Source organism: Stenotrophomonas sp. STEN063 (assembly GCF_056854515.1).
Genome location: NZ_JBXFWF010000010.1, coordinates 1 through 56,079 on the forward strand (window position 1 = coordinate 1; position 56,079 = coordinate 56,079).

Below are 56,079 nucleotides of genomic sequence, written 5' to 3' on the forward strand. Positions count from 1 at the left end.
GTGGCCCTCGCTCTTGGCCGGGCCTGGGGGGCTGGGGGGGCGTCCCCCCCCCCCCCCGCCCCGCGCCGCCGCCCCCACTACAGGTAACGCCACAGCCGAGCATGGCTCGGCTCTACCGCTTCTGCTCCCTCCCTTTCGCATAGCGAAGGGGAGGGTTGGGGAGGGGTGCTTCTCGCCCTGGCTGGTAGCGTCCCAGCCGAGCATGGCTCGGCTCTACAGCAGGGTTGCTGCTGCCAGCCCCACGACCGGCAACGCCCACGCCAACGGCGCAATCCAGCGCGGCCGGTAAGGGTACAGCCCGAACGCCAGCAGCAAGCCGGCGAGTGTCATCGCCCCCAGCCACCACACCGGCCCCAGCGCCCAGCCACCGCGCCACACACACAGCGCGAACGCAGCTGTCAGCAGACTCCAGCCCAACCAGCGCCATAGCCGCATACGCGAAACGCTGGCGCCATTTTTGCCGTGCAGCTCCAGCTGATGCTTCTCCATCGCCAACGACAAGGCGGCGAACGCAGCAAACGACAAACCCAGGGCAAGCAGCATCATGCGCTTGCCTCCGCCGCGACTGCGGCCTGTTGCCGGCGCTTCTTCTCGGCAGCGCTCAACGGTGGTTGCCAGTGCTGCATGCGCCAGCCGCAGTAGGCCAGCATCGCGCCGAAGGCGATCATGCACAGGTCGAAGCTGGCCAATACCCAGTCACTGGCGGCAATGCTCGCGCCAAGATGCGCATTCGTGGTCAAGGCGTTGAGCAGGGGGATCAGCGCGAACAAGGCTGCGCCGACATACAGCTGCCAGGCCCACATCATCCGCTTGGGCCAGATGAAAGCCGCCAGCAGGGCAGCGCCCCAGGCCCAGAAGAACACATTGGCCTCTGCCGCCGAACGCTCGGCCAGTTGTACAGGCAGCAGGCGGTTGCCCCAGAAGTAAGCGGCGAAGGCGATCGGCAGACCGGCGACGGCACCAATGTTCAAGGCATCGACCAGGCGCAGGCCGAAACCGGTCTTGCCGGACTTGGCATGCTTGGGCCGCTCCTTCACTGCCCACAGCACCACGCCGCTGGCTACCATCAGGCAGCCGATCAAGCCGGACAGGAAGAACAGCGCACGCAGTCCCCAGTCCGCGAAGCGTGCCAGGTGCAGGCCGTACATCACGCCACGTGTCTGCGTTGCACCACCGGCGCCGGGGCTGGCTTCCAGCAACTGGCCGCTGACTGCGTCATAGCGCAGCGCCGGCGTGTCTATGGACAGGCGTTTGCCATCGCGCTGCTGGATGTCGACAACGGCATTGGCAGCGCCGGGGCGGTACACGGTGAAGCCGGCGATATCTGCGCCGTTCCACTGTTTGCGTGCGCTGTCCATCAATTGCTGGATCGGCACGGGCACCGCCGTGCCTTGCGCCGGTGATTCGACTTCGGCCATGCGCGCGAAGGCTTCACTGAAGAACGCGTCCTCGTCGTTCGGATAGGCCGATTTCACCCCCCACGGCAGGTACAGGAACATCAAGGTGACGATGCCGGTGTAGGTGATCATCGCGTGATACGGCAGCGCCATCACCGCGCTGACGTTGTGGAAATCCAACCACGAACGCAGGCCTTTCTGCGGGCGGAAGGTGAAGAAGTCCTTGAAGATCTTCTTGTGGGTGATGACGCCGGTGATGATCGCCACCAGCATGAACATCGCGCAGAAGCCAACGATATAGCGGGCCCAGATCACCGGGATGTAGTGCAGGTCGAAATGCAGGCGGTAGAAGAAATCACCACCGCGGGTTTCGCGTGCAGTGACTTCGTTGCCGGTATTGGGATCGACGGTGGCGTCACCAAAGCGGCCACCGCCACGACGGCGACGCTTCTCGCCCTCGACTGGCGGTTTGACCATCGATTCCGGGTTGCGCCAGAACATGCGCATCGCCGGGTTGCGGGCATCGGGAAGGGTGACACTCCAGCTCTCGGCCTGCGGTGCCTTGTGCTGCAGGAAGCTGAGCGCGCGGCCAGCGGCATCGTCGGCACTGACCGTGCTGCGCGGCAGCTCGGGCCGCATCCAACGGCTGATCTCCTCGCGGTAATAGCTGGCGGTGCCAGCCATGAAGATCAGCAACAGCAACCAACCGACCAGCAAGCCGGTCCATGTATGCAGCCACGCCATCGATTGGCGGAATCCGTTCTTCATGCGGCAGCTCCCAACCACTGGGTACCCAGCCACAACAGCGCGGTCGGGACCAGGATGCCGACCCAGGCACGCAGCGCGCTACGGGTAGCGAATGCCCACAATGCGGCGCACGCACACAGCACGATGGCGACCAGCATGCCGGTCAGCACGGCCTGGCTGCGGGCGATGGGCAAGGCCACGGCGAAGAACATCGAGCAAGTGGCGGCCAGCGCGTAGCCGCCGACGATGGCGGCAAGCGAGCGCGACAACACGCCCAGCCAGGGGCGTGCGAGGAAACTGCCAAAACGGGTGTACCAGGGGCTGGCGAGAGGCGTGCTGTCCACGGGAACCTGCATAGTCGGATCAATACGGACGCCACCGGCAAAGCCGGTGGCGAGGGATAAGTCGGCCGTCCCTGGCCGCCACTGCGACGCAGTGGTTTCCCTGGAGAAATCAGAGCTTCCAGCGCAGGGTCAGCAGCACATTGCGCGGCTCACCCCAGTACACGCCGTTGTAGAAGCCCACGTTGCTGAAGTACTCCTTGTCCAGCAGGTTGTTGACGTTGAGCTGGGCGCTGAAGTTCTCGTTGAAGCGGTAGCCCGCAGACAGGTTCAGCAGGTAGAACGACTCCTGGGTGATGCGCGCGCTTACGGTTGCGCCACTGGTCAGGTAGTCGGCCGCAGGCTTGCTGCTGTTGCGCCAGATCTCGCTCTGCCAGGTGGCACCGCCGCCAAGCCAGAAGCGGCCTTCGGCACCGCCCGGGCGCCAGCTGGTGTTGAGGCGGAAGGTGTCCACCGGAGTGGTGGTGTTCTGGCGTACGCCTTCCTGGCTGTAGCTGGTGGTATGGGCGAAACCGGCCGACAGGTTCCAGTGCTCGCCCAGGCTGCCCTGTGCTTCCACTTCCCAACCCTTGACCTTGTTGCCCTTGCCGGTGGAGCGGTAAGCGGTGGCGCCACCCGGCAGCGAATTCGGCGGGACGCTGTCGTCTTCCTCGGCGACGTTGTCCTTGACGCCCTTGAACACGGCAGCCGAGGTGTTGAGCAGGCCGTCGAAGAACTCCGCCTTGACGCCGGCTTCCCACATGTCGCCGACGACAGGCTCCAGGTAGTTGTTGTTCTTGTCGCGGTATTCCTGTGGCTGGAATATGTCGGTATAGCTGGCGTAGGCGCTGAAGTACCTGTTGATGTCGTAGATCAGGCCGAAGTACGGGGTAAACGTGTTCTCCGGCTTGTAGCCGCCGCGAGCGGTGCCAGTGCGGTTGCCGGCGGTGTCGTAGGTGTAGCGCCAGCTCTTGGTTTCCCAGGTGCTGTAACGGGCACCGGCGACGGCCAGCAGCGGATCGGCCAGCTGCAGGCGGGCGGCGACATAGGCGGCACGCTGCTTCAATTCGCTTTCCGAACCCAGGTAGCCGTTGCGCACGATCGGCAGTTCGGGAATGTTCCCGGTCCAGTTACGCCAGTCCGGCACCTGCGCGTAGTCACTGGAATAGGCGGGGATGGTGATGGATGGGTTCTCGCCCTTGCGCAGGGACTCGCCCAGACCGAACACCAGTTCGTGCTCGCGGCCGAACAGTTTGAAGTTGCCGCCGACGTTCACGTCGAACACATCCATCGTGCTCTGTTCGGCGAAGTGCGACAGGTAGGCGGTGACGCCGGTGCCATCCGGTCGTGGGAAACCATTGGCGCCGTACCAGACGCTGCCATCGGTCTCACGATCGGCGTGGGTGAAGCTGCCCTTCAATGCCCAGCCGGCGCCGAGCTGCTGCTCGATGCGGGCAAAGCTGGTCTTCTCGACGATGGGCCACTGGCTCCACGAGGCTGACATGTTGGTCGAGCGCGGCAGGTTGGCTGGCTTGCCATCCACACCCCAGTAAGGCACCACGCCCCAGGTCACGCCGGAGGTCTCTGGCGACTGGTACTCGTAGCCCAGCTCAAGCAGGGTGCTGTCGGTGACGTCCGCCTGGATGATGCCGTAGAAGACGTTCTTGTCGAGCTTGTAGACATCGCGGAACGAATCGCTCTGCTGTTTGGCGGCGACCGCGCGGGCGCGGATGCGGCCGTCCCAGGCCACCGGGCCGCCGATGTCGAACTCCATACGCTGGTTGCCCCAGCGACCGAGCGTGAGGTTGGCGCCCATCTGCACGGTGTCGGTGGGGCGCTTGCGCACGAAGCTGATGGTGCCGGACGGATCGCCTGCGCCGGTGGTCAGGCCGGTGGCACCACGGACCACTTCGATGCGCTCATAGATTACGTTGTCGGTATTGGTCTTGATCGACCCACCAAACGTGTTGAGCATGCCATCGACCTGGAAATTGGTGATGTTGTAGCCGCGCGAGACATAGTTGATGCGCTCGCTGTCGGTGACCGAGACATGCACGCCAGTAACCTGGCCCATCACATCGGACAGCGAGAACAGGCCCATGTCGTCCAGGCGCTGGCGGGTGATGACGGTGACCGATTGAGGGGTCTGGCGCAGCGACAGGTCCAGCTTGGTCGCGGTCTTTGCGTGCTTGACGGTATAGGAGTTGGATAGCTCGCCTTCGGCGACAACCTTCACTGCATCCAGTGTAGTTGCACTGTCGGCCGGCGCTTCTGCACGCGCAGAAGCGGGATTGCCAGCGAGAGCCACGGCCAGGGCGGTCGATAGCAGTGAAAGCGAAAGCGGAGTGGTTGCACGGGGGCGATGCATCGGCGTTTCCTGAGTGGCGAAAGTGGTGCGGCCAACAGGGGAATGCCCACGGCTGCGCCACACGACTGGCGTGTGAGGTGCCGGAAAAGGTTTCCCGCGTGCTGCCCGCATGTGCTGCGCGTCGGCCCATTGGCGTCGCGCGGCTTGGTATCTATCGGGGGTACACGGGGCTTGGCGGTGGATGCGGTGCATCGCTGCCGCGAGGGGCTGGGCGTACGGCCTAGTTCGTAACGATAACCATTCTTATTTATGAGGGCAAGCTAAATTGTCTTTTGAAACTGTTGAACTTTCAGGAACGCGATCCTTTTGTTGCTGCGTTGTTCCGCAAAGCGTCAATGAATGGAAGAGGGCGCAGCGAAGAAAATAGCCGCAGTCTCTTGTGGGAGCGGCGTAAGCCGCGAAGCTGACGAAATGGCAAGTTGCTTGTTTGATTGCAATCTGGAAATGCTGGTGCATATGGATCGCGGGAAATACCTCGAGCCGATGGAATGCCAGCTTCGCGGCTTACGCCGCTCCCACAAGAATTACCTGTCCTGCAGCCGTTCTGTCAGAATTTCAGCCAGCCGGTCAGTGCATGCAGCAACAGGCCGATCAAGCCGCCAACGAGGGTGCCGTTGTAGCGGATGTACTGCAGGTCGCGACCGACACTGAGCTCCAACTGCTCCACCAGTTTCTTTTCATCCCATGCCTTCACGGTCTGGGCGATATGGCTGGTGACGCCGCTGCGCAGGCGATTGGTCAGCTTCTCCGCGCCCGCCAGCATGTGCTGGTTCAGCGCGTCGCGCAGGGCCGGATCGTTGCCGATGCTGCTGCCCAGTTTGCCAAGGCTGCGTTCAAGGTGGCCGGCCAGCACCGAATCTTCGCGTGACAGATCGGTGCGCAGATAGTCGTGCACGCGCTGCCACAAACCCTGCACATATTCCTGCACCGCGGGGTGGTCGATCACCTGTTGCTTCAGTGCGTCCACTTTCGCAGCCAAGGCCGGATCGTCGCGCAGGCGGCGGATGTAATCGGCGATCCATGCAGCGTAGTCCTGCCGCAGTGGATGCTCCGGTTGCGACAGGATCGCCTGCAGCTCTTCCAGACCGGCGCGCGCCAGTCTGTCGGCCAGTGAATCGCCAATCTCGTCGATGGGTTTGACCCAGTCCACGGTGCTGGCCAGTTTTGGCCATTCCTTGCGGATGTAGCGCACGATCAAGGCCGAGGCTTGCTGCCGCACCTTGTCGTTGTCCAGCCAATGGGCGATGCGGGTCAGTCCTTCATCGAGCACGCGCTGGTGGCGGTTGTCGGCAGTCAGCAGGCCAAGCAGCTCGCCGGCGGTTCCCGCAGCGTTCCATTGCCGCAGCTGTGCCACCACGAAGCCCTGGATGGAGCGGCGCACGGCAGCTTCATCGAGCAGGTCCAATGCCTGCACCGCCCAGCCGCGTGCCATGCCAGCCAGCATCCTGGCCTGCGCCGGTTGTGCCAGCCATTCGCCCAGGCGGGTGGCCGGGTCGAATACCTTCAGCTTGGCCAGCAGCGCTTCCGGCTCCAGGAAGTGATCGCGGACGAAGACCGCCAGGCTGTCGGCGATGCGTTCCTTGTTGCGCGGAATGATGGCCGTATGCGGGATCGGCAGGTTCAACGGCCGCCGGAACAAGGCCACCACCGCAAACCAGTCCGCCAGAGCGCCCACCGTGGCCGCCTCACAGAACGCGCCAACCCAGGCCCAGATGCCGCGCTCGCCGTTGATGTGGCTGACGATGAAACCGGCCAGCATCGCCAGCAGCATCGCCACGGCGTACAGCTTCAGTCGTCGCAGTTGCGCACGGCGCGGATCGTCCTGGGGGCTCACGGCTTACTCGCTGTCCCTGGCGCTTACCGCCCGGCGGAAGCAGTGGTTGCCGGCAGGGTGTGCCCATTCGCTGGCACGTTGGGGGCCGTCCGCGGTGCTGCTGTCGAACTGCGCGCACAGCTCGTAATGGGTGGCGTCCAAGGTGCGGTAACGGTAGTCGGGCCCACCGGCAGGATCCTTGTAGGTCAGGATCATGCCGGGCTGCGCGACCAGGGCGAGGATGTTGGGCGGCAGTGCATCGTTCTCGCGCCAGTAATTGGTTGCTGCGATTTCCAGCGTGCGCAGATGCGATATGCGTGCATCGTCCAGGCGTTTGAGCCGCTGCTGCGACGGCGAATCGATGACCCAGACACCGGCTGCAATTGCGGCTGCAGTGACGATGCCGGTCGCCCAGAGTACGCGGGTGCCCCAAGCCGTGCGGCTCATGCCTCGACCTCCTCTTGGCGCAGGTCCCACAGGTAATAACCGAACACGGTGCCAGCGATGACGCCGACCACCAGCACCTTGAGCACGAAGCGCAGGCTCAGGTCACCGCTGAGCAGGTTGTATACCAGTGCGGTGAGGTCGCCAATCAACACGGTGGCGGCGACGAACAGGGTCAGATAGGTCAACCAGCGGCGTACCGGCGACAGCCGTTTGATTGGATGCCTGTCCACATCGCGGCTGACGCGGTGGGCAGCGAACACGAATACCGGGAAGGCGATCACCAGCGCCGAGATCGCCCAGCGGATGCCACCACTCAGCCGCACCAGTTGCCAATCGGGATCGGCCGGGTCGGGCAGGGCGTACTGGATCAGCTGGAACAGCAGGCTGCCCAGGTTCCAGGCAAAGAAGTACAAGGTGCTGAACAGCACCAGATAGGCGAAGGCTTCGCGTGCCGACAGCGAGGCGCGTGGGCGCGGCACCGGCAGCGGGAAATCCACATCGGCCCAGCCGTCGAGTACGCCGCTGATCTGCTGTTCGTTCCAGCCGGCGGCCAGCAATGCGCTGCTGACCTGCTGGCGGCTATGCCCGCGCATCAAGGCGTCGCGGACAAAAACTTCAAGTTCGGGGGAGGCCGAGGCCATCACATGCTCCTTGCAGGGATGACCGCAGCCTAGGCGGCCGGCTCAGTGCAATCAAGCGTCGATGGGCTCTTCTGCCTGGGCGGCCAGCATGCGTGCGCGCAGGGCGTCCAGCTCCATGCGCAGGGCCTGGTTCTCGGCGGTGAGCGAAGCCACGCGCTGGCGCAGGGCCTGCACTTCGGCGCTGTCGACGTTACCGTCCAGGCCATCGGCTTCGGCCATGCTCAGCGGCTGTGCGTCGTCATCGGCATCCTCGCGTGCAGCCTTGGGCTTGCGCTTGGCATCGCGCACGCGCTTGGCGGCCTGCTTCAGTTCGTCCTTGCCGCCACGCGCCGCTGCGCGCTGCTCGTCCTCGGGTAGGCTGGCCACGGTCGCCGCGGCGCTGAGTGAGATCGCGCCCACGCGCATCGCCTCGATCACCTCGGCGGTGGCGTGGTCGTGGATCTTCTCGATCATCGTCACCTGGCTGGGGCTCAGCTTGGCTTCGCGGGCCAGGTCGGCCTTGGACAGCTTGGGTGCCGGGTCCCACGGCGGGCTGTCGTTGTCGGTGGTGCTGGGCGCAGCCTCACCTTCGCTCTCGCGGCGCAGCTGTTCCTGCTCGCTGCGGCGGCGGGCTTCCAGGATGTCGCGCTTGCGCAGGGCGAGCACGCCGCGTTGGTAGTCGGAGACGCTGCGACGGCCGAGGTGCTGCTCGATCATCCACAGATGAACGTCGTCCATCGACTTGAAGCGGGTGTTCTGCACGGTGTTGAACGGAATGCCGTGCCTGGAACAGATGCCATAGCGGTTGTGGCCGTCGATCAGCACGTCGCCCCACAGCACCAGTGCGTCGCGGCAACCCTCGGCCAGCAGACTGCGCTCCAGCGCGTCGTGCTCGTCCTGCGTGAGCGGATCGATATAGGCCTTGAGTTCTTCGTTGACGATGATGTCCATGAGCGGTGCCAGAAACGTGGAGCGGCATTGTGAAGCCAGCACGGGCCTGGGCCAACCCTTGTAATTGCGGAAAATAACAGGTCCGTGTCGGCGCCCTACGGTGGCCGGCGTACCATGGCGCCCGGTAGCAACGCCTTCGTCACCGGGAAGAACCACATGAACAGTCCCCAGATCCGTGAGCAGTGGCAGACGCTCGCCGACAGTCTGTCACTGCGCACCCGCGCGTTCATAAATGGCCAGTACGTGGATGCCGCTTCAGGGGCCACGTTTGACTGCGTCAGCCCCATCGACGGGCGCGTGCTGGGGCAGATTGCTGATGGCGGCCAGGTCGACATCGATCATGCCGTGGCGGCGGCACGACGCAGTTTCACTGCAGGTCATTGGGCCGGGTTGAAGCCGGCCAAGCGCAAGCAGGTGCTGCTCAAGCTGGCAGCCTTGGTGGAGGCGCACGCCGATGAGCTCGCCTTGCTGGAAACCCTGGATATGGGTAAACCGGTGGCGCAGGCGCGGCGGGTCGATATGGGGGGTGTGGTCCGCTGCATCCAGTGGACCGCAGAGGCGGTGGACAAGCTCTACGGCGAAGTCGCACCGACCGGTGCCAACGAGCTGGGCTTGATCACCCGCGAGCCACTGGGCATTGTCGGTGCGATCGTGCCGTGGAATTTCCCGCTGCTTATGGCGGCGTGGAAAGTCGCGCCGGCATTGGCGGCGGGCAACTCGGTAGTGCTGAAGCCGTCCGAGAAATCGCCGTTGAGCGCTTTGCGTTTTGCCGAGCTGGTCAGCGAGGCCGGTGTTCCGGATGGTGTGTTCAACGTGGTGCCTGGCAGCGGCAAGGGTGCGGGCGAGCCCTTGGCGCTGCACATGGATGTGGACGGTTTGGTGTTCACCGGCTCCACCGCGGTCGGCAAGCGCTTGCTGCAATGTGCGGGCCTGTCGAACATGAAACGCGCTTACATGGAGTGCGGCGGCAAGAGCCCAAACATCGTGTTTGCCGATGCGCACGATCTGGACAAGGCGGCCGAAGCGACGGCGAGCGCGATCTTCTACAACCAGGGCGAGGTATGCACGGCAGGATCGCGTCTGCTGGTGGAGCGTTCGATAAAGGACGCGTTTGTCGCCAAGGTGATCGAGCATGGCCGGCATATGCAGCCCGCGCATCCGTTCGAGCCGAAGGCGGCAATGGGAGCGATGGTGGACGAAACGCAGACCCAGCGCGTGCTTGGCTACGTGGAGAAAGGCAGCGCGGAAGGCGCGCGGCTACTGCTGGGTGGCAGGCGTGCGGATGTCGTTGCCGGCGGGTGTTACATCGAACCGACGGTGTTTGATGAAGTCAGTCCGCAACAAAGCATCGCCCGCGAGGAGATATTCGGCCCGGTGCTGTCGGTGATCGCATTCGATGGCGAGCAACACGCCTTGCAGTTGGCCAATGACACCGAGTACGGCCTGGCCGCCGGTGTGTGGACGCGCGACATTTCGCGAGCGCATCGTGTTGCACGTGGCCTGCGAGCGGGCAGCGTATGGGTGAACTATTGGGATGGCGGCGACATGACCGCGCCGTTTGGTGGGTACAAGCAATCGGGCAATGGCCGCGACAAGTCCTTGCACGCCTTCGACAAGTACACCGAGATGAAGGCGACCTGGATCAATCTGGAAGGCTGACGCTGCCTCCCCTTGGCTGCGCCAAAGGGGAGGGGCAGTGCACGCAGCCTTGCTCCCTCCCTTTGGCATAAGCCAAGGGGAGGGCTGGAGAGGGGTTGGCTGTTGAGCTTCGGTTGTTGCGTTTGAAGCCTTGCAAGCAACAGCAGAGCTACCCCCTCCCAACCTCCCCCTTGGCTGCGCCAAAGGGGAGGGGCGGTGCATGCAGCCTTGCTCCCTCCCTTTGGCGTACGCCAAGGGGAGGGCTGGGGAGGGGTTGGCTGTTGAGCTTCGGTTGTTGCGTTTGAAGTCTTGCAAGCAACAGCAAAGCTACCCCCTCCCAACCTCCGCCTTGGCTACGCCAAAGGGGGAGGGGCGGTGCATGCAGCTCTGCGCGCTCCCGCTGGCGCAGCCAGGGGGAGGGCGTTTGTTACTCCTTCTCCTGTGCGACCACTGCGCCAGTTGCCGGATCCAGACGCACCTCGACTTTCTCGCCGCTGGCGGTCCTGCCCTTGGCCTTCCACATGCCGTCATCCAGCTTCACATCGCTGACGCCGGTGTAACCCGCACTGGAAAGCTGCGCGCGGATATCCGCCTCGCCCAACTGCGACACGGCCTTGTCCGGGTAAACAGTACCGTTGCGTGGATCAAGCTTCACGTCGACCTTCTTGCCATCGGCACTGGTCGCGTCCGCTTCCCACATACCGTCCTCGAACTTGACGTCCTTGATGTCGGTATAGCCCTGCGACTCCAGGTGCGCGCGCACCTGTGGCGCAGTCAATGCGTCCTGGGCCTGAGCGATGCCACTGCCGGCCAATGTCAGTGCGGCTGCAATCAAAGCGGTACGTAGCGGTCGATTGTTCATTGGTCTGCTCCTTCGGGGTTCATCGCGCTTCTGGCGCGGTATCAACCCTAACCTCGCCAACCTGTATCAATCCGTGAATCGTCGCGGATTCAACGTACGGCAATCGGATGCGGTTAATCGATGTGCACGGGAACGCAAGAAAGTGTTTTCAGAACGTTCATTCCCTTGGCAGAGGATGCCTGGGTCAGTGCGCAACAACAGGCAGCGGTAGTGCCGAGCCATGCTCGGCAAGGGGCCTCGCCCAAGGACTGGCCGCGTGCAGGTTTGTGGGAGCGACGTCAGTCGCGAAGCCGATGCAGCATCTGATCGCAGAGGTGCCTGTCTCTGATGTGATGCATGCTTCGCGGCTTGCGCCGCTCCCACAAGGACTCACCCTGGTTTGTAGTCAGGCGTGTTGAGACGCTCCATCAGGCCTCAGTCATCGCCGCGTTTGCGCAGTTGGCCCGCAAAACGATCCAGCCACTGCGCGAAGCCCTGCAGTACCGCGCCGCCCTTGTCCTTGAGTCCGGCCAGCTCGGCTTCCAGGCGTTCGCGGCGGGTGGATTCGCCCTCGTTGCTGGGCAGCGGTGGCAGGATGTGGGCGAAGTAGGTGTCGCCAAGGAATTTGTGCAGCAAGCGTTCGCCGATGAAGGGTTCGCCGTTGTTCAATGCGCGTGCGCCCTTGAGCAGGTTGCGGATGTCGTACTGCGTGGGGCTGAGGTCGGGTACCTGCTTGGGCAGGTCGAGCAGGCTGTAGACCGCGATGCGCGCGGTGCGTACCGAGCTTTCCATGGTGAACACCACGTCGTTTGCGGTCTCCACGAACTGGCCAACCAGCGCCAGGTTGGTGTTGCCGGCCGGGACCACGTGCGGGCGATCACCCGCCGCGCGCGGCATGAACTGGGCGGTGATGTACGGCATCAGCGCCAGTCGTACCTTGGTGTGCGGGATGATGGCGTCGAGCTGATCGGCAATGCCCAGGTGGTGGCATAGCTCGGCCACGATCTCGCGCCCATTGCACTCGGGCATGGTTTTCTTGACGAAGTTGCCGGGCTGGTCCATCAGCAGCGCGTACACCCACATCACCACCGTGTCCTTGGGTTGGCCGGGGAAATGCGGTTGACGGTTGATGGTGACGCTCAATACCCAGTTCGAATCGGTGAAGGTAATGATGCCGCCGGTGGCGGTGCGGCCTGATGTCGGGTCGTTGACCGAGAGCTCGCGCAGCTTGTCGACCAGCGGCGATGGCTTGCAGGTGAGGGTGGCCGACTCCCACATGGAGCGGTCGATGTCACCACAGAATTTGTCGGGCTTGCCGAATACTGACGAGTGTTTGGCAAGGTTTCGCCACAGGCCCCAGCTGCTGCCTTCGGCCGGGCCGCCGTGGCGCTTCTTCAGTACCGGCACGGTGTCCAGATCGCCGTAAGCGGTGTCCTCGGTCATCGAGCCGGTCAGCGCGATCACCAGGTCACGCGGAGCGACGGTGAGGCGGCCATCGCCGGCGTTGCTGCGTGTACGCAGGGCAGTGACGGTGCGCTGCTCGCCCTGCACATCGAAGTCCATGTCCAGCACCTGGGTGCCGAGCTTCACCTGCACGCCCTTCTCGCGCAGCAGCTTGATCAGCGGGGTGACGAAGGTGTCGTACTGGTTGAACTTGGGAAACACCAGCGTGGACATGTCGCCAAAGCCGTCGATGGCATCAAGGAAACGATGCATGTAGAGCTTCATTTCCAGCAGGCTGTGCCAGTTCTCGAAAGCAAACATCGAGCGGAACAGGAACCAGAAATTGCTGGCAAGGAAGCCTTCGCTGAAATGATCTTCGATGGTCAGGTCATCGAGCTGGTCCTTGCGCTTGAGCAGCAGGCTGACCACTTCCCATTGCTGCTTGCGGTTCAGTCCGAAGCGCGTGAAGTCGGGCAGCACCTGTCCCTGCTTGTGCATCAATCTTGACTTGGACCAGTTCGGGTCGGCGTCGTTGGCCAGCCGGTATTCGTCGAGCACGCTGAAGCCTTCCGGCAGCTCCAGTGCCGGTACGTCCTGGAACATGTCCCAGAGATTGTCGTAGTTCCAGTTCATCTCGCGGCCGCCGCGCACGATGTAGCCGTCCTCGGGGTTGCCGGCGCCATCCAGTGAGCCGCCCTCGATGCCGGCGCCTTCGATGATGGTGATGTTCTCGCCCGGCATATGGCCGTCGCGGATCAGGTAGAAGGCCGCCGCCATGCCGGCGATTCCGCCGCCGACGATCCAGGCTTTGCGCGTCTGGATGCCCTCGGTGGGCAATGGTTTGAAGCGCTGGTAGTTGCCGACCATGTCCGGCGGCGGCAACGTGTTGAGCGGCGTGTTGTGCCAGTAGCGGGCGGTGGCGTCGGCTTCGTGCTCGAAGCGTGGGCTGGATTCAGTCATGAGGTTCTCCGGTCGTGGGGGGAGGTGCACAACGAACCCTCCCAGCCTAATCAGCGTTCGGGCTGGACGGGTTACATATCCGTGAATCGCGGCGCTGCAGGCTGTGATCGTGCGTGAGGCACGGTTGTGGGCTCAGCGGCGGCAACGCGCGCTTTCCTGCAGCAGTGCCGTGCGCAATGCGTCGCGGTCGCGCGCGCTCACTGCGTTCTGGAAATAGCTGACGTCGCGCCGGCTCAGCGTGCAGGGATCGACCTCGTAGCCCGGTGGCCAGAACCCAAGGTAGCTGGCCACACCCTGGATCATCTGTTTCGGGCTCATCTGCGGCTTCAGCCGGAAGTAGCGAGGAACGTGCTGGAAGGCAGGGTCTTGGTTGAGGCGTCGAAATGGTTGCTGGGCGAAGCTGTCGGCGGTCAGTGGGTTGCCGCCGGCGGCGCTTTCGGCAAGGCTCAGATTCAAGGGTGCAGGCGTTGGGGCCGGTGTTTGCGATGAGGCCAGGGGCGGTTGCCGGGTGGGCGAGCGCCGGGAGCGGATACTTGCAGACATTCCACTGCTGGCCGCCAGCGGGGACTTGTGTCCGGCCTGCATGGCCGGTGATGTGGCTGGAGGGGGCGGCAACCAGCGCAGGTTGATGCGCGGTCCGCTGTCGGGCGAGCTCGGCTGACGCGCTTGCAACAGCCATAGCGCAAGGGCTGCATGGACGGCGACGACGGTAATGGCAGCGCTCAGGTGGGCGAGCGGGTGTCGGAAACGTCCGGAAGTGGTCGCCATCGGCAAAGCATCCATGCGGGGGCCGATGCTGTGACCGCCATCTGTGCCAATAGTTTCCCGCTCCCAGGGAAATGACGGCAGCATCGTCAAGCAACGGTGTCGGCTGCAACCAAATGACGGCCGCTGCGGTGCTGCATGGCAGACTGCGGCCATTATTTCCTCTGTTGCGACCATGTCGACCGCCGCCAGCTCCGTTCCCCTGAACTCCCCGCGCCGCGTACTGGCGGCCAGCCTGATCGGCACCACCATCGAGTTCTTTGATTTCTACATCTACGCCACCGCAGCGGTGCTGGTGTTTCCCAAGCTGTTCTTCCCCGACAGCAGCAATGAGGCCGCGCTGCTGCAGTCGTTGGCGACCTTTGCGGTGGCCTTCATCGCGCGGCCGGTGGGTTCGGCGGTGTTCGGGCACTACGGCGACCGGATAGGGCGCAAGGCCACGCTGGTCGCGGCACTGCTGACGATGGGCTTGTCGACGGTGGCGATCGGCCTGCTGCCGACGTACCACGACATCGGTGTGATCGCGCCGTTGCTGCTGGCCTTGTGCCGTTTCGGGCAGGGCCTCGGGCTGGGCGGTGAGTGGGGCGGGGCGGTGTTGCTGGCGACCGAGAACGCGCCGCCGGGCAAGCGCGCCTGGTACGGCATGTTCCCGCAGCTGGGGGCGCCGCTGGGCTTCCTGCTGTCGGCCGGCACCTTCCTGCTGCTGGGGCGGATTCTGGATGATGCCAGTTTCCTGTCCTGGGGCTGGCGCGTGCCGTTTGTCGCCAGTGCGCTGCTGGTGATCGTCGGGCTGTGGGTGCGTTTGAATATCCGCGAGACGCCGGATTTCCAGAAGGCGCTGGACCAGGGCCAGCGCGTGCGCCTGCCAATGCGTGAGGTGCTGGTCAGCCATGGTTTTGCGGTGGTCGTCGGCACCTTGGCGGCGTTCGCCACCTTCGTGCTGTTCTACCTGATGACGGTGTTCACGCTGGGCCATGGTACGTCGGTACTGCGCTATGCGCGCGAGGACTTCCTGATGCTGCAGATGGTCGGCATCCTGTTCTTCGCTGCCGGCATTCCGGTGGCGGCGCTTTACGGCGATCGTCATGGCACGGTCAAGGCGATGTTGTGGGCGACCCTGGGCATCTTCGTGTTCGGCCTGCTGTTCCAGCCCTTGTTCCAGGCCGGGCATCCGTTGCAGGTGTTGCTGTTCCTGTCGCTGGGCCTGTTCCTGATGGGCCTGACCTACGGGCCCTGCGGCACCATGCTGGCCAGCCTGTATCCGGTGCAGGTGCGCTATACCGGGGCATCGCTGTCGTTCAATCTGGCCGGCATCCTTGGCGCAGCACCCGCGCCGTATGCAGCAACCTGGCTGGCGGGGAAATTCGGCATCGCCGCGGTTGGCGGCTACCTGTGCATCACGGCCTTGGCAACGGCATTGGCTTTGCTGGCGATCAGCCGTAGGCAGCGCAAGGGTGCCGCAGGGACGCCGTAAGTCGCGACTACTGCCGGTCCCACACAAGACCGGTGATGTGTGCGCCTTGCGGCGTACCTGCAGCGGTAAAAACGCAGGAACGGCGGGGAGGGGATATCTGGGGGGATGTCTGCAGCCTCGCCGTTCCTGCAAAGCGGTTCAGCGGAACAGGCGCTTCAGCGTGCGTCCCAGCCAGCTGCCTTCCTGATGTTCCCTGGCGAACTGGTTGAGGTGGCGCTTGACGTGCTCGGCATAGGCCTTGTCGTCGCCGCGGATGTGGTTGAACAACCAGCGCGACAACATGTTGCGCAGCTCGTCGGTAACGTCTTCGCCGGACTGGAAGCGCATGCGGTACTCGGAGACGCGCTTGCCGAAGACTTCATGCACACGCTTGTGCGCGGCGCAGAAGGGGTAACCGGCTTCTTCCATCAGCTCTTCTTCGAAGGCGAAGTGCGACATGGTGTAATCCACCAGTTCGTCGATGACTTCAGCCACGGCGACCCGTTCCAGGCTTTTCTGGGCGACGTGGAGGTGGTTGAGCATCTCCACGATGCGCATGTGCTGATGGTCGATGACCTCGACACCTGTATTGAGATCGTCCTGCCAAACCAGTAGTGCCACCGCTGCTTCTCCCCTTTTGCTTTGAGCCGCACTGTAGGGAGTGGGTTTGGCAGGCGCGTTGATCTGGATCAATGCCGGTGTTCAGGCGTTGATCCCGTTCAGATCACAGGCGGGTTTGCTTCAGTGCGTATCAGCGCTGCAGACGCGGTTGCGACCAGCGGCCTTGGCCAGGTACAGCTGGCGGTCGGCTTCGGTGATCAGAGAATGCAGGTTGCCGCTGCGCAAGGGCATGCGGCAGACGCCGATGCTCACCGTCATGCTCAGGACGCTGTCACCGAAAGGCAGCCGCAGGGCCGCTACCGATTGCCGCACTTTCTCGAAGTGCGCAGCACTGGCGGCTGCATCCAGGCCGGAGACCATCAGGCAGAATTCCTCGCCACCAAAGCGCGAGCTGATGTCCTGGCTGCGGGTGTTTGCCTGCAGGACCGAGGCGACGGCGCGGATGGCCTGGTCGCCGGCTTCGTGGCCGAGGCTATCATTGATGTGCTTGAAGTGATCGATATCGACCATGGCCACGGCGACCATGCCGCCGTTGTCGACCGCACTGAGCTGGCGCTGGCTCTGCTCAAGGAAGCTGCGGCGGTTTGGCAGGCCGGTCAGGAAGTCGCGCGTGGCAAGATCCTGCAGCGTGCCGATCAGTTCCAGCTGGTCCACGTTCTGCGAGACGCGACAGAAGAACTCCTCGCGTGAGAACGGCTTGCGCAGGAAGTCGTTGGCACCGTTCTTGAGGAAGCGCGGGATCAGTGACGGGTCCGAATTGCCGGAGATGCCGATCACCGCCACCTTGTCGCGTGCACGCAATGCACGCAGCCGCCGGGTCAATTCCACGCCCTGCATGCCCGGCATTTCCTCATCGACGATGACCAGTCGGATCGCCGGATCGGCCTCGATGGCACGCAGCGCGGAGGCACCGTCATCGGCCTCGATGACGTGGTAGCCGTACATGCTCAGCAGGGCGGAGGCGTAGGCGCGGGCCGACGGTGAGTCATCCACGACCAGGGCGGCGATGCGCCGGTTGCGCTCCATGCGCTGCACCAGCCAGACCAGGTAGTCGATGCTGCCGGGCGTGTTCTTCAACACGTAGTCGATGATCTGCTGTTGCAGCACGCGCTTGCGCAGGTCCTCGTCATAGACGCTGCTGACCACGATGGTTGGCAGCCCGCGATTGACGAAGTACTGCACCACCTGGTCGCGGTCGCCGTCGGCCAGTATCAGTCCGGTCAGGACCAGGAACCAGCCATCCTCGCGATCCAGCAGCTCACCGGCCTCGGCCAGGCTGGAGGCGACGCTGACGGGCAGCTCCAGCCGCTGCTCGATGGCCTCGCGCAGCATCGTGGTGAAGGTGCGCGAGTTCTCCACCAGCAGGATGCGCTGGGGCAGGGGCGCTATCGACGGACTGTCAAAGGCTGCCTGTGGCGTGCTGGCGGTAGTGGCGAGAGTAGGGAGCATCGGAAGGTATAGCGGCCGCGGGCGCAGGAGCTTGAGGCTGTATGTGTGGCCGGGATTCGGGATTGGGGATTGGGGATTCGGGATTGGCAAGCGCTGGTCCTGCACTCACAGTGATCCGCGCTCTTCATCCCCAATCCCCGATCCCCGCCTCACCACAACAGATCGCGCAGCTTGTACCAGGACATCGCCGCCACCAGCATCGGCATGCGCAAAGCCTTGCCGCCGGGGAATACGCCGTGTGGGATGCGCTCGAACACGTCCAGCCGCTGCGCGTGGCCGGCAATCGCGGCGGCGATCACTTCGCCGGCCAGACCGGTGCTGGCGACGCCGTGGCCGGAGAAACCCTGCGCGAAGTACACGTTCGGGGTGATCCGGCCCCAATGCGGCGCACGGTTGCGGGTGATGTCGATATAGCCGCCCCAGACATACTCCATTTCCACGTCGGCCAGCTGCGGGAACACCCGTCGCATGCGCCGGGTCATGCTGGCGCGCAGACCCGGCGGCGGCAATGCCGAGTAATTGGCCTGGCCGCCGAACAGCAGGCGGTGGTCGCGGCTGAGCCGGAAGTAGTCCAGCGCCCAGTTCACGTCGGCCACGGCCATGTCATTGCGGATCAGTGCCTTGGCGCGCTCGGCGCCCAGTGACCGGGTGGCGCCGATATAGGTGCCGACCGGCATCATCCGGGTTTCCAGCTCCGGCGCGATGTCCTGCAGCCAGGCATTGCCGGCCAATACGACGAAGTCCGCATCGACCCGGCCATGGTGGGTGATCAGTGCTGGTTGCGAGCCACGTTCAAGCCGGGTGACCGCGGATTGCTCATGGATGGTGACACCGGCGGCTTCGGCGGCCTGGGCCAGGCCCTGCGCATAGGCCAGCGGATGCAGGTGGCCGCTGGCGGCATCATAGACCGCGCCCAGGTAGCGCTCGCTGGCCAGTTCCTGCTGCAGGCGCGGGCGGTCCCACCATTCCAGCGGATAGTCGTAACGCTGCGCCATGCGCTCGATGTCGTTGCGCAGGGCACGTTCCTGACGCGGCTGGATCGGCACGCTGGCGTGGCCGTCGCGCCAGTCGCAGTCGATGCCGTGTCTGGCGATACGTTGCTTGAGCATGTGCATGCCATCGCGCGAGAAATCAAACAGCAGCCGTGCATCCGCATCGCCAACCAAGGCCTCCAGCGTGTCCTGCTCGCAGCCGTAGCCGACGATGGCCTGGCCGCCGTTGCGGCCTGAGGCGCCCCAGCCGACACGTTCGGCTTCCAGTACGGTGACCTTGTAGCCCTTCTCGGCCAAGGCCAGCGCGGAGGTCAGGCCGGTATAACCGGCACCGAGCACAGCCACGTCGGCACGCGCCTGCCCATGCAAGGGCGCGCGCAGCGGAAGTTCGGGTTGGCTGGCGGCATACCAGCTCGGGGGATATACGGATGCAGCAGCGTCCACGGACATCAGGCCGAATCGGGGGCGGGAAGTGTAACGACCCCAGCGTGTGCGGCGTGCACAGGCCGGTGAAGACTCCGTGCAGTGTGCCTTGCATTACTTGAATGCCGGATGGCACTTGGTTGCCTAATCAGTGGGGCAGGGGTAGCGTGCTGGCACGTCTCATGAGCGTTACCCATGGCCAGCCTGCCGCTGGTCGGCTTGCCTACCGACAGCAAACCGATCGGGTCCCATCCGTTTCTTGTCGTTGGTGAAAAGTACGTGCGCGCGGTTGTCGACGGCGCGCAGGCCACGCCATTGCTGCTGCCATTGCTGCAACCGCCGCTGCCGGCCGAGGCTTGGTTGACCACGCTGGATGGCCTGCTGTTGACTGGCGCAACCAGCAATATCGAGCCGCACCACTACGGTGGCGGTGACAGTTGGCCAGGCAATCCGCATGATCCGGCGCGCGATGCCAATGTGTTCGGGCTGATTCCGCAGGCGCTGGCATTGGGTATGCCGATACTGGCGATCTGCCGTGGCTTCCAGGAGGTCAACGTTGCCTTTGGTGGCAGCTTGCACCCGAAAGTACATGAGGTGCCCGGGCTGGCGGATCATCGTGAAAACCCGGCGTCATCATTGGAAGTGCAATATGGGCCGGCGCATGCGCTGAATCTGAGCCCGGGTGGTTTGCTGGCAGGCATTGCCGGCGGCAACGAGGTGATGGTCAACTCGGTGCACGGGCAGGGTGTAGCCAGGCTGGGTGAAGGGCTGCAGGTCGAGGCCCGCGCGCCGGACGGGCTGATCGAGGCGTTTCGTGGCAGCGGGCCATCGTTCCTGCTCGGCCTGCAGTTCCATCCGGAGTGGCGGGTTACCGAGAATCCGTTCTATCTGGGTATTTTCAAAGCCTTCGGCGAGGCCTGTCGCCGCTATCGGTCAAACAAACAAGTTGGTTCCCCATGACGTCGCGCCCCCGCACCCGCAGCCGTAAAACCGCCATCGCCGTCCAGGAAGAAAGCCTGTTGCTGCGTTGGCTGAAGGAGCGGCACATCACCGAGGTTGAATGCCTGGTGCCGGATATCACCGGCAACGCGCGTGGCAAGATCATCCCGGCCGACAAGTTCTCGCACGATTACGGTACGCGTCTGCCCGAGGGCATTTTCGCCACCACGGTGACCGGCGATTACCCGGATGACTACTACGAGCTGACCTCGCCGGCCGACGCGGACATGATCCTGCGCCCGGACCCGGACACCGTGCGGATGGTGCCGTGGGCGACCGATCCCACCGCGCAGATCATCCACGACTGCTACACCAAGAATGGCCAGCCGCACGAGCTGGCACCGCGCAATGTGTTGCGGCGGGTACTGGCGGCCTACGAAGCGCTTGGGCTGAAGCCGGTGGTGGCGCCGGAAGTGGAGTTCTTCCTGGTGCAGAAGAACACCGACCCGGATTTCCCGCTGCTGCCGCCTGCTGGTCGCTCCGGTCGCCCGGAGACCGCGCGGCAGTCGTATTCGATCGATGCGGTCAATGAATTCGATCCCATCCTCGACCTGATGTACGACTACTGCGATGCGATGAAGCTGGACGTGGACACCTTGATCCACGAATCCGGCGCCGCGCAGCTGGAGGTCAATTTCACCCATTCCGACGCGATGTCGCTGGCCGACCAGGTATTCCTGTTCAAGCGCACCATGCGCGAGGCGGCGCTGCGTCACGGCATCTATGCGACCTTCCTGGCCAAGCCGATGGAGACCGAGCCCGGCAGCGCCATGCACATCCACCAGAGCCTGGTGCGCATCGCCGATGGCCGCAATGTGTTTGCCGGCCACGCCGAAGGCGAGTACAGCGAGACCTTCGACAATTACCTGGCTGGCCTGCAGAAGTACGTGCCGGCGGCGATGGGCTTCTTCGCCCCGAACGTGAACTCCTATCGCCGGCTGGTATTTGGCGAGGTATCGCCGAGCAATGTGGAGTGGGGTTTCGACAACCGCACCTGCGGCCTGCGTGTGCCCATGGACAGCCTGGAGAACAACCGCGTGGAGAGCCGCTTTGCCGGCTCCGACGCCAATCCCTACCTGGCGATGGCGGCGACGCTGGCCTGTGGCCTGTTGGGCATCCGCGAAAAGCTGACGCCGACCACCCCGATCAGCGGCAACGCCAAGGAGCTGGGCTACGAACTGCCGCGCTCGCTGGGCGAGTCACTGGATGCGCTGGAGGGCTGCGAAGCCCTGCAGGAGCTCTTGGGACGACGTTTTTGCCGCGCCTACGTCTCGGTCAAGCGCAAGGAATACGAGACCTTCTTCCGCGTGATCAGCTCCTGGGAGCGCGAGTTCCTGCTGCTGAATGTTTGATCGCGAGGCTTGCCGCCCTCCCTTTCGCGCAGCGAAGGGGAGGGTTGGGGAGGGGTAAGCTTTGCTCTGGCTGTTCTTGCAGTGGCTTCGCGGCTCGCGCCGCTCCCACAAGCCTTACACCCATTTTCTACACACAAAACCGCCGCAGATGGGACAATATGCCCACTTCCCGGCTTGGCCGGTCCCCCATACCGCTCCCGGATCACACTGGAGAACCCATGAATCTGCGCATTCTGACCGTTGGTGTCGCCATTTCCCTGCTTGCTGCCTGCGGCGGCAAGGAAACTGGCGGCAAGCCCGCTGAAGGCGGCGAGGCCAAGGTCCTCAATGTCTATAACTATTCGGATTACATCGCCGAAGACACCATCCCGAACTTCGAGAAGTCGACCGGTATCAAGGTCACCTACGACGTGTTCGACAGCGATGAAATGGTCGAGACCAAGTTGCTGACCGGCGACAGCGGCTACGACATCGTGGTGCCGACGCTGAATTTCTTCGGCCGCCAGATCCAGGCCGGCGTGTTCCTGCCGCTGGACAAGAGCAAGATCCCGAACCTGGCCAACCTCGACCCGGCGGTGATGCAGCGTATCGCTGGCCAGGACCCGGGCAACCAGTACGGCGTGCCCTACATGATGGGCAGCACCGGCATCGGTTACAACGTGGCCAAGCTGAAAGAGCGTTTCGGCGGCAGCGCCGACATCGCCAACAGTTGGGACCTGGTGTTCAAGCCGGAAAACATCGCCAAGATGAAGGACTGCGGCGTGACCCTGCTGGACACCCCGGCCGACATGATCCCGGTGGCCCTGCATTACCTGGGCGAAGACCCGCATAGCGCCGACCCGGCCGTGCTGCAGAAGGCAGCGGACCTGCTCAAGTCGATCCGTCCGTACGTGCAGAACTTCCACTCCTCGCAGTACGTCGGTTCGCTGGCCAATGGCAGCACCTGCCTGGTGGTCGGCTGGTCGGGCGACATCATCCAGGCCCGTGACCGCGCCGAAGAGGCCAAGAACGGCGTGGAAGTTGCCTACTCCATCCCGAAGGAAGGCGCGCCGCAGTGGTTCGACATGCTGGCCATCCCCAAGGATGCCAAGCATCCGGGCAACGCCTATGCCTTCATCAACTACCTGCTGGAGCCCGAGGTAGCGGCCAAGAACACCAACGTGACCCACTACGCCAACCCGGTGAAGTCGGCGACCTCGCTGGTCGATCCGGCCATCCGCGACGACAAGACCATCTACCCGGCCGAAGACGTGGCCGCCAAGATGTTCACCTATGCGATTAACAGCCCGGAGACGGACAAGCTGTACACCCGCCTGTGGACCGAGATCAAGACCGGTCGTTGATTTGAGGCCGGTTTAGCGTCTGAATCTTTGCAACGCCTCCCTCTCGCAGGGAGGCGTTGTTGTTTGTGGCGTTCGCGGAGTAACGGTTGCCGGCAGAGATGATGAAGCCGGCGCTTGGCCCCCTCCCTTTGGCGCAGCCAAGGGGAGGGCTGGGGAGGGGTAAGCTTTTGGCCTTCAGGCATTGCCAGCTTCGCGGCTGACGCCGCTCCCACAGCTGACCTGCCGAGCATGGCTCGGCACTACATGGGTGTTTGCAGGCTGCGGGGCTTGTCTCCCTCCCTTTGGCGCAGCCAAGGGGAGGGTTGGGGAGGGGTAAGCCCTTGGCGCGCCTTCACGCACTGTGAGCTTCGCGGCTCACGCCGCTCCTACAGGTCGTGCAGCTTCAATTGGACCCCAACCGCCACAGCCAGCGGTGTCGCCCACAAAATCAGGGGGCTACACTACGCGCGTTTGTTCATCTGCCTGCTTCCGGAGCCCTACATGCCCGTTGACGCCAAGCCAGAGGCCATCGCCTTGAACAGCGAGCCCGGCTACCTGTCCATCCGTGATCTGCGCAAGGAATTCGATGGCTTCGTCGCCGTCGACGACGTCAACCTGGACGTGCGCAAGGGCGAGATCTTTGCCCTGCTGGGCGGTTCGGGCAGCGGCAAGTCCACCCTGCTGCGCTGTCTGGCCGGCTTTGAAACCCCGACCAAGGGCACGATCCTGCTCGACGGTCAGCCGATTACCGCGCTGCCGCCCTACGAGCGGCCGATCAACATGATGTTCCAGTCCTATGCGCTGTTCCCGCACATGACGGTGGAGCAGAACATCGCCTTCGGCCTCAAGCAGGACGGCATGGCCAAGGACGCCATCGCCCGCCGCGTCGGCGAGATGCTGGAGCTGGTGCAGCTGCAGAAGCTGGGCAAGCGCAAGCCGCACCAGCTGTCCGGCGGCCAGCAGCAGCGTGTAGCGCTGGCGCGTTCGCTGGCCAAGAGCCCCAAGCTGCTGTTGCTGGACGAGCCGATGGGCGCGCTGGACAAGAAGCTGCGCTCGAAGATGCAGCTGGAGCTGGTCAACATCATCGAGCAGCTCGGCGTGACCTGCGTGATGGTCACCCACGACCAGGAAGAAGCCATGACCATGGCCACCCGCATCGCGGTGATGGACCAGGGCTGGATCCAGCAGATCGGCAAGCCGGACGACATCTACGAGCAACCGGCCAACCGCTTCGTCGCCAGCTTCATCGGCTCGGTGAATTCCTTCGAAGGCGTGATCGACGAGGATCTGCCCGAATACGTCACCGTGCGTACCGCCGACTTCCCGGCGCCGATCTACGTCGGCCACGGCATCACTGGTTACGAAGGCCAGCCGGTGGCGTTTGCGCTGCGTCCGGAGAAGGTGCATATCGCCAAGGAAGAGCCCGAGGGCGACACCAACAAGGCCTTCGGCGTGGTCGAGGACATCGCCTATTTCGGCAGTCACTCGGTCTACCACGTGCGCCTGCCCAGTGGTGCCAAGATCCTGTCCAACTTCGCCAACATGAAGCGTTGGGATAGCGACGGCATCACCTGGAACGACGAAGTCTGGGTGTCCTGGGACGACAACGACGGCGTGGTGCTGACCTCATGAGCGCGACCAGTCCACTCACCAGCGGTTGGCGGCGGTGGCTGCCGGGTGCACGCGCGGGTGTGATCGGCGTGCCGTACCTGTGGCTGTTGCTGTTCTTCGCGATCCCGTTCCTGATCGTGTTGAAGATCTCCTTCGCCAAGATGGCGGTGGCGATGCCGCCGTACACCTCCATCGTGGAATACGTGGACAATGCGTTCACGGTCAATCTCAACCTGGGCAACTACACCGCGCTGTTCACCGACAGCCAGTACGTGGTGGCCTACCTGAGCTCGATCAAGATCGCGGTGATCTCCACACTGCTGACCTTGCTGATCGGCTACCCGATGGCCTACGTGATCTCGCGCATGTCGCCGTCGGCGCGCAACATCGCGATGATGCTGGTGGTGCTGCCGTCGTGGACCTCGTTCCTGATCCGCGTCTATGCCTGGATCGGCATCCTCGACAGCAATGGGCTGATCAACCGCACGCTGATGAGCATTGGTTTGATCGACGAGCCGCTGCGCATCCTCTACACCCCGGCGGCGGCGTATATCGGCATCGTCTACTGCTACCTGCCGTTCATGGTGCTGCCGCTGTACGCCAACCTGGTAAAGCTCGACCACCGTCTGCTGGAAGCTGCCTATGACCTCGGCGCCAAGCCCTGGCAGGCCTTCCTGCGCATTACCTTGCCGCTGTCGCGTAGCGGCATCATCGCTGGCTGCATGCTGGTGATGATCCCGGCGGTGGGTGAATTCGTGATCCCGGAAATGCTCGGTGGCCCGGATACCTTGATGATCGGCCGCGTGCTGTGGGGCGAGTTCTTCAACAACCGTGACTGGCCGCTGGCCTCGGCGGTGGCGATCGTGATGCTGATCCTGCTGCTGATCCCCATCATCATCTTCAACCGTTCGCAGCAGCGTGAGCTGGAAGGGAAGCTGGCATGAGCATGACCCGGCGTAGTTCCTGGTTGGGTTGGAGCATCCTGTTGCTCGGCTTTGCGTTCCTGTACCTGCCGATCCTGTTGTTGATGGTGTACTCGTTCAACTCTTCGCGGCTGGCGACGGTGTGGGCCGGCTTCTCGACGCAGTGGTACGGCGAGTTGTTCCGTGATCGACAGCTGCTGCAGGCGGCGTGGATCAGCATCAAGATCGCGTTCTGGACGGCGAGTGCATCGATGGTGATCGGCACCATGGCGGCGATGGCGATGACCCGCTTCAAGCGTTTTCCCAGCAAGACTGTGTTCGGTGCATTGGTGACCGCGCCACTGGTGATGCCGGAAGTGATCATCGGCCTGTCGATCCTGTTAATGCTGGTGTCGATGGGCGGCCTGTTCGGCCTGCCATCAAAGGGCGTTGTGGCGATCTGGATCGCGCATGTGACCTTCACCATTTCCTTCGTCACGGTGGTGGTGTCTTCGCGCCTGCAGGAGCTGGACCGCTCGCTGGAAGAAGCGGCGATGGACCTGGGTGCGAACCGGCTCAAGGTGTTCTTCCTGATCACCTTGCCGATCATCGCCCCGGCGCTGCTGTCCGGCTGGCTGCTGGCTTTCACCTTGTCGCTGGACGACGTGGTGATCGCCAGCTTCGTCGCCGGGCCCAGCTCGACCACGTTGCCGATGAAGATCTTTGCCTCGGTGCGCATGGGCGTGAGCCCGAAGATCAACGCCCTGGCCACGCTGATGGTGCTGGCGGTATCGACGGTCGCGGTGCTGGGTTGGTGGATCTCGGCCCGTGCCGACAAGCGACGCCAGCGCGACATGCAGCTGGCGCTGCAGGAAAACGGCTGAACAGCCCTGTAGTGCCGAGCCATGCTCGGCAAGGGTTTCACCAGCAATGCCCATGTAGTGCCGAGCCATGCTCGGCAAGAGGCTTTCCCGGCAAACCATCACCAATGTTGAAGCGGCGTCAGCCGCGAAGCCGTTGAGCGGTCAGATCGCACTCATGCTGGTGATTTCATTGCTGCCAGCTTCGCGGCTGACGCCGCTCCTACAATGATGGGAGCGGCTGATGGATCCTTGGTAAAGCCCCTGCCGAGCATGGCTCGGCACTACAGGGCCGCTTGGGATTTACCTGCGCGCAACATTCGCGGCGCTACCATCCCTGCATTCGTTGAATGCAGGTGAGTCCATGGCGTCGTATCAGACTATCAATCCCTTCAATGGCGAGATCGTGCGCACGGTTGAGCTGCTGACTGCCGCTGGCATCGAGCAGCGACTGGCCGCAGCTGAATCGGCGTTTCCACAATGGTCGGCATTGTCACTGGAGCAGCGTGGTGACCATCTGCGCAAGGTTGCTGCAGGCCTGCGTGAGCGCCGCGACGAGATCCAGCGCACGATGACCGCCGAAATGGGCAAGCTGCGCCGCGAAGCCTTGGCCGAGATCGAGAAGAGCGCCGCCGGTTGCGAGTACTACGCCGACCACGCCGCCGATTACCTGAAGCCGCAGCCGATCCCCACCGAAGCCCAGCGCAGCTACGTCATCTACCAGCCCATCGGTTGCGTGATGGCGGTGATGCCCTGGAATTTCCCGATCTGGCAGGTGATCCGCTTCCTCGCGCCGGGCTTGATGGCCGGCAATGTCGCCCTGCTCAAACACGCCAGCAATGTGCCCGGCTGTGCGGACCTGCTGCGCGAGGTGGTTGCCGCGGCCGGTATTCCGGAGGGGGTGTTCGATGTACTGCATATCGACAACGATCAGGCCGCCGAGGTGCTGCGTGATCGTCGTATCAAGGCGGTCACCCTGACCGGCAGCGAGCGTGCAGGGCGGTCGATTGCGGCGAACGCGGGCGACCAGCTGAAGAAGTGCGTGATGGAGCTGGGCGGAAGTGATGCCTTCGTGGTGCTGGATGACGCCGATCTGGATCTGGCGGCGGCTGCAGCGGTGCGCTCGCGCTTCGACAACGCCGGGCAGACCTGCATTGCTGCCAAGCGCTTCATCCTGCTTGACTCCATTGCTGATGCTTTCGTGCAGCGCTACATCGAGGGCGCGCAGGCGCGCGTGTACGGCGATCCGCAGGACGAGGACAGCACCCTCGCGCCAATGGCGCGCGCTGACCTGCGCGACGAGCTGCACAAGCAGGTGCGCGCCAGCGTGGACAAGGGCGCGAAAGTGTTGCTGGGCGGTTCGCCGGTAGCTGGCAGCAACGCAGGCTACCAGGCCACGATCCTGGATAACGTTGGGCCCGGCATGCCGGCGTATGACCAGGAGTTGTTCGGGCCAGTGGCAGCGATCATCCGGGTCAAGGACGAGGCCGAGGCCGTGCGTGTCGCCAATGACACCAGCTTTGGCCTGGGTGGCAGTGTCTGGACCCGCGATGTACTGCGCGGCGAGAACGTCGCGGTGCAACTGCAATGCGGCGCGGCCTTCGTCAATTCAGTGGTGAAGAGTGATGCGCGGCTGCCGTTTGGCGGGACCAAGCGCTCGGGCTTTGGGCGTGAGCTGGCGGGACCGGGTATTCATGAATTCATGAACATCAAGACGGTCTATGTGGCCTGACGCCGAGCTTGTAGGAGCGGCGTGAGCCGCGAAGCTGGCAATCCATGCGCGCCCACGAAAACCAGCAACTGTAGTGAAGCGGATTGCAGGCTCTTGAAGTGTTTTGCGCATTGGTGGCTTCGCGGCTTATGCCGCTCCCACATGGCCTGCTGGTAAAGCCCCAGCCGAGCATGGCTCGGCACTACGGATGTAGCTCCCTCCCTTTCGCGCAGCGAAGGGGAGGGTTAGGGAGGGGTAGGCTCTGTCGCCTCTGATGCTGAGGTGGCTTCGCGGCTTACCCCGCTCCCACAAAACGGGCAGCCGCTCTCATCACCCAAATGGCTGGTCGATGGACTTGCTCTGCGGCGTCATCAGCGCCGCGCCATCTTCGGTGACGTAGAGGATGTCTTCCAGGCGCACGCCGAAGCGGTCCGGAATGTAGATGCCGGGTTCGTCGCTGAAGGTCATGCCCGGTTCCAGCAGGTGGGTGTTGCCGCGCACCAGGTAATCCCATTCGTGCATGTCCAGGCCGATGCCGTGCCCAAGACGATGGCTGAAATAGCGGTAGTCCGGGCCGTAGCCGGAATCGCTGATCACCTTGCGTGCCGCGGCATCCACATCGCCCATCGCCACGCCCGGACGTGCGGTGTTCAATGCCGCCGTCTGTGCCTTCAACACGATGTCGAATACCTTGCGGATCTCGTCATCGGGCTGGCCCAGCACTACGGTACGGGTGATGTCGCTGGTATAGCCACCGGCGCGGCAACCGCCATCGAAGATGATCGGTGTGCCTTCGACCAGATGCTGCGGTTTGTCCGAGCCGTGCGGGGAGGCGGTGTATTTGCCGATGTTGACGCTGGCATCGCCCTGCAAGCCGGTACGCGCGTAGGCCATGGCCAGCAGGCCGGCGATGTCCTGCTCGGTCATGCCTGGCTTCAAGGCCTTCCACACCGCCTCGTACACGGCCAGCGTGGCTTCATTGGCCAGCTTCATCAATGCCAGCTCGGCAGCGCTCTTGACCCGGCGGCAGCCCGATACCACCGGCCATGCCGGTACCACCTTGGCCTGCGGCAGGGCGTCGGCAATGCCTTTGGCGCGGAAGTAGGGCACGGCTTCTTCCATGCCCAAGGTGCCGGTGGCATGGCCCATGTCACGCAGCACCTTGGCGACCAGGGCGTAGGGGTCCTCATCTTCCTGCCAGCCGCGTACGTCGTTGCCGAGCTTGATCTGCTCCAGCGTGCGCATCCGTTCGAACTCCGGTGTCACGTAGACCGGCTCGCCCCTGCGCGGAATGATTACGCCGGTGAGGCGCTCGCTGTCCCACCAGCGCATGCCGGTGAAATAGGTCAGCGAGCTGCCAGCGCCGATGAACACGGCATCGATGCCGTGTTCGGCCATCAGTCGCTGGGCCTTGGCCACGCGTGCGATGCGCTCGTCGTTGCCGATCGGTACCACCTGCGCAGCGACCGATTTCAGGGCGTGCATGGATTCGGGCAGGGCGTTGTCGGAGTCGGCCGCAGTCTGTGCAGACGCGATCTGCGACAGGGGGAGTGCGGCGGCGCCGGCGATCAAGGTGTTGCGCAGGAAGCTGCGACGGGCGGGATTGGCGTGGTCGTGCTGCATGGTTGCTCTCTGGAAAGACAGGGTAGCTGGTCAAAGCCAGCCGGAACGTTTGAACAGGCGGTACAGCACCACGCAGATCACGCCGACGCCGAGCATCAGCAGCGGATAGGCGAAGCGCCCAGCCAGCTCCGGCATGTGTGCGAAGTTCATGCCGTACCAGCTGGTGACCAGGGTTGGCGCGGCCAACAGCGCTGCCCAGGCACCGAGTTGCTTGACTGTCTCGCCCTGTGCCAACGTCACCAGAGAGAGGTTGACGCTCAGTGCGGTGCCCAGCATTTCGCGCAAGGTATCGATGGCGTCGTTGACGCGGGCAGCGTGGTCCTGCACATCGCGCAGATAAAGCCGGACTTCCTCGTTGATCAACTGCGCCTGGTTGCGTTGCAGCTGCGCCAAGGCATCCTGCAGTGGCGCCACCGCCAGTCGCATCTTGTTGAGCTCGCGCTTGAGTTCGTACAGACGGATCACCGTGCGCCGCTCATAGGTGTCGGCGAAGATGTTTTTCTCCAGCAGGTCCAGGGTGTCGCGGAAGCTGTCGGTGATCGGCAGGTAGTGGTCGACTACCGCATCCAGCACCGAGTACAGGCAGAACGAGGGGCCCATCGCCAGCAGTTCGGGTTCCTGTTCCAGCCGCGCGCGCACCGGCGCATACGACAGCGAGGCGCCGTGGCGCACCGTCACCAGGAAGCGCGGGCCGAGGAAGGCATGGGTTTCGCCGTAACGGATACGCTCATCCACGACCTGCGCGGTGTGCACCACCACGAACAAGGAATTGCCGTAGGTTTCGATCTTGGGCCGCTGGTGCGCCTTGCGGGTGTCTTCGATTGCCAGCGGGTGCAGGTCGAATTCTTCCTGCACCTTGTCCAGGATGGCGTCGCTGGGTTCGTACAGGCCAACCCAGACGAAGCCCTTGGCATCATCGGCGAGCACGTCGCTGATGCTGTCCAGATCGAGCGGGCGCTGTGTGCCGTCGGCACCGTACCAGGTGCAATTGATCACGCAGGCCGGGTTGGCCTGGACGGGAGTTGGAGTGATGCCGGTAGTCATCCCGGCATCGTGCCTCAGCTGGCCGTTGACGCCAAGCTGCGGCGCCCCAGGATCAGCGCCAGCGTGATGTGGATGGGCAGCAGCAGCACGATCCACTGCATGTTGAACTGCGCCTGCAGCGACAGCCAATGCAGCGGCAACGCCAGCAGCGCAATGCCGGTCATCAGCCACAGGACGACGCGGAACCAGGTGCGCGGTTGGCGCCCGCGCAGCAGGCTCCATGCGCCGGGAAGCAACAGCAATGCCAGCGGACTGAGCAGCAACAGGTTGCGGTTGGCCCACGCGGCCTGATGCTCACTGAAGCCCCACAGGAAGGTCAGCAGGCCACCGGCGACGCCACAGAACAGCCAGAACGGCAGCGCGAATCCGCCGATCAAGCGCGGCTTGCAGCGTGCGGCGTACAGCGCGGCGGCAACGACGAGGCCGGCCAGCAGCCACGGCCACCAGGAGCGCTGCTTTTCCTTTGGCTCGGGTGGCAGGCGCTGCGGCAGCAATTCCTGTTCGGCCTGTACCAGCGGCCGGCCTTCACTATTGCGTACTTCGCGCAGACTGTCGGCCAGACGCATGGGTACGAAGGCTTCCTGCCAGCGCGACAGCGGTTGGTCGGCATTCGGGCCCAGCCCGATGTCAAAGCCCAGCCACATCCACGGCGAAGGCGAGGCCAGTCGCACCGATTCGCTGCGGTAGCTATTGCCACGCGAGCGACCGGCCAGCTGCGATTGCAGGGCGCCGCCCATGGCCTGGTCCAGGCTGTCGCGCACCATGGTGGCGCAGTTGGCGGTGAAGTAGTCGTAGCGGTAGCGCGCGTTCTCGGGCTTGGCGCGTTCGGCCAGTGCATCAGCCAGCGCCTGTGCCTGTGCCGGCGGCAGATCCAGCCACTGGATGTTCGCGCCGCGGCCGACGCTCTCGTACTGCGCCAGATCCTGCTCCAGCGGCAGGGCGACCAGGTAATACATCATCTTGCCGCGCACGAAGTTGCCGATGAAATCCGGTTCGGACGGGTCAAAGAAGCCAAAGTTGTACGACGTTGCCTGCCCGCTTGCCGGGTCCAACACCACCAGTGCGTCATGGCCGAAGCGTTCGAAGAACACTTCGCCGGGCAGCATGGTCACCACGCCGATGCGCGGTGCCGGGTGTGTGTTGGCTTCGCTGGCTTGGTTGGCGACCGGTTGAGCGCTGCTGGCCATCGCGGCCAGCAGCAGGAACAACGACGCAAACGCGGACAGCAGCCGCGGCAGGCGCAGGGTGATCAAGCTTCGTCCTGGTCTTCGGGTGGCAGGATGGTCACGTGGAAGGCCTGCACGCGGCGTGCGTCGGCCTTGGCCACCCGGAACACGAAGCGCTCCAGGGTCAGCTCATCGCCGATTTCCGGCAGATGGCCGACGGCCTCGGTGACCAGGCCGCCGATGGTGTCGTAATCGTCATCGGAGAACTCGGCGCCGAAGCGCTCGTTGAAATCGCCGATGGTGGTCAGCGCGTCCACCACATAACGGCCATCGGCGAGGATGGCGATCTGCGAGGTGTGGTCTTCGGTCTCGTCATGCTCATCGTCGATCTGGCCGACGATCTGCTCCAGCACGTCCTCGATGGTGACCAGGCCGGCAACGCCGCCGTACTCGTCGACCACGATCGCCATGTGGTTGCGCGAGAGCCGGAACTCCTTGAGCAGCACATTGAGCTTCTTCGATTCGGGGATCAGCACCGCCGGACGCAGCAGCTCGCGCACGCTGGCGTGGCTGTTGTCGGCGACCACGCCGCGCAGCAGGTCCTTGGCCAGCAGGATGCCGAGGATGTCGTCCTTGTTCTCACCGTGCACCGGGAAGCGCGAGTGGCCGGAATCGACCACCTGCTTCATCAGCTCGATGAAAGGCCGATCCACCGGCAAGGACACCATGTGCGAGCGCGGGATCATCACGTCGCCGACGGTCAGCTCGGCCACCGAAATGGCGCCTTCCATCATCCGCAGGGTGTCTGCGGCGATCAGGCCGTCCTGCTGTGCCGTCTGCAGGATGCCAACCAGCTCGTCGCGGGTATGGGGTTCACTGGAGAACGCCGAACCCAGGCGCTCCAGCCAGCTGCGTTTCTTCTCACCGTTCTCGGGCGAGGTACTACTGTCGTCTTCAGACATCTCTTGGTTTGACTGCACCCGGCAGGCCGGGCGGTGCCTGCAAGTCTAGCAGGATGTTTGCCGTCGCCTGCTCAGGCCGCCGGTGGGTTGGGGGTCTGCACGCTGGGGGCTACCTGCGGTACATCGGCCGGGGTATCGGCCGGTTTGGCTGGCGCAGGTGGGGCTTCTCCCTCGGCCGGCAGGTCCAGGCTGTAGGTGCAGCCGGCCAGGGTTTTGCCCGGGTGGGATTTGACCGTGGACACGCCCAGGATCACCGATTCAATCAGCGCTTCGCCGGTCTTGGCGTCGTTGACATCGCGGCTGACCAGCTCGCGGCCAGCCATGAACTTGTCCGGTGCGTCGTAGCCGGTCTCCAGCTCCAGCTGTTTGGCCAGCGGGCGCGGATCGGGCATGTCGAGGATGGCGATGATGGTGCCGCCGGCCATGGCGATATGGTCGGCGCTGTGCCCGAACACCGTGATCGGGGTGTTCAACATATACTCGGCCATGAACAGGTTGCCCTGCGGCAAGGGCCGCCAGCCCAACGCTACCGCTTTCAGCGGGTCATTGGCGATCGGTGCCAAAGCGGCGAACTCGCTGACGCTCTGCCGGCATTCGATCAGGGCAGGCAGGTCGATGGTGGGCTGGGCTTTGGCCGAGGCGGCGACGAGCAAGAGCGGGAGCAGGCAGGTTGAGCGCACGGCATTCATTCGGTGAAGTCCTGATGCCGATGATAACGGCATCGCGGTGCGGCGCTGTGCAGTAGGAGCGAGCAGGGGTAGTGCCGAGCCATGCTCGGCAGGGGTTTTACCGGTAGAGCTTCTGCCGAGCATGGCCGGGCACTACCGGGCATTGCGGGTAATGGCTTTGCCGAGCATGGCTCGGCACTACATGACCTTGCTGGGAAGGCCCCTGCCGAGCATGGCTCGGCACTACCTGTGCCTACTGCTCGTTGGCGTAGGGGTCGGCGATGCCCAGGTCGGCCAGGATCTCGCGTTCCAGCTGTTCCATGGCCTCGGCCTCCTTGTCGTCCTCGTGATCCCAGCCCAGCAGATGCAGCACGCCGTGCACGGTGAGGTGGGCGTAATGCGCGTTGAGCGCCTTGTCCTGTTCCTCGGCCTCGCGGGCGACCACCGGGGCGCAGATCACCAGATCGCCCAGCAGCGGGAATTTCACTCCCTTGGGCAGGCCTTCGGGCAGCTCGGCCGGAAAGCTGAGCACATTGGTAGCGTAGTCCTTACCCCGGTAGTGGCGGTTCAGTGACTGACCTTCCTTGGCGTCGACCACGCGGATGGCCAGGTCCGCCTCACGGATGCGGCCTTTGAGAGCGGCAGCCACCCAGCGGCGGAAGCTCACCGCTGCCGGCAGACCGGCGCGCGGCATGGCGTAGCTGACGGCGACATCAAGACGCACGGGACCCTTGGTCATTCGCTTGCTCCGGGCTTGACCTGCTGCAGGTCGCGGCGGTCATAGGCGCTGACAATGCGGGCCACCAGCGGATGGCGCACCACGTCGCGCGATTCAAAGAAGGTGAAGCTGACCCCGTCCACGCCGCGCAGCACCTCGATGGCGTCGCGCAGGCCGGACTTGACGTGCTTGGGCAGGTCGGTCTGGGTCAGGTCGCCGGTGACGACCGCGGTCGAGCCGAAACCCAGGCGGGTCAGGAACATCTTCATCTGCTCGATGGTGGTGTTCTGCGCTTCGTCCAGGATCACGAAGGCGTCATTGAGCGTGCGGCCGCGCATGTAAGCCAGCGGAGCGATCTCGATGACATTCTTCTCAAGCAGCTTGGCCACTTTTTCCACGCCCAGCATTTCGTACAGGGCGTCGTAGAGCGGGCGCAGGTAGGGGTCGACCTTCTGGGTCAGGTCGCCGGGCAGGAAGCCCAGCTTCTCGCCTGCTTCCACTGCCGGGCGCACCAGGATCAGGCGCTGCACGCGCGATTCATTCAGTGCGTCTACCGCCATCGCCACTGCCAGGAAGGTCTTGCCGGTACCGGCCGGGCCGATGCCGAAGCTGATGTCGTGGGTGGCGATCTGGTGCAGGTAGCTGGCCTGGTTGAGGCCGCGGCCACGCACGGTGCCGCGCTTGACCTTGATCGCTACTTCCTGCGCTTCATAGGCCTGCTCGGTCACGTGATCGACGTTGGCGCGGTTCAAGCGCAGGTGGATGGCGTGGCTGTCGAAGACAGCTTCGGCGGCTTCCACATAAAGTGCCTTGAGCAGCTTTTCAGCTTCCAGTGCGGTCTTGCCGGGGCCGCTGACGCGGAAGACATTGCCGCGGTTGGCAATCTCAACGCCCAGCTTGAGTTCGATCTGGCGCAGATGCTCGTCGAACGGCCCAGCCAGATTGGCCAGCCGTTCGTTATCAATCGGGTCGAGAGTGAAGTCGCGATGCGTGGTGGTGGTCATTTTCACTGACAGTTGCTGGCCGGCGAAGCCGTGCCTTGGACCTTGGAAGGGTACCCCTGCGGCTGACGGACCACCAGCGGGGCAGATAGTGGTTCGGGGTTCTCCACAGCCGATGTGGATGCGGCGTGGGCCAAGCTGTGGATATCCCTGTCCAGCCCTTGCGGCATAAGCCTCTTGGCGGGATGGTTAAAAAACCGCCACATTTGACGGTTTAGGGGTAACAAGTTGTCCACAATTTTTGTGGATCGATTCGGGATGAACATGTGGATAACCCTGCGCAGCCCAATAACGGCGGGCGCTGGGTCGGTGTGGCGAATAAATGACCGCAGTGCTGGGGCAAAGGCGAGCGGTAAGAAGCGAAAAAGAGCAGCGACGGCTTTTCAAAGCAGAAACGAGCAACGACGGCTGTTCCCCTCCCGCCAGCGGGGTGAGAGGGGCGGCTTGCGAACCGCTGATTCGCTGCGGATCGAACGCCCTTGCTCCAGCGCGAGGGCCGGGGCTTGGAGCGGGGGCAGGGGGCCGCTCCTGCTTCGGACCAGTGGACCCCGCCTCTAGCCCGCGCAGCCCACCTTCCGTAAGAAAGCACAGCAGCAGCCGTCGCTGCCCTGACCTCAATCCTGCGTAACCACCCGCCCACGCAGCGAATTGCTGAAGGCCTCGGTGATCAACACATCGACAAACTGCCCGATCAGCCGCGAACTGGCTGGGAAGTTCACCGAACGCATGTTCTCGGTCTTGCCGGTCAGCTCCTTCGGGTCCTTGCGCGACGGGCCCTCGACCAGCACGTTCTGCACCGTGCCAACCATGCGCGCGGAGATGCCGGCGGCATGCTCATTGATATGTGCCTGCAGCCGCGACAGCCGGGCGTGCTTGTCGGCATCGCTGGTGGTGTCTTCCAGGTCGGCAGCGGGGGTGCCGGGGCGGCGTGAATAAATGAAGGAGAAGCTCTGGTCGAAGCCCACGTCCTCGATCAGCTTCATGGTCTTCTCGAAATCGGCATCGGTTTCGCCGGGGAAGCCAACGATGAAGTCCGAGCTGATCGAGATGTCCGGGCGGACCGCGCGCAGCTTGCGGATCTTGGCCTTGAACTCCAGCGCGGTGTAGCCGCGCTTCATCGCGCTGAGCACGCGGTCGCTGCCGGCCTGTACCGGCAGGTGCAGGTAGTTGGCCAGTTTCGGCACGTCGCGGTAGGCGTCCACCAGTGAATCACTGAACTCCAGCGGGTGCGAGGTGGTGAAGCGGATGCGGCCGATGCCGTCGATTTCGGCAAGGGTGCGGATCAGCAGGCCGAGGTCGGCAATCTCGCCATCGCCGTACGGGCCGCGATAGGCGTTGACGTTCTGGCCGAGCAGGTTGATCTCACGCACGCCCTGTTCGGCCAGCTGTGCGCATTCCACCAGCACGTCCTCGAACGGCCGGCTGACCTCGGTACCACGGGTATACGGCACCACGCAGAACGAGCAGTACTTCGAGCAGCCTTCCATGATCGAGACGAAGGCCGACGGGCCCTCGGCGCGCGGCTCTGGCATGCGGTCGAACTTCTCGATCTCGGGGAAGCTGATGTCCACCTGCGGCTTGTTCTGCTCGCGGCGGGCGCGGATCAGCTCCGGCAGGCGGTGCAGGGTCTGCGGGCCAAACACCAGGTCCACATAGGGCGCGCGCTTGACGATGGCTTCGCCCTCCTGCGAGGCCACGCAACCGCCGACGCCGATGATGACGTCGCGGCCATTGGCCTTGAGCGCCTTCCAGCGGCCGAGCTGGCTGAACACCTTTTCCTGTGCCTTTTCGCGGATGGAACAGGTGTTGACCAGCACCACGTCGGCTTCTTCGGGGTTGTCGGTCAGCTCCAGGCCCTCGGCGGCGGCGAGTACGTCGGCCATCTTGGTCGAGTCGTACTCGTTCATCTGGCAACCGTGGGTCTTGATGTAGAGCTTGCCGCGCGCGCCGCCGGCAACCGTCGGCCGCTGGCCGGGCAGGGGAATCAGTTCGGGTGTGGTCATTTCAACAGTAGGCACGGCGGAGCTGGCCGTGATCGGCAGGGGAGTTGCTGGCGTCCCGGGCATGGCGCTTATTCCAGACGGGTGGGCGGGCACGCAGCCACTGGGGCTGCATTCGTAGCCGCCTATTGTATCGGTCCGCGGGCCCGAGCACGAAAGCCGCTGCGTCAAATACTTGGCAAGCCCCGGCGAAGCTGGGAGACTCCCGCCCATGAAGGGGATTTTGGGGATCACCGGCATTCTCGCAGCAGCATTGGTCGCCTCGCCGGCCAGTGCCGGCACGCTGTACAAGTGCGTCGGCAGCGATGGGGTGCCCAATTACGTCAGCAAACGCGTCAGTGGCGCGAGCTGCAGCGTGGTCAGCAGTTATCGGCCGACCCGCGACGTGCCGCGCCATGTACCGCCGACCCCGGCGCCCGTCGCCACCCCGGTAGCTGCTGTGGCTCCCGCAAGCCAAGCCAATGACAGTTCGACGGCGGTGGCTGCACAGGCCGCCCCCACCGCACTGCCACCCACGCCAGCGCCAGCAACGGCGGGGCGGGCGCAACGGGTGGTCAGTGGCCAGGTCTACTCTTATATGAAGGATGGGGTGCGCCACTACACCAGCAGCCGGCCGGCCCAGGTGGCCAACATCGGCGCGGTGCGCACCATTCAATACAGCTACATCGAGCGTTGCTTTGCCTGCGGCGTGAACTCCCGGGTCAACTTCGGCTCGGTGCGCCTGAACACCCAGGCCTACAGCACCGAGATCGCCTCGGCCGCACGCGAGTTCGGTGTCGAGGAGGCAGTGGTGCGGGCCATCATCCATGCCGAATCAGCGTTCAACCCGACCGCGCTCAGTCGCGCCGGGGCACAGGGTCTGATGCAGTTGATGCCACCCACGGCGCGTCGTTTCGGTGTGTCCGATTCCTACGACGCCGGCCAGAACATCCGTGGTGGCGTGCAATATCTGTCGTGGTTGCTGCGTCGTTTCAACGGCAACCTGACCTTGGCCGCAGCGGGTTACAACGCCGGCGAAGGTGCGGTGGATCGGCATGGTGGTGTGCCTCCCTACAAGGAGACCCAGTACTACGTGCAGCGCGTTGCACAGTTGGCCGACCGCTACCGTGGCGAGCTTGCCACGCGCCAGTAAGCCGTCCTCCAGCGTCTCTGTTGCAGCAGGCCGTGACAAATATCGCGGACTGGTGTTTGATCGCGTTGTGTCAGCGTTAAGCGTTCCGCTACACTCCGGAACGATTCGATTCAGAGCGGGATGGCCCCCACCAGACCGTTGGCAGCCTCTAGCTACCTAATCATTATCGGAGTGCCGGATGGCAAACGATGGGGTAAATGATCCAGTCAACACCGGACGTCGGCGGTTTTTGACAGCGACCACAGCCGTGGTCGGGGCAGTCGGTGTTGGTTTCGCCGCAGTTCCTTTCATCAAGTCGTGGAATCCCAGCGCCAGAGCCAAGTTGGCCGGTGCCCCGGTGACCGCCGATATCAGCGCTCTGCAGGAAGGCCAACGGCTGATCCTGGAATGGCGCGGCCAGCCAATCTGGATCGTCAAACGTTCCAAGGCCATCCTGCAGGCATTGCCTACCCTGGATGCACGGCTCAAGGATCCGGAGTCCGGCAACAAGGACCAGCAGCCGGACTATGTGCTCAAGGGCAATCCCGAGTTCCGCTCGATCAAGCCGGACATATCCGTGCTGGTAGGTCTGTGTACCCATCTGGGCTGTTCGCCGGAGATGGTTGCCGAGATCCGCCCCGAGCCCTACGACGCGCAGTGGAAGGGCGGTTATTTCTGCCCCTGCCACAAGTCGCGTTTCGACATGTCCGGGCGCGTGTTCCAGGACGTGCCGGCGCCGATCAACCTGCTGGTGCCGCCGCATCACTATGTGGATGACAACACCCTTGTCATTGGCGTTGATCCGCAGGGGGCAGCCTGATCATGGCCGATAATATTCTTACCCGCACCGTCAGCGGCGTGGCCGATTGGGTCAACGAGCGTGCGCCCGGCCTGATGCCGGTGTACCGCAAGCATGTCAGCGAGTATTACGCGCCGAAGAACTTCAACTTCTGGTACTACTTCGGCTCGTTGGCAATGGTGATCCTGGTCAACCAGATCGTCACCGGCATCTTCCTGACGATGCACTTCAAGCCCAGCGCGGCCGAGGCGTTCGCCTCGGTTGAATACATCATGCGCGACGTGGAGTGGGGCTGGCTGATCCGCTACATGCACAGCACCGGTGCCTCGCTGTTCTTCATCGTGGTTTACCTGCACATGTTCCGCGGCTTGATGTACGGCAGTTACAAGAAGCCGCGTGAGCTGGTGTGGATACTGGGCATGCTGATCTACCTGGTGCTGATGGCCGAAGCCTTCATGGGCTACGTGCTGCCCTGGGGCCAGATGTCGTTCTGGGGTGCCAAGGTCATCATCTCGCTGTTCGGTGCCATTCCGGTGATCGGCAATGGCCTGACCGAATGGATCATGGGTGACTACCTGCCCGGCGACGCAACGCTCAACCGCTTCTTCGCCCTGCACGTGATCGCCATGCCGCTGGTGCTGCTGTTGCTGGTGGTACTGCACCTGGGCGCGCTGCACGAGGTAGGTTCCAACAATCCTGACGGCGTGGAAATCAAGAAGGGGCCGAAGGGCAACCGCTGGTCAGCGACCGCGCCAGCCGATGGCATCCCGTTCCATCCGTATTACACGGTGAAGGATCTGGTCGGTGTCGGCTTCCTGCTCACGTTGGCCGCTTTCATCATCTTCTTTGCTCCGGTGTTCGGCGGTCTGTTCCTCGAGCATGACAATTTCACCGAGGCCAACCGGCTGGTGACGCCGGAACACATCAAGCCGGTCTGGTACTACACGCCGTACTACGCGATGTTGCGGGTGGTGCCGAACAAACTCGGCGGCGTGATGGTGATGTTCTCGGCCATCGCCATCCTGTTCCTGGTGCCGTGGCTGGACAAGGCCAAGGTCAAGTCGGTCCGTTACCGTGGCCTGATCTCGAAGGTGATGCTGGGCACCCTGGTGGTGTGCTTCGTGTGGCTGGGCGTGATTGGCTCCGGTCCGGGCACGGCCATCTGGGAGACCTGGGTGGGCCGTGTGCTGACCTTCCTGTACTTCGCCTTCTTCATCACCATGCCGCTTTGGACGAAGATCGACAGCACCAAGCAGGTTCCGGACCGGGTGACGACGCATGACTGACAAGTGGATTGTGCGGTTGGCGATGGCTGCCGCGATGCTGCTGTGTGTCCCGGCGTTTGCCGCCGGCGGTGGCAAGTTGATGCAGGCGGGCAATGATCTGGGGGACCAGGCCTCGTTGCAGCGCGGCGCGCAGGCTTACATGAGCTACTGCTCGGGCTGCCACTCACTGAAGTACCTGCGTTATTCGCGCATGGGTGAGGATCTCGGCCTGACCGAACAACAGGTGATGGACAACCTCAACTTCACCGGTGCCGCCTATGGTGAGCAGATCCAGGTGGCGATGCCGCATGACGAGGCGACCAAATGGTTCGGCAAGATGCCGCCGGACCTGAGCCTGATTTCGCGGGTGCGCGGCAGCGACTGGATCTACAGCTACCTGAAATCGTTCTATGTGGACGAGTCGCGGCCGCTGGGCTGGAACAACAGCGTGTTCCCGAATGCGTCGATGCCGAACCCGCTGTGGGAGCTGCAGGGCATGCAGCATGCCATTCACGGCAAGGCCGAGCAGGAGGGCATCGACCCGCCGGTGGTGGGCTTCAAGCTTGCTTCGCCGGGCAAGGTCGATCCGCGTGGCTATGACCAGACGGTCCGCGACATCACCAACTTCCTGGAATATGCCGGCGAGCCGGCCGCGCTCAAGCGGCAGAGCCTGGGCGTCTGGGTGGTGCTGTTCCTGGCCCTGCTGACCTTCCTGGCCTATCTGGTCAAGACTGAGTACTGGAAAGACGTGCATTGAGCAGGGTGCAGGCCGGGGGGCAGTGCGCAGGGGGCCTTGGCAACTGCGCCTGTGGCTTGGCACACTCGGGTAACCGTGGTCACCGTCAGCAATGTGCTGGCGGGGCCGTAAGGTTGGCGGAATCCAACCGATGGAGAGCCTTTGATGGCGGCGAGTGTGCGTATGCGTAATACCCTGACCTTGTTCTCTGCAAATGACGATGCCCTGTGTCATCGGGTGCGGTTGGTGTTGGCGGCCAAGGGCGTGACTTACGATCTGGTGCCGGTCGATGCGCAGAACCCACCGGAAGATCTGATAGATCTGAATCCGTATCACTCCGTGCCGACCCTGGTTGAGCGCGAGCTGGTGCTGTATGCGGCGTCGGTGGTGAGTGAGTACCTGGACGAGCGCTATCCGCACCCGCCGTTGATGCCGGTCGACCCCTTGTCGCGGGCGCGGCTGCGCCTGGCGATGCTGCGCATCGAACATGACTGGGTGCCGCAGGTGCAGGCCATTCAGATGGGTAACAAGACCCAGGCGGAAGCGGGGCGCAAGCGTTTGAAGGAACTGGTTGCGCAATCGGTGCCGCTGTTCAAGGCGTCCAAGTTCTTCCTCAATCCGGAAATGAGCCTGGCTGACTGCGCGATGGCGCCGATCATCTGGCGGCTGGAGTCCCTGGGCGTGGCGCTGCCCAAGGACGGCAAGGCGATCGAGGACTACGGCAACCGCTTCTTCCGCCATCCGGCCTTCGTCCGCAGCCTGACCGATCAGGAAAAGAAGCTGCGCGAACTGCCGGGCTGAGCAGTCGCCGGCTGTATCCGAACTTATCGATCACCGCCGACAGGCGGTGATCGCGCTTCAATGCCGCGTACACTTGTGCAATGACTGAAGAAACTTTCCGGATGAGCAGCCATCGCCCATATCTGTTGCGGGCGCTGGTCGAGTGGATCAACGACAACGGCATGACGCCGCACGTGATGGTCGATGCCGGGGTTCCCGGCGTGCAGGTGCCGAGCAGCGCGATCAAGGAAGAGCGGGTAGTGCTCAATATCGCCGAGCGCGCCGTTGTTGGCCTGCATATCGACAATGACGCGGTGAGCTTCACCGCGCGTTTCTCCGGAACCAGTTTCCCGGTATACGTGCCGATCTCGGCGATCCTGGCCGTCTATGCACGCGAGACCGGCCAGGGCATGGCCTTGCCGGATGACATTCCGGGCACCGAGACCACGCCGGATGACGACGATACGCCGCCGACCGATCCGCCGGAGCGTCCGCAGCCTGGCGCGAAGCGCCCGTTCCTGCGGGTAGTCAAATAATTCCACCGCCGCCGCAAGGCGGCGGTTTTGTTTGGGCCTTTGTGTGATATCGAGCCATGTTCGGCTGGGGCTTCCCACGCGATGCCTGCGGGTGGTTGTGGGAGCAGCGTCAGCCGCGAAGCCAAGGTCCTGTCAGGTCGCTGGCATGTCCGCAACTTCCAGTGCATCAGTTTCGCGGCTGACGCCGCTCCCACAAAATGCGTGCAGCGTTACGGGTTTGTCGATGATGCCCCTGCCGAGCATGGCTCGGCACTACCCATCCGTGCAGCGTTATGGGTTTGTCGGTGATGCCCCTGCCGAGCATGGCTCGGCACTACCCATCCGTGCAGCGTTATGGGTTTGTCGGTGATGCCCCTGCCGAGCATGGCTCGGCACTACCCATCCGTGCAGTGTTATGGGTTTGTCGGTGATGCCCCTGCCGAGCATGGCTCGGCACTACCCATCCGTGCAGCGTTATGGGTTTGTCGGTGATGCCCCTGCCGAGCATGGCTCGGCACTACAGGTTGGATCAGATGTCTTCGGCTTCTTCGGTGCTTTTGCGCAGGCGGCCGATCTGTGCGGCGGCTGGGCCGCTGAAGGAGACCAGTTCGCGGCCGCGCAGCACCATGCGCCCGGTGTGGCGATCCTGGCCGTCATAGGAGTAGTCGAAACGGAAGCTGCGTTCGAAGCCCAGCCAGCCGTTGGGCAGGCGGCACAGGCGCAGGCCGGTGCTGTGCACGCTCTGGTCCAGCCACTGCACGTCGGCAGCACGGCAGGCGTTGCGGCCCAGTTCGGTGGCGCGGTCGGCAGCGGCGCGGGAGCGGTCCCAAAACGCAAAACCAATCGCGCCGACAATCATCAGGATAAGAAGGGTAGGCATGCGAGCACTTTAGGCGATCTGCTCATCCATGCGCAGCCCTCTGTTTGCGGTTGATGGCGGTGCGCGAGCAAGCCTCAGTGCGTCACCGGCGTTGGAATCGGCTCGTCCGGTGGCGGCGGCAACGGCGCGGTCGAATTGAATGCCGGCGCCGGGTTGGTCGCGGTCAACTTCAAGAGTGCGGCCCAATCCTGTCGATTGAGGTTGCACTCTTCCTCCTGGCCCGGTGAGCAGCGTTGTTCAATCGGCGAGCTCGGCACCTGCGCAGCGTTGGTTTTGGGCAACTCGAGCAGGCCAGTGCGATCAAGCATGAGCTTGCGCATCACTACTGAGTTGGCGACGTTGCCGCCGACCAGATAGAGCGTGCGATCGCCGCCCATATTGGCGCTGACCACGATTTCGCAGTGCGATTTCCAGTTGCCGGCACGGCCGCTGCCCAGCGCCTGGATCAATCCGGCGTAGTTCAAGGTGCTGCTGCGGTCGCGCAGGAAGCACAGCATGTCGCCTGGGGCCGGCTTCTCGCTGGCCGGGTCGGCCAGGCGATACGGCATGCCGTTGCTGCCGCCCTGGTAGGCGGCACGGATGTAGTCGATATGGCGTGGTGATCGGGTAAAGCCGGGCACAGCGGCGCGCGTCATCACCCAGGAGATGAAGGCGGCCGACCACGGGTTGTCGATCAGGAAGGCGCGGCAATCGGTATCGGTATAGCGGTTGCCGGCCGGCTGCGCGCAGCTGCTGGCGCCGGCAATGGCGCCCATCGGGCCAAGCGTGCCGCTATCGCGCCAATAGCCGACGACGCGCTGCCAGGCGATCAGGCCGTTGTCAGCCAGATGCTCGTTCTCGGCCTCGGTAACGCCGAGGCTGGCGATGCGACCATCGCGGTCGATGAAGGGGCGATACCACAGGCGGTGTTCACCGCAGGCCGCCGCAACCACGGCCTTGGCGGTTTCGCTCAGGCCATAGCGCGGCGGCACGTCACAGGCTTCGGCTGCCATCGCCGGCAGGGTGGGTAACAGCAGGGTCAGGCCGCACAACAGGAATCGGTATGCCACAGCGGGCTCCGCGGGGGATATTGGGGGAGTGTCGCAGCCGGGGCCGTGTGCATGCCGTGAGTCAGCGCGGTGGCGGGCCCAGTTTCAGCGACAGATCGATGGCTTGCACATGTTTGGTCAGGCCGCCGATGGAAATGCAGTCCACGCCGTCTTCGGCGATGGCGCGCAACGTGCTCATGTCGACGCTGCCGGAGACTTCAAGCGGAATCCGTCCGGCGGTGATGCGCACGGCATCGCGGCGCATCGCCGCGCTGAAGTCGTCGATCAGGATGCGCTCGCAACCGGCGGTTAGTGCCTCCTGCAGCTGCTGCAGGTCTTCCACTTCCACTACCAGGGGCAGTTTGGGTTGTTGCGCGCGTGCGGCGTGCACGGCGGCAGTCAATGAGCCGGCCGCGCGGATGTGGTTCTCTTTCAGCATCACCGTATCGAACAGGCCGATGCGGTGGTTGTCGCCGCCACCGCAGCGCACCGCGTACTTCTGCGCCAGCCGCAGGCCGGGCAGGGTTTTACGGGTGTCGAGGATGCGTGCCTTGGTGCCTGCCACCGCCGCGACGTAGCGCGCGGTGGTGGTGGCGGTGCCAGACAGGGTCTGCAGGAAGTTGAGCGAGGTGCGCTCGGCGCTGACCAGGCTGCGGCTGCGGCCGCTCAGGGTGGCCAGCACCGTGCCGGCGCTGACATGGTCGCCTTCCAGCACCCGCCAGTCGATCCGGACCTGCGGGTCCAGCGCACGATGGGTGGCGTCGAACCAGGGGCGGCCGGCGATCACCGCGTCCTGCTTGCACAGCAGGTAGGCGACGTCGGCGGCATCGGGCAACAGCGCGGCGGTGACGTCGCCGCTGCCGATGTCCTCGGCCAGGGCGCGGGCGACATCGGCGCCAATCTGTTCCTGTGGCGGGGCCAGCGGCGGGTGCGGCAGCATTATTTGGCCGGGAAGTCGGTGATCTGGGCGGTGGCGATGGCTTCATCGGCCAGCAGCACCGGGATGCCGTCATCGACGCGGAAGACCTGCTTGCGGTCGCCGCTGATCAGGGCCTCGCGCAGCGGCTGGGTCTGCGGACTGCCGTCTGCGCGGGTCACGCTGCCGCTGCCGATGGCGCGGTTGAGGGCTTCCAGGCCGGCGCTTTCCAGCAGGAACAGCGGCTGGCGGGTGTCGGGGGAGACAAGCAGGTCGAGCAGTTTGCGGTCCATCAGTTCGTGGTCTTGCGGGGAAGACGGCTAGAATACGTCTTTGCAGCAGGTGACGGCCAATGACCCCCAACCACCCCGCGCCGCTAGTCGGCATCGTGATGGGTTCCCGCTCAGACTGGGAAACCATGCAGCACGCCGCCCAGAAGCTTGATGCTTTGGGCGTTCCGTATGAAGTGAAGGTAGTTTCCGCGCACCGGACCCCGGATGTGCTGTTCAGCTATGCCGAGCAGGCGGGCCCGCGTGGCCTGCGCGCGATCATCGGTGGCGCTGGTGGTGCGGCGCACCTGCCGGGCATGCTGGCTGCCAAGACCGCCGTGCCGGTGCTGGGCGTGCCGGTGCAGTCCAAGGCACTCAATGGCATGGATTCGCTGCTGTCGATCGTGCAGATGCCGGCGGGTATCCCGGTAGCGACCTTTGCCATCGGCAACGCTGGTGCATCAAATGCGGCCCTGTTTGCCGCGGCCATGCTGGCCGCCGAGCAGCCGCAGATCGGTGCTGCGCTGGAGGCTTTCCGCGCACGCCAGACCGAAGATGTGATGGCCGCGGACGATCCGCGCCAATGATCACGGTTGGCATTCTCGGTGGCGGGCAGCTGGCCCGCATGATGGCGCTGGCGGGAGCTCCGCTGGGCCTGCGTTTCGTGGTGTTCGATCCGGCCGCCGATGCGTGCGCGGGGCAGGTGGCGCCGCTGCTGGTGGGCAACTTCGATGACACCGAGGCATTGGCTGAGTTCGCGGCCAAGGTCGACGTGATCACCTTCGATTTCGAAAATGTGCCTGCTGCCAGTGCGCATTGGCTGGCCGAACGCAAGCCGGTGTTCCCGAATCCGGCCGCCCTGGCGGTGGCGCAGGATCGGCTCAGCGAAAAGACCTTGTTCCAGGAACTGGGCATCGCGCTGCCGGCTTTTGCCGATATCCGCAGCCGCGACGAACTGGCCGCCAAGGCTGCCGAGTTCGGCATGCCGTGCATTCTCAAGACGCGGCGGTTGGGCTACGACGGCAAGGGCCAGTTCCGCATCCGTGACGCGGCGGACATCGATGCGGCCTGGCAGACGCTGGGTGCGCAGGTCGACAAGACCGGGCTGATCCTCGAGGGCTTTGTGGCATTCGAGCGGGAAGTCAGCGTGGTGGCCGTGCGCGGACGTGATGGCGAATTCCGTGCGTGGCCGCTGACCGCCAACTGGCATGTGGATGGGGTACTGTCGGCCAGTCTGGCGCCGGCTGCGCTGTCCGCCGAGCAGCAGGCGACCGCGATTGCCTATGCGCGCCGTGTTGCCGAGCGCTTGGACTACGTTGGCGTATTCGCGCTGGAGTTGTTCTGCCGTGGCGATGCGTTGCTGGCCAACGAGATGGCGCCGCGCGTGCACAATTCGGGTCACTGGACCAGCGATGGTGCGGAAACCTCGCAGTTCGAGAACCATATCCGCGCCGTGCTTGGCCTGCCCCTGGGCGATACCCGCATGCTCGGCCACGCCTGCATGCTGAACTGGCTGGGGCAGATGCCCGACGCCAAGGCCGTGCTCGGCGAAGCTGCCGGTCACTGGCACGACTACGGCAAGCAGGCCCGCGAAGGCCGCAAGGTCGGTCACGCCAACCTGCGTGATGACGCGCCGGCAGCGCTGGCGGATGCCTTGCTGCGTGTGGGTGAGGCCTTGGGACGGCAGGAGCAGGTCGCCCCGGTGGTTGAAGTCCTGCGTCGCGGCGGCATGACGGCGAACTAATCTTTGCCGGCGTAAGGTTCTCCAGTCCCAACTGGAGAACCCCGCCATGCTCGACTGGAATGACTACCGCCGTGAGCTGAAGGGTCGTATCGGCGAACTCGGCAAGCTCTCGCCGGATACGCTCAAGGGCTATATCACCCTGAGCGGCGCAGGCGCGCAGACCAACCACCTGGACGGCAAGACCCGCGAATTGATCGCGTTGGCGGTGGCGGTGACCACCCGCTGCGATGGTTGCATCACCACCCATGTCGACGCTGCCCTGAAGCAGGGCGCCAGCCGCGAGGAAATTGCCGAGGCGCTGGGTGTGGCGGTCGCGCTCAATGCCGGCGCGGCACTGGTGTATTCGGCACGGGTGCTGGACGCGGTGGCTGCGCACGAGTGAGGCGGGTTTTGCTTCTGGCTCACTCAGAGAACTTTCAGATCGTCATTCCCGCGCAGGCGGGAATCGCTCTGGCTTCTGTGCTTCTGCAGTAGCCGCGCGCGTTGCTCAAGTGCACAAGTGGTTCCGAGGCTGAAGCCGGATCAGGATCGGGAGCGATTCCCGCCTGCGCGGGAATGACGACGTAGGAGCAAAGCCAAAGCCCTGCATGCTCGCCGTCGCTGGCGCTCAGCGCAGCTGCGCCTCAACGAAATCCCAGTTCACCAGCTTCCAGAACGCCTGCAGAAAGCGCGCGCGATCATTCTGGTAGTCGCTGTAATACGCGTGCTCCCACACATCGCAGACCAGCAATGGCGTGCTGTCGCCGGTCAATGGGGTGTTGGCGTTGCGGGTGCTGACAACGGCCAGCTTGCCGTCCGGGTGCTGCACCAACCAGGTCCAGCCCGAGCCAAACACGCCCAGGGCGGCCCGGTTGAACTCTTCCCGTAGTTTCTGCGCATCGCCGAATTGACGGTTGATGTGCTCGGCCAGCACTCCCTGCGGGTCGCCGCCTGCACGCGGGTGCAGGCATTGCCAGAAGAAGTCGTGGTTCCATGCCTGCGCCGCCGCCTGGAACAGGCTGCCCTGGCTGTTGCGTACGATCTCCTCCAACGGCAGCGCGTCCAGCTCGGTGCCGGCGATGCGCGCATTGACCGTATCCACGTAGCCGCGATGGTGCCTGCCGTGGTGCAGGTCCAGGGTCTCGGCGGAAATGTGCGGCTGCAGCGCGGTACGGGCGTAGGGCAGTTCAGGAAGTTGGACGGGCATCGGAGATTCTTTTCGGGGCAGGGCGCCGGGAGTTGGCCGGCTCGGCTTACAATGGTCAACCACGGGAAAGTCTATCCGACCAGGACGGGCCGTTCTTTCGCAGTAGGGAGAATTCGAATGCCGGTGATGGAACAAATCCAGGCCGAGGTGGAGCAACACCCCCTTGTCCTGTTCATGAAGGGTACGCCGCAGTACCCGATGTGCGGCTTTTCCAGCCGCGCGGTACAGGCGTTGACGGCAGCCGGGGCAATCAATCTGCGCACGGTCAACCTGCTGGAGTTCCCGGAGGTGCGAGCCAATCTGCCGCGCTATTCGAACCTGGCGACCTTTCCGCAGTTCTTCATGCACGGCGAGTTGATTGGCGGCTGCGACATCATTCTGGAGCTGCTGGAGTCCGGCGAGCTCAAGCGCATCGTTGCCGAGGCCGGGCAAGCGTGAGCGCCCAGCCCCGGGGGGACGTGGGCGCCGACTTGGCTGGTCGGGTAATTCTGATAGCGGGTGCTGCGGGCGGTCTGGGCGCAGCGGCGACCCGGGCCTGCACGGAGGCCGGCGCGACGGTGGTGATGCTGGGCCGCAAGGTCGCCAAGCTCAATCGTGTCTACGACAGCGCCGCACAACTCGGCCCCGAGCCGATGCTGTACCCGCTGGATCTGGAGGGGGCCAGTCCCGATGACTACGCGGCCCTGGCCGAACGGCTGGAGTCCGAGCTCGGTCGGCTGGACGGCGTTCTTCATTGCGCGGCCGATTTCGCCGGGCTGACCCCGTTTGCTTCCGGCGATCCGGCAGCCTTCGCACGGGCGATCCACGTCAACCTGACTGCCCGTGCCTGGTTGACCCAGGCCTGCCTGCCCTTGCTGCGGCAGCGCGAGGACGCGGCGGTGGTGTTCGCGCTGGATGATCCGCGACGGGTGGGGCAGGCCTATTGGGGCGGTTACGGGGTAGCCCAGTACGGGCTGCGCGGGCTGATCGAGAGCCTGCACCATGAGCTGCGCAACGGTCCGGTCCGGGTCTGTGGCATGCAGCCGGGGCCGATGCGTACCGGGCTGCGGGCGCGTGCGTTCACCCATGAAGAAGACGCGGCGCCGGTGGATCCCGCCAACTATGCCGCCGCCAGCGTGCAGCTGCTTGCGGCCAGCGGCGCGCAGTGGCGTGGAAAGGTGTTGGACCTGGCCCCGTGACGATCCTTTCAGCGGCCTTGCTGCTGTTTCTGATCCTGGACCCGCTGGGCAACATCCCGGTATTCCTCAGCCTGCTCAAGCCGTTGACGCCCCGGCGTCAGCGGGTGGTGCTGGTTCGCGAGCTGCTGATCGCGCTGGCCGTGCTGATGGCCTTTCTATGGGGCGGCAAATACGCGCTGGAGCTGATGCACCTGCGCCAGGAGTCGGTGGCCATCGCTGGCGGCATCGTGCTGTTCCTGATCGGCATCCGCATGATCTTCCCGCGCCCGGAGGGTCTGATGGGGGCGGTACCGGACGGTGAGCCATTCATCGTGCCAATGGCGATCCCGCTGGTCGCCGGGCCCTCGGGCATGGCGGCGGTGATGCTGATGGGTAGCAACGAGCCGGCGCGCCTGGGTGATTGGAGCCTGGCCTTGCTGCTGGCCTGGGGTGGGACGGCGGCGATCTTGATGTCCGCAACCCTGCTGTACAAGCTGCTGGGTGCCCGCGCGCTGACCGCGCTGGAGCGCCTGATGGGCATGTTGTTGGTCGCAATTTCGGTACAGATGCTGCTGGATGGTCTGGGGACCTATCTGGCGTCAATCCGCTAACTACTTGATCCGCCGTAGGGGGAACTGCTGCAGCGCAATACCGCTGTCTTCTTGCAGTCATAAATTGTCATTACCGTGTTAACCTTATCTTAACCGTTGCGGCTGAAACCGCCTCGGAAGGGACCCCCAAGATTCAAGACGATCAGGCGCTCGGTTGATCCCGGGGCTGATGGATCGCGTTTTTTCTCAATCGCCAACTCGTTTCGAGGCTACCCACCTATGAATCACCCGCGTATCAAGATGTCCAAGCTTGCACTTGGTCTTGTCGTCGCTCTTGCGGCTGCACCGGCTTTCGCACAGAGCACCTCTGCCGGCGTCGGCGGTCAGGTCACCAACGTCGGCGGCCAGCCGGTTGCTGGCGCTGAAGTCACGATCACCCACACCGAGTCGGGCACGGTCAGCCGCGCAGTCACCGATGATTCGGGTCGTTACTCCGCGCGCGGCCTGCGCGTTGGTGGCCCGTACACGATCACCATCACCAAGCCGGGCGAAGGCACCAAGACCGAAGAGGGTGTTTACCTCAACCTGAACCAGGTCGGCGCGATCAACGCCCAGCTCGGCGGCGACGTCACCACGATGGCTGGCGTTGCAGTCACCGCTTCGCGTCTGATGGACACCTTCAACCCGGACAACAAGGGTGTGGGCACCTCGATCAGCGGCCGCCAGCTGGACCTGACCCCGAAGGGCAACCGTTCGCTGGATGACGTGGCGCGCCTTGATCCGCGCATCACGGTAACCGACCAGGGCACCGGCGCCATCTCGGTTGCAGGCGTCAACAACCGTTACAACAACATCTCGGTCGATGGCCTGTCCCAGGGCGACCCGTTCGGCCTGAACGCCAACGGCATGCCGTATGCGGGTTCGCCGATTTCGGTCGACACCATTGCAGCCTACGACCTGAAGGTGTCCGACTATGACGTCGGTTCCGACACCGTTGGCGCAACCGTCAATGCAGTGACCAAGTCCGGTACCAATGAGTTCCACGGCTCGGTGTACTACGCGTACAAGAATGCCGACGACATGGTCGGTTCGCGCAATGGCCAGAACTACGGCGGCTTTGACAAGGATGCCACCAAGGGTGTGACCCTGGGCGGCCCGATCGTCAAGGACAAGCTGTTCTTCTTCGCCTCGTACGAAGAGCAGGAAGTGACCAACTTCGGTGGTTCGTCCAATGCGGATGGCTACGAGAACGGTGTGGTCTCGATGGACGAGATCAACCAGGTCATCGACATCGCCAAGAACAAGTACGGCTTCGACGCTGGTACCTATGGCGCTTTCGGCGTCAACCTGGACAGCAAGCGCTACCTGGCAAAGATCGACTGGAACATCAATGACAGTCACCGCCTGAGCTTGACCCACCAGCGTACCGAAGAGTTCCTGCCGCAGCCTTACGATGCCAACAGCAACTCGGTGATCCTGAGCAGCCGCTGGTACAACAAGGACAACCTGACCAAGAACACCTCGTTGCAGCTGTTCAGCGACTGGAGCCCGAACTTCTCCACCGAGGCCAAGGTCAGCTACCAGACCTTCGATCAGATCAACGGCAACCCGCTGAATCTGCCGACGATCAACATCACCACGGCCAACAACACCACCCTGGGCAACGGTATCCGTCTGGGTGAGGATCGCAACCGTCACGAGAACCAGATCAACACCGAGAAGCTCACCGCGACGGTGTTTGCCAACTGGTACTTGAACGACCACACGCTGAAGTTCGGTGTGGACTACATGCGCAACGACGTGTTCAACCTGTATGGTCGCGACCTGCACGGTGTGTACACCTTCGCCAGCATTGCCGACTTCGAAGCTGGTCAGTACGACTCGTACAACGTCCGTCAGCCGATTGGCCAGTACGGCGTCAACGACACCGCTGCCGCGATGGTCTATACGCAGGTCAGCCCGTTCGTCCAGGACACCTGGGTGGTCAATGACAACCTGTCGCTGACCTACGGCGTGCGCGTCAATATCCCGAAGGCCAACAAGGCTCCGCCGACCACGCCTGGCTTTGAAGAAGCATTCGGTTATCGCAATGACTACCGCCTGGGCGCCAGCAACAAGGTCGTCCTGCCGCGCGCTGCGTTCAACTACACCTTCGATACCGAGCGCTACTCGCAGTTGCGTGGTGGCATCGGCCTGTTCCAGAGCGTGCCGCCGTTCGTGTGGCTGGCCAACCCGTACCAGAACAACGGCGTGACCGCTGCTTCGTTCACTTCGTACGATCCGAGCCAGTATCCGTTCAGCCCGGACTCCAACAACCAGCCGTTCCCGCCGAACATGACCGCCGATGGCGTGGCCAAGCAGGTCGATACCATCGATCCTGACTTCAAGCTGCCGACCGTTTGGAAGGTAAGCCTGGGTTATGACGCGGAACTGCCGTGGATGGGCCTGATCGGCTCGGTGGAGGCACAGCACATCAAGAACAAGGATGGCGTGTTCTACCAGGCGATCAACATCGGTGAAGTGCAGGGTCAGCTGGCTGACGGCCGTGACTACTACTACTGCAAGCTTGGTTCGATCAGCAGCTCCAACAAGAACTGCGGCCGCAATACCGCTTTCGAATACAACTCCACCAAGCTGGGCAACACCGACAAGGGTTCTTCGACGGCGGTGACGTTCTCGTTGAACAAGCCGCTGGCCAATGGCTGGTACGGCAACCTGAGCTACACCTACACGAAGGCGACCGAAGTAGGTTCGGACAACTCGTCGCAGGCGTGGTCGGGCTACCAGTTCGTATCGCGTCTGAATCCGAACGAAGAAATCGCTTCGACCGCCAGCCGTGAAGTGCGCAACTCGATCAAGGCCTCGTTCGGTTGGGAACACGCGTTCTTCGGTGACTACAAGACCAGCTTCACCGCCTTCTACAATGGTCGTGACGGCCTGCCGTATACCTGGATCATCGATGGCGATCCGAACGGCGACCGCATCTTCCAGGATCCGGCGTACATCCCGTTGGTCAACGATCCGAACGTGAGCTACGGCAATGCAACCGCCGAGCAGATTGCAGCGTTCCATGCTTTCATCGACGCCAACCCGTACCTGTCTTCGCACCGTGGCCAGATCGCCAAGCGCAATGGCGCCCGCTACCCGTGGGTGAACCAGTTCGACGTGAGCCTGCAGCAGGAGCTGCCGGGCTTCTTCAAGGAACACAAGTCGATCATTCGCTTGGACATCTTCAATTTCCTGAACATGCTCAACAAGGATTGGGGCGTGACGGAGCAGCAGTCGCAGGGCTATGACGCCCGCTACCTGGCTGGCTTGTCCGGTATGAAGGCGGATGGTACCTACGTGTACAACATCGGCAGCCAGTACCCGGAGAAGCTGACCACGTATGACTCCAACAGCGGCTACCCGCATCGTGTCGTTTCGCGCTGGTCGGCCCTGCTGACCCTGCGTTACGAATTCTGATCGGTCAGGCTGAAATGAAGTAACAGGTGAACGGCCGGGGCAACCCGGCCGTTTTCTTTTTATTGGGGGTAGCGCTAAAGTCGATCGCCAATGAATGGAGATGAAGTGGAAATGACCAAGAACGAAGGGGCAGCGAGGGCGCTGCCGGTGCAGGACGCACGGATTTATCCGCGTGGTGGGTTGGATGTACTGTCACGGGCCGAGGTTGCGCGACTGCGTGATGCCTCTGGCGGTGGCATGCATGAACTGCTGCGTCGCTGTGCATTGGCGGTGCTGACCAGTGGTAGTGCTTCGGATGACCCGCGCGCTGCGCGCGACCTGTATCCGGATTTCGATGTGCAGGTGACCCAGCAGGACCGCGGTGTCCGCATCGACCTGAGCAATGCGCCGGCGGTGGCCTTCGTTGATGGCGAGATCATCCGCGGTATCGCCGAGCTGCTGTTCTCGGTGGTACGCGACCTTGCCTATATGGCCATCGAACTGGGGCCGGAGTACGCCTCGGACCTGGAGACCTCCGACGGCATCACCAATGCGGTGTTCGGCGTGCTGCGCAATGCGCGCATCCTGCAGCCCAGCGACCCGAACCTGGTCGTGTGCTGGGGCGGTCACTCGATCTCGCGTGACGAATATCTCTACACCAAGCAGGTTGGGTATGAGCTGGGCCTGCGCGGCCTGGACATCTGCACCGGCTGCGGCCCAGGTGCGATGAAGGGACCGATGAAGGGCGCCACCATTGCCCATGCCAAGCAACGCAAGACCAATACCCGCTACATCGGCATCACCGAGCCGGGCATCATCGCTGCCGAGTCACCGAACCCCATCGTCAACCATCTGGTGATCATGCCGGACATCGAGAAGCGCCTGGAGGCGTTTGTCCGTCTCGGCCACGGCATCATCGTGTTCCCGGGCGGCGTTGGTACCGCCGAAGAGATCCTGTACCTGCTCGGTATCCTGCTGAGCGAGGAGAACAAGGATCTGCCGTTCCCGCTGATTCTCAGCGGCCCGGCCATTGCCGCGCCGTACTTCCAGCAGATCGACCGTTTCATCCGCCTGACCCTGGGTGACAAGGCGGCCGAGCGTTACGAGATCATCGTGGGTGACCCGGTCGGCGTGGCCCGCAAGATGTCGCAAGGCATCAAGCGGGTGCGTGAGTTCCGCCTGGCGCAGCGCGATTCGTTCTTCTACAACTGGCAGGTGGAGATCCCGCTGCCCTACCAGCAGCCGTTCGTCCCCACGCATGAAGCGATGGCTGGCCTGGACCTGCACAAGGGGCGCCCGGCGCCGGATCTTGCCGCCGACCTGCGCCGCGCGTTCTCCGGCATCGTCGCCGGCAACGTCAAGGAAGAGAGCATGGCCCGGATCGAGGAGTTCGGTCCGTTCAAGATCCACGGCGATACCGAGATGATGCAGGCCCTGGACGAGCTGCTGCGCGCGTTTGTCGAGCAGCGCCGGATGAAGATCTCCGGTGAGTACCGGCCGTGTTATCAGGTGGTTGCTTGAGTCAGCGCTGTTGATGGCAGGAGCCCTCTGCGCGCAATGTGCAGGGGGTTGTTGCCGGAGGTGGGCAGGGGCGAGCCAGTGGTGCTGATCCTGCTTGATGGATGCTTGTCCTGATGCGCAAGGCTGATGCCTGAGTTGCCTTGATGATGTGCTGTCTGGTGTTCGCTCAGGCGGGGAGAGTGACGGTCGCAATGTGGCGCCCATTCTCGATGCGAGTAGTCACTTCGCCTTCGCCATTGGTCATGGCGTGAATGCGGGCCTTCGTCGATTCCAGCCCGACCTTATGTCCATTTCGCAGTGGAAGGGTCGGTGTTGCGGGTAGGTCGTTCTCGATCGTGACCATGATCTGTTGTTTGCCTTGTGCCACCGTGACGCGGATAACGCCGCCGTCTGCGGATGGCTCGATGCCATGGTGGATGGCGTTCTCGATCAGCGGCTGGATGGAAAGCGCCGGCACCAGCAACGGCGGAAGCGGTGTGGGCAGCTGCCAGTGGATGCGCATGCGATCCCCGAAACGAAGGGCTTCGATCTCCGCATAGCGTCTACATAGTGCTATTTCCTCGGCGAGCGGGATCTCCTGTGGCCCGGCCAGTGCTGCACGGAACAGGTCCGCGAGGTCCAGCAGCAGGCGCTCGGCATCTTCCGGGCGCTGATGGACCAGTGCGGCGCCAGTGTTGAGCGTGTTGAATAGAAAATGCGGGCGGATGCGGGCCTGCAACGCCTCCAGCTCTGCCTGTGTAGTGCGCACCGCCAGTTGGCGGGCGCGCCAGTGGTTCTGGAAGGCAGCCAGTCCAAGCAGGCCGAAAATGACGATGATCCCGGTGAAGCGCAGCAGCGAGGGCAGCCAGTTCTCGGAAGAAATGGGCAGCAGGCCTTTCAGTGCCCACCAGCTCGCGGTGCAAACCAGAAGGTTGCAGGCGATCAGGACCAGTAGCGTGATATTGGCGATCCAGGTGGCTGGCAGCCGGGAAAGGGGGGAGCGCAGCAGAT

General features: G+C 63.8%; 51 protein-coding genes (1 of these 51 only partly in view). 23 read left to right on the forward strand and 28 right to left on the reverse strand.

What is annotated here, in order from left to right:
- Positions 1 to 213: 213 nt before the first annotated feature.
- The 8 genes from AC1VWL_RS04345 to AC1VWL_RS04380 form a co-directional block, all read right to left on the reverse strand.
- The gene (locus tag AC1VWL_RS04345; RefSeq protein WP_482985891.1) at positions 214 to 546 is read right to left on the reverse strand and encodes a DUF3325 domain-containing protein; all 333 of its coding nucleotides are present in this window, start codon (positions 544 to 546) and stop codon (positions 214 to 216) included.
- The gene (locus tag AC1VWL_RS04350) at positions 543 to 2,165 is read right to left on the reverse strand and encodes a PepSY-associated TM helix domain-containing protein (RefSeq protein ID WP_482985892.1); all 1,623 of its coding nucleotides are present in this window, start codon (positions 2,163 to 2,165) and stop codon (positions 543 to 545) included. The genes AC1VWL_RS04345 and AC1VWL_RS04350 overlap by 4 nt, the downstream gene beginning before the upstream one ends.
- Positions 2,162 to 2,488 carry a DUF3649 domain-containing protein gene (locus AC1VWL_RS04355; RefSeq protein ID WP_481538919.1) on the reverse strand — a complete coding sequence of 109 codons (327 nt, stop codon included), beginning with the start codon at positions 2,486 to 2,488 and terminating at the stop codon, positions 2,162 to 2,164. Before AC1VWL_RS04355 ends, AC1VWL_RS04350 begins: the two co-directional genes overlap by 4 nt.
- Positions 2,489 to 2,597: 109 nt before the next feature.
- On the reverse strand, positions 2,598 to 4,832 hold the full coding sequence (locus AC1VWL_RS04360) for a TonB-dependent siderophore receptor (protein WP_482985893.1): 2,235 nt from the start codon (positions 4,830 to 4,832) through the stop codon (positions 2,598 to 2,600).
- A gap of 547 nt (positions 4,833 to 5,379) precedes the next feature.
- Positions 5,380 to 6,666 carry a DUF445 domain-containing protein gene (locus AC1VWL_RS04365; protein WP_481534470.1) on the reverse strand — a complete coding sequence of 429 codons (1,287 nt, stop codon included), beginning with the start codon at positions 6,664 to 6,666 and terminating at the stop codon, positions 5,380 to 5,382.
- Between the two features lie 3 nt (positions 6,667 to 6,669).
- Positions 6,670 to 7,092, reverse strand: a complete 423-nt coding sequence (locus AC1VWL_RS04370; RefSeq protein ID WP_481534469.1) for a hypothetical protein — start codon at positions 7,090 to 7,092, stop codon at positions 6,670 to 6,672.
- Positions 7,089 to 7,733 carry a DUF5671 domain-containing protein gene (locus tag AC1VWL_RS04375; protein ID WP_482985894.1) on the reverse strand — a complete coding sequence of 215 codons (645 nt, stop codon included), beginning with the start codon at positions 7,731 to 7,733 and terminating at the stop codon, positions 7,089 to 7,091. Before AC1VWL_RS04375 ends, AC1VWL_RS04370 begins: the two co-directional genes overlap by 4 nt.
- A gap of 51 nt (positions 7,734 to 7,784) precedes the next feature.
- On the reverse strand, positions 7,785 to 8,663 hold the full coding sequence (locus AC1VWL_RS04380) for a ParB N-terminal domain-containing protein (RefSeq protein ID WP_481534467.1): 879 nt from the start codon (positions 8,661 to 8,663) through the stop codon (positions 7,785 to 7,787).
- A 156-nt stretch (positions 8,664 to 8,819) separates the two neighbouring features.
- Between AC1VWL_RS04380 and AC1VWL_RS04385 the strand changes: the two genes are divergently transcribed.
- Positions 8,820 to 10,322 (forward strand): aldehyde dehydrogenase, encoded by a 1,503-nt coding sequence (locus AC1VWL_RS04385; protein ID WP_482985895.1) that lies wholly within the window; start codon positions 8,820 to 8,822, stop codon positions 10,320 to 10,322.
- A gap of 406 nt (positions 10,323 to 10,728) precedes the next feature.
- On the opposite strand, the gene AC1VWL_RS04390 is transcribed toward AC1VWL_RS04385, so the two are convergent.
- The 3 genes from AC1VWL_RS04390 to AC1VWL_RS04400 form a co-directional block, all read right to left on the reverse strand.
- A complete protein-coding gene (locus AC1VWL_RS04390) occupies positions 10,729 to 11,163 on the reverse strand; it encodes a PepSY domain-containing protein (protein WP_482985896.1) in 435 nt (144 codons plus the stop codon).
- Positions 11,164 to 11,577: 414 nt separating this feature from the next.
- Positions 11,578 to 13,545 (reverse strand): oleate hydratase, encoded by a 1,968-nt coding sequence (locus AC1VWL_RS04395; RefSeq protein ID WP_482985897.1) that lies wholly within the window; start codon positions 13,543 to 13,545, stop codon positions 11,578 to 11,580.
- Positions 13,546 to 13,677: 132 nt separating this feature from the next.
- Positions 13,678 to 14,397, reverse strand: coding sequence for a hypothetical protein (locus AC1VWL_RS04400; protein WP_482985925.1), 720 nt, complete (start codon positions 14,395 to 14,397; stop codon positions 13,678 to 13,680).
- An 88-nt stretch (positions 14,398 to 14,485) separates the two neighbouring features.
- Between AC1VWL_RS04400 and AC1VWL_RS04405 the strand changes: the two genes are divergently transcribed.
- Entirely contained in the window at positions 14,486 to 15,784 is a 1,299-nt protein-coding gene (locus AC1VWL_RS04405; protein ID WP_482985898.1) for an MFS transporter, read from the forward strand.
- 138 nt (positions 15,785 to 15,922) lie between these two features.
- Here AC1VWL_RS04405 and AC1VWL_RS04410 read toward each other — a convergent pair whose 3' ends face one another.
- The 3 genes from AC1VWL_RS04410 to AC1VWL_RS04420 form a co-directional block, all read right to left on the reverse strand.
- Positions 15,923 to 16,384 carry a bacteriohemerythrin gene (locus AC1VWL_RS04410; protein ID WP_313493651.1) on the reverse strand — a complete coding sequence of 154 codons (462 nt, stop codon included), beginning with the start codon at positions 16,382 to 16,384 and terminating at the stop codon, positions 15,923 to 15,925.
- A gap of 120 nt (positions 16,385 to 16,504) precedes the next feature.
- On the reverse strand, positions 16,505 to 17,833 hold the full coding sequence (locus AC1VWL_RS04415) for a GGDEF domain-containing response regulator (protein WP_482985899.1): 1,329 nt from the start codon (positions 17,831 to 17,833) through the stop codon (positions 16,505 to 16,507).
- A gap of 149 nt (positions 17,834 to 17,982) precedes the next feature.
- A complete protein-coding gene (locus AC1VWL_RS04420; RefSeq protein WP_482985900.1) occupies positions 17,983 to 19,275 on the reverse strand; it encodes an NAD(P)/FAD-dependent oxidoreductase in 1,293 nt (430 codons plus the stop codon).
- 168 nt (positions 19,276 to 19,443) lie between these two features.
- Between AC1VWL_RS04420 and AC1VWL_RS04425 the strand changes: the two genes are divergently transcribed.
- From AC1VWL_RS04425 to AC1VWL_RS04455, 7 genes are all read left to right on the forward strand, one after another.
- A complete protein-coding gene (locus AC1VWL_RS04425; protein WP_482985901.1) occupies positions 19,444 to 20,208 on the forward strand; it encodes a gamma-glutamyl-gamma-aminobutyrate hydrolase family protein in 765 nt (254 codons plus the stop codon).
- Positions 20,205 to 21,599, forward strand: coding sequence for a glutamine synthetase family protein (locus AC1VWL_RS04430; RefSeq protein WP_482985902.1), 1,395 nt, complete (start codon positions 20,205 to 20,207; stop codon positions 21,597 to 21,599). Before AC1VWL_RS04425 ends, AC1VWL_RS04430 begins: the two co-directional genes overlap by 4 nt.
- A gap of 218 nt (positions 21,600 to 21,817) precedes the next feature.
- Positions 21,818 to 22,942, forward strand: coding sequence for a polyamine ABC transporter substrate-binding protein (locus AC1VWL_RS04435; RefSeq protein WP_296253197.1), 1,125 nt, complete (start codon positions 21,818 to 21,820; stop codon positions 22,940 to 22,942).
- Positions 22,943 to 23,422: 480 nt separating this feature from the next.
- Entirely contained in the window at positions 23,423 to 24,553 is a 1,131-nt protein-coding gene (locus tag AC1VWL_RS04440) for an ABC transporter ATP-binding protein (protein ID WP_296253177.1), read from the forward strand.
- Complete coding sequence (locus tag AC1VWL_RS04445) at positions 24,550 to 25,476, forward strand: ABC transporter permease subunit (RefSeq protein WP_482985903.1); 927 nt, start codon at positions 24,550 to 24,552, stop codon at positions 25,474 to 25,476. The genes AC1VWL_RS04440 and AC1VWL_RS04445 overlap by 4 nt, the downstream gene beginning before the upstream one ends.
- On the forward strand, positions 25,473 to 26,318 hold the full coding sequence (locus tag AC1VWL_RS04450; RefSeq protein WP_282272471.1) for an ABC transporter permease subunit: 846 nt from the start codon (positions 25,473 to 25,475) through the stop codon (positions 26,316 to 26,318). Before AC1VWL_RS04445 ends, AC1VWL_RS04450 begins: the two co-directional genes overlap by 4 nt.
- Before the next feature lie 340 nt (positions 26,319 to 26,658).
- The gene (locus tag AC1VWL_RS04455) at positions 26,659 to 28,026 is read left to right on the forward strand and encodes an NAD-dependent succinate-semialdehyde dehydrogenase (RefSeq protein ID WP_482985904.1); all 1,368 of its coding nucleotides are present in this window, start codon (positions 26,659 to 26,661) and stop codon (positions 28,024 to 28,026) included.
- Positions 28,027 to 28,335: 309 nt separating this feature from the next.
- Here the strand turns inward: AC1VWL_RS04455 and AC1VWL_RS04460 are convergent, their stop codons facing one another.
- The 8 genes from AC1VWL_RS04460 to miaB form a co-directional block, all read right to left on the reverse strand.
- The gene (locus AC1VWL_RS04460; protein ID WP_482985905.1) at positions 28,336 to 29,628 is read right to left on the reverse strand and encodes a M24 family metallopeptidase; all 1,293 of its coding nucleotides are present in this window, start codon (positions 29,626 to 29,628) and stop codon (positions 28,336 to 28,338) included.
- A gap of 30 nt (positions 29,629 to 29,658) precedes the next feature.
- Positions 29,659 to 30,672: a magnesium and cobalt transport protein CorA gene (locus AC1VWL_RS04465; RefSeq protein ID WP_482985906.1), complete on the reverse strand. Its 1,014-nt coding sequence runs from the start codon at positions 30,670 to 30,672 to the stop codon at positions 29,659 to 29,661.
- Positions 30,673 to 30,686: 14 nt separating this feature from the next.
- The gene (locus tag AC1VWL_RS04470) at positions 30,687 to 31,916 is read right to left on the reverse strand and encodes a lipoprotein N-acyltransferase Lnb domain-containing protein (RefSeq protein ID WP_482985926.1); all 1,230 of its coding nucleotides are present in this window, start codon (positions 31,914 to 31,916) and stop codon (positions 30,687 to 30,689) included.
- A gap of 5 nt (positions 31,917 to 31,921) precedes the next feature.
- Positions 31,922 to 32,800 (reverse strand): HlyC/CorC family transporter, encoded by an 879-nt coding sequence (locus AC1VWL_RS04475; protein ID WP_282272562.1) that lies wholly within the window; start codon positions 32,798 to 32,800, stop codon positions 31,922 to 31,924.
- Positions 32,801 to 32,871: 71 nt separating this feature from the next.
- Positions 32,872 to 33,489, reverse strand: a complete 618-nt coding sequence (locus AC1VWL_RS04480) for a hypothetical protein (RefSeq protein WP_482985907.1) — start codon at positions 33,487 to 33,489, stop codon at positions 32,872 to 32,874.
- 232 nt (positions 33,490 to 33,721) lie between these two features.
- Positions 33,722 to 34,207 (reverse strand): rRNA maturation RNase YbeY, encoded by a 486-nt coding sequence (gene ybeY, locus AC1VWL_RS04485; protein WP_282272180.1) that lies wholly within the window; start codon positions 34,205 to 34,207, stop codon positions 33,722 to 33,724.
- A complete protein-coding gene (locus AC1VWL_RS04490; RefSeq protein WP_482985927.1) occupies positions 34,204 to 35,190 on the reverse strand; it encodes a PhoH family protein in 987 nt (328 codons plus the stop codon). The genes ybeY and AC1VWL_RS04490 overlap by 4 nt, the downstream gene beginning before the upstream one ends.
- 611 nt (positions 35,191 to 35,801) lie before the next feature.
- Positions 35,802 to 37,253 carry a tRNA (N6-isopentenyl adenosine(37)-C2)-methylthiotransferase MiaB gene (gene miaB, locus AC1VWL_RS04495; protein WP_482985908.1) on the reverse strand — a complete coding sequence of 484 codons (1,452 nt, stop codon included), beginning with the start codon at positions 37,251 to 37,253 and terminating at the stop codon, positions 35,802 to 35,804.
- Between the two features lie 145 nt (positions 37,254 to 37,398).
- Between miaB and AC1VWL_RS04500 the strand changes: the two genes are divergently transcribed.
- The 6 genes from AC1VWL_RS04500 to AC1VWL_RS04525 all read left to right on the forward strand — a co-directional run bounded on the left by AC1VWL_RS04500 (position 37,399) and on the right by AC1VWL_RS04525 (position 42,414).
- On the forward strand, positions 37,399 to 38,319 hold the full coding sequence (locus tag AC1VWL_RS04500) for a lytic transglycosylase domain-containing protein (RefSeq protein WP_482985909.1): 921 nt from the start codon (positions 37,399 to 37,401) through the stop codon (positions 38,317 to 38,319).
- Between the two features lie 178 nt (positions 38,320 to 38,497).
- A complete protein-coding gene (petA, locus tag AC1VWL_RS04505) occupies positions 38,498 to 39,118 on the forward strand; it encodes a ubiquinol-cytochrome c reductase iron-sulfur subunit (RefSeq protein ID WP_057629370.1) in 621 nt (206 codons plus the stop codon).
- A gap of 2 nt (positions 39,119 to 39,120) precedes the next feature.
- On the forward strand, positions 39,121 to 40,383 hold the full coding sequence (locus AC1VWL_RS04510) for a cytochrome b (protein ID WP_482985910.1): 1,263 nt from the start codon (positions 39,121 to 39,123) through the stop codon (positions 40,381 to 40,383).
- On the forward strand, positions 40,376 to 41,119 hold the full coding sequence (locus AC1VWL_RS04515) for a cytochrome c1 (RefSeq protein ID WP_282272172.1): 744 nt from the start codon (positions 40,376 to 40,378) through the stop codon (positions 41,117 to 41,119). Before AC1VWL_RS04510 ends, AC1VWL_RS04515 begins: the two co-directional genes overlap by 8 nt.
- Before the next feature lie 144 nt (positions 41,120 to 41,263).
- Positions 41,264 to 41,899, forward strand: a complete 636-nt coding sequence (locus AC1VWL_RS04520) for a glutathione S-transferase N-terminal domain-containing protein (RefSeq protein ID WP_282272170.1) — start codon at positions 41,264 to 41,266, stop codon at positions 41,897 to 41,899.
- An 80-nt stretch (positions 41,900 to 41,979) separates the two neighbouring features.
- Positions 41,980 to 42,414 carry a ClpXP protease specificity-enhancing factor gene (locus AC1VWL_RS04525; protein ID WP_296253896.1) on the forward strand — a complete coding sequence of 145 codons (435 nt, stop codon included), beginning with the start codon at positions 41,980 to 41,982 and terminating at the stop codon, positions 42,412 to 42,414.
- A 508-nt stretch (positions 42,415 to 42,922) separates the two neighbouring features.
- On the opposite strand, the gene AC1VWL_RS04530 is transcribed toward AC1VWL_RS04525, so the two are convergent.
- The 4 genes from AC1VWL_RS04530 to AC1VWL_RS04545 all read right to left on the reverse strand — a co-directional run bounded on the left by AC1VWL_RS04530 (position 42,923) and on the right by AC1VWL_RS04545 (position 45,510).
- On the reverse strand, positions 42,923 to 43,273 hold the full coding sequence (locus AC1VWL_RS04530; protein ID WP_282267803.1) for a DUF3301 domain-containing protein: 351 nt from the start codon (positions 43,271 to 43,273) through the stop codon (positions 42,923 to 42,925).
- Positions 43,274 to 43,347: 74 nt separating this feature from the next.
- Positions 43,348 to 44,265 carry a DUF2272 domain-containing protein gene (locus tag AC1VWL_RS04535; RefSeq protein ID WP_481534062.1) on the reverse strand — a complete coding sequence of 306 codons (918 nt, stop codon included), beginning with the start codon at positions 44,263 to 44,265 and terminating at the stop codon, positions 43,348 to 43,350.
- 118 nt (positions 44,266 to 44,383) lie between these two features.
- Positions 44,384 to 45,241, reverse strand: a complete 858-nt coding sequence (gene nadC, locus AC1VWL_RS04540) for a carboxylating nicotinate-nucleotide diphosphorylase (RefSeq protein ID WP_482985911.1) — start codon at positions 45,239 to 45,241, stop codon at positions 44,384 to 44,386.
- Complete coding sequence (locus tag AC1VWL_RS04545) at positions 45,241 to 45,510, reverse strand: Trm112 family protein (RefSeq protein ID WP_296253935.1); 270 nt, start codon at positions 45,508 to 45,510, stop codon at positions 45,241 to 45,243. The genes nadC and AC1VWL_RS04545 overlap by 1 nt, the downstream gene beginning before the upstream one ends.
- A gap of 59 nt (positions 45,511 to 45,569) precedes the next feature.
- Here AC1VWL_RS04545 and purE point away from each other — a divergent pair, with 59 nt between their 5' ends.
- From purE to AC1VWL_RS04560, 3 genes are read left to right on the forward strand one after another with little or no spacing between them, the layout of a single operon-like run.
- The gene (purE, locus tag AC1VWL_RS04550; RefSeq protein ID WP_057629361.1) at positions 45,570 to 46,073 is read left to right on the forward strand and encodes a 5-(carboxyamino)imidazole ribonucleotide mutase; all 504 of its coding nucleotides are present in this window, start codon (positions 45,570 to 45,572) and stop codon (positions 46,071 to 46,073) included.
- Positions 46,070 to 47,230 (forward strand): 5-(carboxyamino)imidazole ribonucleotide synthase, encoded by a 1,161-nt coding sequence (locus AC1VWL_RS04555; protein WP_482985912.1) that lies wholly within the window; start codon positions 46,070 to 46,072, stop codon positions 47,228 to 47,230. The genes purE and AC1VWL_RS04555 overlap by 4 nt, the downstream gene beginning before the upstream one ends.
- Before the next feature lie 46 nt (positions 47,231 to 47,276).
- Positions 47,277 to 47,612, forward strand: coding sequence for a carboxymuconolactone decarboxylase family protein (locus AC1VWL_RS04560; protein ID WP_282267792.1), 336 nt, complete (start codon positions 47,277 to 47,279; stop codon positions 47,610 to 47,612).
- Positions 47,613 to 47,837: 225 nt separating this feature from the next.
- Here the strand turns inward: AC1VWL_RS04560 and AC1VWL_RS04565 are convergent, their stop codons facing one another.
- On the reverse strand, positions 47,838 to 48,416 hold the full coding sequence (locus AC1VWL_RS04565) for a superoxide dismutase (protein ID WP_296251975.1): 579 nt from the start codon (positions 48,414 to 48,416) through the stop codon (positions 47,838 to 47,840).
- 117 nt (positions 48,417 to 48,533) lie between these two features.
- Between AC1VWL_RS04565 and grxD the strand changes: the two genes are divergently transcribed.
- From grxD to ppnN, 5 genes are all read left to right on the forward strand, one after another.
- Positions 48,534 to 48,854, forward strand: coding sequence for a Grx4 family monothiol glutaredoxin (grxD, locus tag AC1VWL_RS04570; protein WP_282267786.1), 321 nt, complete (start codon positions 48,534 to 48,536; stop codon positions 48,852 to 48,854).
- Complete coding sequence (locus AC1VWL_RS04575; protein WP_482985913.1) at positions 48,851 to 49,594, forward strand: SDR family NAD(P)-dependent oxidoreductase; 744 nt, start codon at positions 48,851 to 48,853, stop codon at positions 49,592 to 49,594. Before grxD ends, AC1VWL_RS04575 begins: the two co-directional genes overlap by 4 nt.
- Positions 49,591 to 50,184, forward strand: coding sequence for a YhgN family NAAT transporter (locus AC1VWL_RS04580; RefSeq protein WP_296251980.1), 594 nt, complete (start codon positions 49,591 to 49,593; stop codon positions 50,182 to 50,184). Before AC1VWL_RS04575 ends, AC1VWL_RS04580 begins: the two co-directional genes overlap by 4 nt.
- Before the next feature lie 219 nt (positions 50,185 to 50,403).
- Positions 50,404 to 53,589: a TonB-dependent receptor gene (locus AC1VWL_RS04585; protein ID WP_481534025.1), complete on the forward strand. Its 3,186-nt coding sequence runs from the start codon at positions 50,404 to 50,406 to the stop codon at positions 53,587 to 53,589.
- 111 nt (positions 53,590 to 53,700) lie between these two features.
- On the forward strand, positions 53,701 to 55,089 hold the full coding sequence (ppnN, locus tag AC1VWL_RS04590; RefSeq protein ID WP_282267774.1) for a nucleotide 5'-monophosphate nucleosidase PpnN: 1,389 nt from the start codon (positions 53,701 to 53,703) through the stop codon (positions 55,087 to 55,089).
- 166 nt (positions 55,090 to 55,255) lie between these two features.
- On the opposite strand, the gene AC1VWL_RS04595 is transcribed toward ppnN, so the two are convergent.
- On the reverse strand, positions 55,256 to 56,079 hold the 3' portion of the coding sequence (locus AC1VWL_RS04595; protein ID WP_481534026.1) for a sensor histidine kinase. Its footprint extends 196 nt past the window's final position; the window shows 824 of its 1,020 coding nt (coding positions 197–1,020); its start codon lies off the right edge, out of view; it ends in the stop codon at positions 55,256 to 55,258.

Bases quoted from the DNA above. Each gene is read 5' to 3' on its own strand.
- AC1VWL_RS04345 (WP_482985891.1), bottom strand. From the start codon at position 546: ATGATGCTGCTTGCCCTGGGTTTGTCGTTTGCTGCGTTCGCCGCCTTG.
- AC1VWL_RS04350 (WP_482985892.1), bottom strand. From the start codon at position 2,165: ATGAAGAACGGATTCCGCCAATCGATGGCGTGGCTGCATACATGGACC.
- AC1VWL_RS04360 (WP_482985893.1), bottom strand. From the start codon at position 4,832: ATGCATCGCCCCCGTGCAACCACTCCGCTTTCGCTTTCACTGCTATCG.
- AC1VWL_RS04370 (WP_481534469.1), bottom strand. From the start codon at position 7,092: ATGAGCCGCACGGCTTGGGGCACCCGCGTACTCTGGGCGACCGGCATC.
- AC1VWL_RS04375 (WP_482985894.1), bottom strand. From the start codon at position 7,733: ATGGCCTCGGCCTCCCCCGAACTTGAAGTTTTTGTCCGCGACGCCTTG.
- AC1VWL_RS04380 (WP_481534467.1), bottom strand. From the start codon at position 8,663: ATGGACATCATCGTCAACGAAGAACTCAAGGCCTATATCGATCCGCTC.
- AC1VWL_RS04385 (WP_482985895.1), top strand. From the start codon at position 8,820: ATGAACAGTCCCCAGATCCGTGAGCAGTGGCAGACGCTCGCCGACAGT.
- AC1VWL_RS04390 (WP_482985896.1), bottom strand. From the start codon at position 11,163: ATGAACAATCGACCGCTACGTACCGCTTTGATTGCAGCCGCACTGACA.
- AC1VWL_RS04395 (WP_482985897.1), bottom strand. From the start codon at position 13,545: ATGACTGAATCCAGCCCACGCTTCGAGCACGAAGCCGACGCCACCGCC.
- AC1VWL_RS04400 (WP_482985925.1), bottom strand. From the start codon at position 14,397: ATGCTGCCGTCATTTCCCTGGGAGCGGGAAACTATTGGCACAGATGGC.
- AC1VWL_RS04405 (WP_482985898.1), top strand. From the start codon at position 14,486: ATGTCGACCGCCGCCAGCTCCGTTCCCCTGAACTCCCCGCGCCGCGTA.
- AC1VWL_RS04415 (WP_482985899.1), bottom strand. From the start codon at position 17,833: ATGCTCCCTACTCTCGCCACTACCGCCAGCACGCCACAGGCAGCCTTT.
- AC1VWL_RS04420 (WP_482985900.1), bottom strand. From the start codon at position 19,275: ATGTCCGTGGACGCTGCTGCATCCGTATATCCCCCGAGCTGGTATGCC.
- AC1VWL_RS04425 (WP_482985901.1), top strand. From the start codon at position 19,444: ATGGCCAGCCTGCCGCTGGTCGGCTTGCCTACCGACAGCAAACCGATC.
- AC1VWL_RS04430 (WP_482985902.1), top strand. From the start codon at position 20,205: ATGACGTCGCGCCCCCGCACCCGCAGCCGTAAAACCGCCATCGCCGTC.
- AC1VWL_RS04435 (WP_296253197.1), top strand. From the start codon at position 21,818: ATGAATCTGCGCATTCTGACCGTTGGTGTCGCCATTTCCCTGCTTGCT.
- AC1VWL_RS04440 (WP_296253177.1), top strand. From the start codon at position 23,423: ATGCCCGTTGACGCCAAGCCAGAGGCCATCGCCTTGAACAGCGAGCCC.
- AC1VWL_RS04445 (WP_482985903.1), top strand. From the start codon at position 24,550: ATGAGCGCGACCAGTCCACTCACCAGCGGTTGGCGGCGGTGGCTGCCG.
- AC1VWL_RS04450 (WP_282272471.1), top strand. From the start codon at position 25,473: ATGAGCATGACCCGGCGTAGTTCCTGGTTGGGTTGGAGCATCCTGTTG.
- AC1VWL_RS04455 (WP_482985904.1), top strand. From the start codon at position 26,659: ATGGCGTCGTATCAGACTATCAATCCCTTCAATGGCGAGATCGTGCGC.
- AC1VWL_RS04460 (WP_482985905.1), bottom strand. From the start codon at position 29,628: ATGCAGCACGACCACGCCAATCCCGCCCGTCGCAGCTTCCTGCGCAAC.
- AC1VWL_RS04465 (WP_482985906.1), bottom strand. From the start codon at position 30,672: ATGACTACCGGCATCACTCCAACTCCCGTCCAGGCCAACCCGGCCTGC.
- AC1VWL_RS04475 (WP_282272562.1), bottom strand. From the start codon at position 32,800: ATGTCTGAAGACGACAGTAGTACCTCGCCCGAGAACGGTGAGAAGAAA.
- AC1VWL_RS04480 (WP_482985907.1), bottom strand. From the start codon at position 33,489: ATGAATGCCGTGCGCTCAACCTGCCTGCTCCCGCTCTTGCTCGTCGCC.
- ybeY (WP_282272180.1), bottom strand. From the start codon at position 34,207: ATGACCAAGGGTCCCGTGCGTCTTGATGTCGCCGTCAGCTACGCCATG.
- AC1VWL_RS04490 (WP_482985927.1), bottom strand. From the start codon at position 35,190: ATGACCACCACCACGCATCGCGACTTCACTCTCGACCCGATTGATAAC.
- miaB (WP_482985908.1), bottom strand. From the start codon at position 37,253: ATGCCCGGGACGCCAGCAACTCCCCTGCCGATCACGGCCAGCTCCGCC.
- AC1VWL_RS04500 (WP_482985909.1), top strand. From the start codon at position 37,399: ATGAAGGGGATTTTGGGGATCACCGGCATTCTCGCAGCAGCATTGGTC.
- petA (WP_057629370.1), top strand. From the start codon at position 38,498: ATGGCAAACGATGGGGTAAATGATCCAGTCAACACCGGACGTCGGCGG.
- AC1VWL_RS04510 (WP_482985910.1), top strand. From the start codon at position 39,121: ATGGCCGATAATATTCTTACCCGCACCGTCAGCGGCGTGGCCGATTGG.
- AC1VWL_RS04515 (WP_282272172.1), top strand. From the start codon at position 40,376: ATGACTGACAAGTGGATTGTGCGGTTGGCGATGGCTGCCGCGATGCTG.
- AC1VWL_RS04520 (WP_282272170.1), top strand. From the start codon at position 41,264: ATGGCGGCGAGTGTGCGTATGCGTAATACCCTGACCTTGTTCTCTGCA.
- AC1VWL_RS04525 (WP_296253896.1), top strand. From the start codon at position 41,980: ATGACTGAAGAAACTTTCCGGATGAGCAGCCATCGCCCATATCTGTTG.
- AC1VWL_RS04530 (WP_282267803.1), bottom strand. From the start codon at position 43,273: ATGCCTACCCTTCTTATCCTGATGATTGTCGGCGCGATTGGTTTTGCG.
- AC1VWL_RS04535 (WP_481534062.1), bottom strand. From the start codon at position 44,265: ATGGCAGCCGAAGCCTGTGACGTGCCGCCGCGCTATGGCCTGAGCGAA.
- nadC (WP_482985911.1), bottom strand. From the start codon at position 45,241: ATGCTGCCGCACCCGCCGCTGGCCCCGCCACAGGAACAGATTGGCGCC.
- AC1VWL_RS04545 (WP_296253935.1), bottom strand. From the start codon at position 45,510: ATGGACCGCAAACTGCTCGACCTGCTTGTCTCCCCCGACACCCGCCAG.
- purE (WP_057629361.1), top strand. From the start codon at position 45,570: ATGACCCCCAACCACCCCGCGCCGCTAGTCGGCATCGTGATGGGTTCC.
- AC1VWL_RS04555 (WP_482985912.1), top strand. From the start codon at position 46,070: ATGATCACGGTTGGCATTCTCGGTGGCGGGCAGCTGGCCCGCATGATG.
- AC1VWL_RS04560 (WP_282267792.1), top strand. From the start codon at position 47,277: ATGCTCGACTGGAATGACTACCGCCGTGAGCTGAAGGGTCGTATCGGC.
- AC1VWL_RS04565 (WP_296251975.1), bottom strand. From the start codon at position 48,416: ATGCCCGTCCAACTTCCTGAACTGCCCTACGCCCGTACCGCGCTGCAG.
- grxD (WP_282267786.1), top strand. From the start codon at position 48,534: ATGCCGGTGATGGAACAAATCCAGGCCGAGGTGGAGCAACACCCCCTT.
- AC1VWL_RS04585 (WP_481534025.1), top strand. From the start codon at position 50,404: ATGAATCACCCGCGTATCAAGATGTCCAAGCTTGCACTTGGTCTTGTC.
- ppnN (WP_282267774.1), top strand. From the start codon at position 53,701: ATGACCAAGAACGAAGGGGCAGCGAGGGCGCTGCCGGTGCAGGACGCA.